The sequence below is a fragment of the Klebsiella sp. 28 genome, from assembly GCF_018223905.1.
GTDB classification, from domain to species: domain Bacteria; phylum Pseudomonadota; class Gammaproteobacteria; order Enterobacterales; family Enterobacteriaceae; genus Klebsiella; species Klebsiella pneumoniae.
Map to the genome: position 1 here is coordinate 1 of NZ_JAGRQY010000122.1, position 41,875 is coordinate 41,875.

The 41,875-nt window shown below is 58.5% G+C and carries 36 protein-coding genes and 1 pseudogene; 24 read left to right on the plus strand and 13 right to left on the minus strand.

Annotated features, from left to right (window positions below):
• Positions 1 to 182, plus strand: a 182-nt coding sequence (locus tag KHQ28_RS20140) for a hypothetical protein (protein WP_211777662.1), incomplete at its 5' end; no start/stop codon positions are given.
• A 38-nt stretch (positions 183 to 220) separates the two neighbouring features.
• Here KHQ28_RS20140 and KHQ28_RS20145 read toward each other — a convergent pair.
• Positions 221 to 1,249, minus strand: coding sequence for a LysR family transcriptional regulator (locus KHQ28_RS20145; RefSeq protein WP_014907853.1), 1,029 nt, complete (start codon positions 1,247 to 1,249; stop codon positions 221 to 223).
• 16 nt (positions 1,250 to 1,265) lie between these two features.
• On the opposite strand from KHQ28_RS20145, the gene KHQ28_RS20150 reads away from it, so the two are divergent.
• Positions 1,266 to 2,480, plus strand: a complete 1,215-nt coding sequence (locus KHQ28_RS20150; RefSeq protein WP_032419100.1) for an MFS transporter — start codon at positions 1,266 to 1,268, stop codon at positions 2,478 to 2,480.
• A gap of 54 nt (positions 2,481 to 2,534) precedes the next feature.
• Here the strand turns inward: KHQ28_RS20150 and murJ are convergent, their stop codons facing one another.
• The 4 genes from murJ to rimJ all read right to left on the minus strand — a co-directional run bounded on the left by murJ (position 2,535) and on the right by rimJ (position 6,356).
• Positions 2,535 to 4,070: a murein biosynthesis integral membrane protein MurJ gene (murJ, locus tag KHQ28_RS20155; protein WP_002899104.1), complete on the minus strand. Its 1,536-nt coding sequence runs from the start codon at positions 4,068 to 4,070 to the stop codon at positions 2,535 to 2,537.
• A 111-nt stretch (positions 4,071 to 4,181) separates the two neighbouring features.
• Positions 4,182 to 5,093 (minus strand): Gfo/Idh/MocA family protein, encoded by a 912-nt coding sequence (locus KHQ28_RS20160; protein WP_072198305.1) that lies wholly within the window; start codon positions 5,091 to 5,093, stop codon positions 4,182 to 4,184.
• Positions 5,094 to 5,108: 15 nt separating this feature from the next.
• Positions 5,109 to 5,762 carry a YceH family protein gene (locus KHQ28_RS20165; RefSeq protein ID WP_004179323.1) on the minus strand — a complete coding sequence of 218 codons (654 nt, stop codon included), beginning with the start codon at positions 5,760 to 5,762 and terminating at the stop codon, positions 5,109 to 5,111.
• A gap of 9 nt (positions 5,763 to 5,771) precedes the next feature.
• Entirely contained in the window at positions 5,772 to 6,356 is a 585-nt protein-coding gene (gene rimJ, locus KHQ28_RS20170) for a ribosomal protein S5-alanine N-acetyltransferase (protein ID WP_002899099.1), read from the minus strand.
• Positions 6,357 to 6,585: 229 nt separating this feature from the next.
• Here rimJ and mdtH point away from each other — a divergent pair, with 229 nt between their 5' ends.
• The 7 genes from mdtH (at position 6,586) to KHQ28_RS20205 (ending at position 11,950) form a co-directional block, all read left to right on the plus strand.
• Entirely contained in the window at positions 6,586 to 7,794 is a 1,209-nt protein-coding gene (gene mdtH / locus KHQ28_RS20175; protein WP_002899096.1) for a multidrug efflux MFS transporter MdtH, read from the plus strand.
• A 113-nt stretch (positions 7,795 to 7,907) separates the two neighbouring features.
• Complete coding sequence (locus KHQ28_RS20180) at positions 7,908 to 8,468, plus strand: lipoprotein (protein WP_004150824.1); 561 nt, start codon at positions 7,908 to 7,910, stop codon at positions 8,466 to 8,468.
• Positions 8,469 to 8,593: 125 nt separating this feature from the next.
• The gene (gene pyrC / locus KHQ28_RS20185; RefSeq protein ID WP_032419103.1) at positions 8,594 to 9,640 is read left to right on the plus strand and encodes a dihydroorotase; all 1,047 of its coding nucleotides are present in this window, start codon (positions 8,594 to 8,596) and stop codon (positions 9,638 to 9,640) included.
• Positions 9,641 to 9,712: 72 nt separating this feature from the next.
• Positions 9,713 to 9,964 carry a DNA damage-inducible protein I gene (gene dinI / locus KHQ28_RS20190; RefSeq protein WP_002898994.1) on the plus strand — a complete coding sequence of 84 codons (252 nt, stop codon included), beginning with the start codon at positions 9,713 to 9,715 and terminating at the stop codon, positions 9,962 to 9,964.
• A 302-nt stretch (positions 9,965 to 10,266) separates the two neighbouring features.
• A complete protein-coding gene (gene bssS / locus KHQ28_RS20195) occupies positions 10,267 to 10,521 on the plus strand; it encodes a biofilm formation regulator BssS (protein WP_002898992.1) in 255 nt (84 codons plus the stop codon).
• Between the two features lie 125 nt (positions 10,522 to 10,646).
• The gene (gene solA, locus KHQ28_RS20200) at positions 10,647 to 11,765 is read left to right on the plus strand and encodes an N-methyl-L-tryptophan oxidase (RefSeq protein WP_002898990.1); all 1,119 of its coding nucleotides are present in this window, start codon (positions 10,647 to 10,649) and stop codon (positions 11,763 to 11,765) included.
• Between the two features lie 71 nt (positions 11,766 to 11,836).
• Positions 11,837 to 11,950 (plus strand): DUF2770 family protein, encoded by a 114-nt coding sequence (locus KHQ28_RS20205; RefSeq protein ID WP_002898988.1) that lies wholly within the window; start codon positions 11,837 to 11,839, stop codon positions 11,948 to 11,950.
• Here KHQ28_RS20205 and KHQ28_RS20210 read toward each other — a convergent pair.
• Entirely contained in the window at positions 11,936 to 13,000 is a 1,065-nt protein-coding gene (locus tag KHQ28_RS20210; RefSeq protein WP_002898987.1) for a rhodanese-related sulfurtransferase, read from the minus strand. The genes KHQ28_RS20205 and KHQ28_RS20210 overlap by 15 nt on opposite strands.
• Before the next feature lie 205 nt (positions 13,001 to 13,205).
• Between KHQ28_RS20210 and KHQ28_RS20215 the strand changes: the two genes are divergently transcribed.
• The 7 genes from KHQ28_RS20215 (at position 13,206) to lysS (ending at position 23,675) form a co-directional block, all read left to right on the plus strand.
• The gene (locus KHQ28_RS20215; protein WP_211777663.1) at positions 13,206 to 14,126 is read left to right on the plus strand and encodes a Kdo(2)-lipid IV(A) acyltransferase; all 921 of its coding nucleotides are present in this window, start codon (positions 13,206 to 13,208) and stop codon (positions 14,124 to 14,126) included.
• A gap of 100 nt (positions 14,127 to 14,226) precedes the next feature.
• Positions 14,227 to 14,499: a DUF1471 domain-containing protein gene (locus KHQ28_RS20220; RefSeq protein WP_002892402.1), complete on the plus strand. Its 273-nt coding sequence runs from the start codon at positions 14,227 to 14,229 to the stop codon at positions 14,497 to 14,499.
• 293 nt (positions 14,500 to 14,792) lie between these two features.
• Positions 14,793 to 16,361 carry a lysine decarboxylation/transport transcriptional activator CadC gene (gene cadC / locus KHQ28_RS20225; protein ID WP_004147422.1) on the plus strand — a complete coding sequence of 523 codons (1,569 nt, stop codon included), beginning with the start codon at positions 14,793 to 14,795 and terminating at the stop codon, positions 16,359 to 16,361.
• Between the two features lie 365 nt (positions 16,362 to 16,726).
• On the plus strand, positions 16,727 to 18,061 hold the full coding sequence (cadB, locus tag KHQ28_RS20230; protein WP_002892484.1) for a cadaverine/lysine antiporter: 1,335 nt from the start codon (positions 16,727 to 16,729) through the stop codon (positions 18,059 to 18,061).
• Positions 18,062 to 18,143: 82 nt separating this feature from the next.
• Positions 18,144 to 20,291 (plus strand): lysine decarboxylase CadA, encoded by a 2,148-nt coding sequence (cadA, locus tag KHQ28_RS20235; RefSeq protein ID WP_002892486.1) that lies wholly within the window; start codon positions 18,144 to 18,146, stop codon positions 20,289 to 20,291.
• A gap of 59 nt (positions 20,292 to 20,350) precedes the next feature.
• On the plus strand, positions 20,351 to 21,826 hold the full coding sequence (gene dtpD, locus KHQ28_RS20240; RefSeq protein ID WP_004151795.1) for a dipeptide permease DtpD: 1,476 nt from the start codon (positions 20,351 to 20,353) through the stop codon (positions 21,824 to 21,826).
• Positions 21,827 to 22,157: 331 nt separating this feature from the next.
• Positions 22,158 to 23,675 (plus strand): lysine--tRNA ligase, encoded by a 1,518-nt coding sequence (lysS, locus tag KHQ28_RS20245; protein ID WP_002892491.1) that lies wholly within the window; start codon positions 22,158 to 22,160, stop codon positions 23,673 to 23,675.
• A gap of 76 nt (positions 23,676 to 23,751) precedes the next feature.
• Here the strand turns inward: lysS and KHQ28_RS20250 are convergent, their stop codons facing one another.
• On the minus strand, positions 23,752 to 24,177 hold the full coding sequence (locus KHQ28_RS20250) for a hypothetical protein (RefSeq protein ID WP_023316323.1): 426 nt from the start codon (positions 24,175 to 24,177) through the stop codon (positions 23,752 to 23,754).
• A 572-nt stretch (positions 24,178 to 24,749) separates the two neighbouring features.
• Between KHQ28_RS20250 and iolE the strand changes: the two genes are divergently transcribed.
• The 3 genes from iolE to KHQ28_RS20265 are packed head-to-tail and all read left to right on the plus strand — an operon-like array spanning position 24,750 to position 27,880.
• Positions 24,750 to 25,670, plus strand: coding sequence for a myo-inosose-2 dehydratase (gene iolE, locus KHQ28_RS20255; protein ID WP_002892496.1), 921 nt, complete (start codon positions 24,750 to 24,752; stop codon positions 25,668 to 25,670).
• A complete protein-coding gene (locus KHQ28_RS20260; protein WP_032419281.1) occupies positions 25,667 to 26,839 on the plus strand; it encodes a Gfo/Idh/MocA family protein in 1,173 nt (390 codons plus the stop codon). The genes iolE and KHQ28_RS20260 overlap by 4 nt, the downstream gene beginning before the upstream one ends.
• A 9-nt stretch (positions 26,840 to 26,848) precedes the next feature.
• Positions 26,849 to 27,880 (plus strand): Gfo/Idh/MocA family protein, encoded by a 1,032-nt coding sequence (locus tag KHQ28_RS20265; protein ID WP_032419280.1) that lies wholly within the window; start codon positions 26,849 to 26,851, stop codon positions 27,878 to 27,880.
• An 802-nt stretch (positions 27,881 to 28,682) separates the two neighbouring features.
• Here KHQ28_RS20265 and KHQ28_RS20270 read toward each other — a convergent pair.
• Positions 28,683 to 29,690, minus strand: coding sequence for a Gfo/Idh/MocA family oxidoreductase (locus KHQ28_RS20270; protein ID WP_004183249.1), 1,008 nt, complete (start codon positions 29,688 to 29,690; stop codon positions 28,683 to 28,685).
• 101 nt (positions 29,691 to 29,791) lie between these two features.
• Here KHQ28_RS20270 and KHQ28_RS20275 point away from each other — a divergent pair, with 101 nt between their 5' ends.
• The 5 genes and pseudogenes from KHQ28_RS20275 (at position 29,792) to KHQ28_RS20295 (ending at position 35,516) form a co-directional block, all read left to right on the plus strand.
• Positions 29,792 to 30,811: a LacI family DNA-binding transcriptional regulator gene (locus KHQ28_RS20275; RefSeq protein WP_004191476.1), complete on the plus strand. Its 1,020-nt coding sequence runs from the start codon at positions 29,792 to 29,794 to the stop codon at positions 30,809 to 30,811.
• Between the two features lie 429 nt (positions 30,812 to 31,240).
• Entirely contained in the window at positions 31,241 to 32,164 is a 924-nt protein-coding gene (locus KHQ28_RS20280) for a sugar ABC transporter substrate-binding protein (protein ID WP_002892597.1), read from the plus strand.
• Between the two features lie 32 nt (positions 32,165 to 32,196).
• Positions 32,197 to 33,681, plus strand: a complete 1,485-nt coding sequence (locus KHQ28_RS20285; RefSeq protein WP_004142660.1) for a sugar ABC transporter ATP-binding protein — start codon at positions 32,197 to 32,199, stop codon at positions 33,679 to 33,681.
• A 19-nt stretch (positions 33,682 to 33,700) separates the two neighbouring features.
• Positions 33,701 to 34,723 carry an ABC transporter permease gene (locus tag KHQ28_RS20290; protein ID WP_004152946.1) on the plus strand — a complete coding sequence of 341 codons (1,023 nt, stop codon included), beginning with the start codon at positions 33,701 to 33,703 and terminating at the stop codon, positions 34,721 to 34,723.
• Positions 34,724 to 34,906: 183 nt separating this feature from the next.
• Positions 34,907 to 35,516 (plus strand): annotated as a pseudogene (locus tag KHQ28_RS20295) (hypothetical protein).
• 47 nt (positions 35,517 to 35,563) lie between these two features.
• Here the strand turns inward: KHQ28_RS20295 and KHQ28_RS20300 are convergent.
• The 5 genes from KHQ28_RS20300 to KHQ28_RS20320 all read right to left on the minus strand — a co-directional run.
• Complete coding sequence (locus KHQ28_RS20300; protein WP_014907957.1) at positions 35,564 to 36,574, minus strand: LacI family DNA-binding transcriptional regulator; 1,011 nt, start codon at positions 36,572 to 36,574, stop codon at positions 35,564 to 35,566.
• A gap of 23 nt (positions 36,575 to 36,597) precedes the next feature.
• Positions 36,598 to 37,998: a sucrose-6-phosphate hydrolase gene (locus KHQ28_RS20305; RefSeq protein WP_032419278.1), complete on the minus strand. Its 1,401-nt coding sequence runs from the start codon at positions 37,996 to 37,998 to the stop codon at positions 36,598 to 36,600.
• Positions 37,998 to 39,368 (minus strand): sucrose-specific PTS transporter subunit IIBC, encoded by a 1,371-nt coding sequence (locus tag KHQ28_RS20310; protein WP_002892640.1) that lies wholly within the window; start codon positions 39,366 to 39,368, stop codon positions 37,998 to 38,000. The genes KHQ28_RS20305 and KHQ28_RS20310 overlap by 1 nt, the downstream gene beginning before the upstream one ends.
• A 104-nt stretch (positions 39,369 to 39,472) precedes the next feature.
• Positions 39,473 to 40,990 (minus strand): carbohydrate porin, encoded by a 1,518-nt coding sequence (locus KHQ28_RS20315; protein ID WP_004147437.1) that lies wholly within the window; start codon positions 40,988 to 40,990, stop codon positions 39,473 to 39,475.
• A gap of 164 nt (positions 40,991 to 41,154) precedes the next feature.
• Positions 41,155 to 41,875, minus strand: a 721-nt coding sequence (locus KHQ28_RS20320; protein WP_211777664.1) for an aminoimidazole riboside kinase, incomplete at its 5' end; no start/stop codon positions are given.

Below are 41,875 nucleotides of genomic sequence, written 5' to 3' on the forward strand. Positions count from 1 at the left end.
GTCATCGCCATGCCACCGCGCCAATGACCCGTGCGCCAGCTCCGGACTATGTCCCGGAAGCACCGCGTCACAGCACCTGGGTGCGCCCGCCGTTCGCCTTTGAAGGTAAAGGCGCCGCCGGTGGTCATAGCGCGACCCATAAAGCCACCGCTGAACCGACTCGCCCACAGCCCGTCGAGTAAGCGTGCTTAATAAAAAAACCGGCCTTTGGCCGGTTTTTTTATGCGCTTTGCGGACGCTGCATCCCGGCGAGATCCGGCATGATCTCCCGCATCAGGTCGAGGAACTTACGCAGGCGTGTCGGGTAATAGCGCGCCCAGGGATAAACCAGATGAACCGGCAGCGAGGCGGGTCGCCACTGCGGGAACAGCTCAATCAGCCGTCCGGCGGCAATATCCTCCACGACCGTCCAGCTGGACACCATCGCCACCCCCAGCCCCGCCAGCGCGGTGTTGCGCGCGACGTAAAGACTGTCAGTGCTCAGACAGGGAGTAATCGCTGTAGAGACAATCTGCCCGCTTGCCTGATGCCTGAGCCGTACCTCATGCTGATAAAAGGTATTAATGGCGATCCATGGCAGGCCCGATAACGCCTCCAGCGAGGTTAACGGCGGATACTTCGCCAGCAGCTCAGGAGAAGCCACTACGCAGCGCGGCACTTCCGCCAGCAGTACGGATACCGTTGCTGGATCCACCTCCGCCCCCACGCGAATAGCGCAGTCGATATTATCGCTGAGGAAGTCGACGGTATTATCGTTTAGCATCCACTCCACCGACAGCTGCGGATGGCGCTGTAGAAATGCCACCAGCGGCGCCAGCAGCTGCTGCTGGCCAAACGCGTGGGGCGCCCGCACTCGCAGAACGCCCACCGGCCGATCGTCGGCAATACGCAGGTCATCCTCCAGAGCCAGCCAGGCGTCCACCACCTGACGGGCGTGACGATAACAGCGTTCGCCATCGTCAGTGAGCTTCATCGCATGGGTGGTGCGCAGGATCAGCTTAACCCCCAGCAGCCCTTCAAGGGACTGCAGGCGGCGGCTGACGGTCGCCTGGGTAGTGTCCATCTGCCCTGCGGCGGCGGAGAGCGATCCGGCCTCTACGATGCGGATATAGGTGCGCATCAGCTCAATGCGGTCTATACGCTCCTGTCTTTTCATTTTCCTTTTGCCTATACGTGCTACGTATAACCGTTTTACCACCAGCCCAGCTACCGCGCCAGCCGCGTTCAGGGAAAAATAGCCCCATCGCATCTATGAGGCATTGAACATGACACCGACTTCCCTTTCCACCCGCGACGCAGGCTGGATTATCTTCATTCTCGCACTCGGCGCCGGCTTTAGCGTCGCTTCTATTTACTACGCGCAGCCGCTGCTGCCGTTGATGGGCGCCAATCTCCACCTGACTGTAGAAGGTATGGGTCTGGTCCCTACCCTGACGCAGGCGGGTTATGCGCTCGGCATTCTGTTCCTGCTCCCGCTCGGCGACCGCCACGATCGCCGCCGGCTGATCCTGGTGAAAAGCGTGCTGCTGGCGCTCCTGCTGCTCCTGTGCAGCCTCACCGGCCAGCTCAGCTCACTGCTGGTGGTCAGTCTGCTGATCGGTATGGCGGCGACCATGGCGCAGGATATCGTCCCGGCGGCGGCGATCCTCGCCCCGGCGGGCAAGCAGGGAAAAATGGTGGGCACGGTGATGACCGGGCTGCTGCTGGGGATCCTGCTCTCCCGGACGGTCAGCGGCGTGGTGGGCGCCGTATTCGGCTGGCGGGTGATGTATCAGGCGGCGGCGGTCAGCGTCGCGCTGATTGGCCTGGTAATGTGGCGCGTCCTGCCGCGCTTCGCTGTGCACTCAACGCTGAGCTATCCGCAGCTGATGGCCTCGATGGCGCATCTGTGGCAGCGTTACCCGGCATTACGCCGCGCCGCGCTAGCTCAGGGCGCGCTCTCTATCGCCTTTAGCGCCTTCTGGTCGACGCTGGCGGTGATGCTCTCCGAACACTATCACATGGGCAGCGCAGTAGCGGGCGGTTTCGGTATCGCCGGGGCCGCCGGGGCGCTGGCCGCGCCGCTTGCCGGCGGTCTGGCCGATAAATTTGGCGCCGGTAAGGTGACACAGATGGGTGCGGCGCTGGTCACCCTCTCCTTTGCCCTGATGTTTATGCTGCCGCTGCTGCCAGTGCACGCTCAGTTGGCGCTGATTGCCCTGTCGGCGATTGGCTTTGACCTTGGCCTGCAGTCAAGCCTGGTGGCGCATCAGAACCTGGTATATGGCCTTGAGCCACAGGCCCGCGGCCGCCTCAACGCCCTGCTGTTCACCGTGGTGTTTATCGGGATGTCGCTGGGGTCGGTGCTGGGCAGTAAGCTGTACGTGCTGGCCGGCTGGAACGGAGTGGTCACGCTGGCAGTGATCACTGGCGCGCTAGCCCTGGCGATCCGTCTGCTGGAGAATGCCCGCATCCTCGCTGCCGAACGCAGCGCATCATAAAAAAAACCCCGCTTCGCCTGAGGCGAAGCGGGGTTTTTCTACCCTCACAACCGCTTACGCCGTGCGACGGACAAACTCTTTCACGCGGAAGCCCAGCACCAGCAGCGTGGCGAAATAGGCTACCACCCCGGCGATAACCACCGCCAGCAAACGCATCAGACGGAACGGCATCGTCCCCAGCGACCACTCAGGCATGAGATGCATGACGCCCAGCAGCGCCGCGGCCATAACCAGCACTGCAATAATCAGACGTAGCAGGAAGGCCAACCAGCCCGGCTGCGGGGTGAAAATTTTCTGTTTACGCAGCTGCCAGTAGAGCAGCGCGGCGTTCAGGCAGGCCGCCAGGCCGATGGACAGCGACAGACCCGCATGCTTCAGCGGGCCGATAAACGCCAGGTTCATTACCTGGGTCATAATCAGGGTGATAATAGCAATCTTGACCGGGGTCTTGATGTCCTGACGGGAATAGAAGCCCGGCGCCAGCACTTTCACCACGATAAGGCCCATCAGCCCCACGGAATAAGCCACCAGCGCGCGCTGGGTCATCGCCGCGTCAAAGGCGCTGAATTTGCCGTACTGGAACAGAGCCACGGTCAGCGGTTTGGCGAGGATCCCCAGCGCCACCGCGCTCGGCAGCGCCAGCAGAAAACAGAGACGCAGTCCCCAGTCCATCAGCCGGCAATACTCGTCATGGTTACCGCTGGCGAAGCTTTTTGACAGCGATGGCAGCAGGATAGTGCCAAGCGCCACGCCCAGCACGCCGGAGGGAAACTCCATCAGGCGGTCGGCATAATACATCCACGACACCGAGCCCGACACGAGGAATGAGGCGAAAATGGTATTGATGATAAGGGAGATCTGGCTTACCGACACGCCAAGGATCGCCGGCCCCATCTGCTTCACCACCCGCATCGCGCCGGCATCTTTCAGATTAATTCGCGGCAGGACCAGCATGCCAATCTTCTTCAGATGCGGCAGCTGGTAAGCCAGCTGCAGCACGCCGCCGACCGTCACCGCCCAGGCCAGCGCCAGCACCGGCGGATGGAAATATGGCGCGGCAAACAGCGCAAAGCCAATCATACTGACGTTGAGGAACGTCGGCGCAAAGGCCGGCACCGAGAAGCGGTTCCAGGTATTGAGGATCGCCCCCACCAGCGAAGCCAGGGAGATCAGCAAAATATAGGGAAAGGTAATACGCAGCAGCTGGGTGGTTAGCGCAAACTTATCGGCGGTATCGGCAAAGCCGGGCGCAGTAATGGTGATTACCCACGGCGCCGCCAGCATCCCGATAACGGTAACGATAGCCAGGGCCAGGGTCAGCAGCCCGGAGACGTATGAGACAAACACGCGGGTGGCATCTTCGCCCTGCTTGCTTTTATATTCGGCAAGGATCGGCACAAACGCCTGTGAGAAGGCGCCTTCGGCAAAAATACGCCGCAGCAGGTTAGGCAGTTTGAAGGCGACAAAAAAGGCATCGGTCGCCATCCCGGCGCCAAAAATACGCGCCACAATCGCATCGCGGGCAAAGCCCAGCACGCGCGAAAACATGGTCATCGAACTGACTGCCGCCAGTGATTTTAAAAGGTTCATTACGCTGTTATTCCAAACCCTGGAGTAAAACGCCCGCAAATGCGGGCGCTGGAAAGTGGCGATAGTCTACCGGGTTCAACATGAATTACTACTGTCAGTTGTTACAATGGATTATTCGCTAATGGCGTCGCGCCACAGTTTCTCAACGATCCGCTGAGCCAGCAGCGCCTGTTCGCCTGCAGTTTCAGGATCTGTCTGATTTTGCACGCATTCGATAAAATGGCGCGCGCAGCCGACAAAGCCGCGCTGCTCAAGGGTGGTTTGCCAGCCGGCAACCGGGCGCTGGACCACGCCATGACCGCACTCCTCCTGCCATTCGCGCATCTCGCTGACGGCATATAGCCCGCCATCCGTGACCGCCTGCACCCACTCGCGCTGGCTGCCTGCGCGACGATGCATGCTGGTGGTGACCTGCAGCCGGGGCGAACTGAACTGATGTTCGGCATAGAGCATTTCGCCCTGCGGGGTGATCTTCAGCGCGCCGCCGCGCAGACGTGCCTGACCGTCGGCCAGCCATAGCGCGGTATCCACCACATGCAGATAGTCATCAAGCAGCGTAAAGCGCAGATCGTTGCCGACGCTATCGCTACGGTGTTTATCCATCCGCAGCGAGGCCGCCTCGCCCAGCCGCCCCTTCAGCTCCCGATAGAGAGGCGCGAAGCGGCGATTGAAACCGACCATCAACGTCAGTCGACGTCGCGCCGCCAGCTCGACCAGCGTCTCCGCCTCACTCAGCTTGTCCGCCAATGGTTTATCCACACAAACATGAACCCCGGCATTCAGTAAGTGATTCACTACTTCATAATGTGAAGCCGTCGAGGTATGGACAAAGACCGCATCGCACTGTGCCGCCAGGGCATCGAGGGAATCAGCGTATGGCATCCGCCAGGTTTCGCAGATCCGTAGCGCCTTCTCTTTACCCGGCGACCAGGCCGCCTGCAGCGTCCAGCTTTCCGCCGCCCCCAGCACCGGCAGCCACGCTTTCTGCGCAATGCTGCCTAAGCCGACCACCCCAATGCGCAATCTTGTCCCCACGTTTTAGTCTCCCAGATGGTGTAACAGCGAATCGAGGCGCGCTTTCAGCTCCGCCACCTCGCCCTCCAGCGCTTCAACCCTGGCGCGCAGATCGCCGTCATCGTCCAGCGGCGCGAGAGCTTCCACTGTGGTGATCAGCGTGTCCATATCGTCGCAAAACAGATGCATATAGCGGCTTTCCCGTTTTCCCGGCTCCCGGGGCAACCGGGCGACGAAGGGGCCATCTTCGCGCGTCGTCAGCCCTTCCAGCACGCTTTCCACTTCCGCCATATCGCTGAACTCATACATCCGCTGCGCCCGGCTGCGTAATTCGCCCGGCGTCTGAGCACCGCGCAGCAGCAGCGTCGTGACCACCGCAACCTCGCCGGCGCTAAGCTTCAGATCGCCAAATTCGGAGTTGCAAAAGCGCTGTTCATACTTGGTGACGCGATTACCGAATCCGCTGACCGTGCGCAGATAGTGCCGTTTCACCAGCGTATCCAGCAGGGCCTGGACCTCGCTTTCGCTCAGCGACATCACTGGCTCGCGGTTGGTTTTCTGATTGCAGGCGGTCACCACAGCATTTACCGACAGCGGATACTGCTCGGGGGTGGTGACCTGCTTTTCCAGCAGGCAGCCAATGACGCGCGCTTCATGCGCAGTTAACTGATATTTCATCCTCTCTCCTTAACGTCCCGCAGACCAGTCCGGCGTCGTTAGCGCCGTCAGTACATGGTCACGCCACTGCCCGTCAATCAGCAGATAATCTTTGGCGTAACCCTCTTTTTCAAACCCCAACCGCGCCAGCAGCGCGCCGCTGCGCTGATTATGCGGCATGTAGTTGGCCATAATGCGATGAATATGCTGCGTGCGCTGCATATAGCGAATCGCCGACGTCAGCGCTTCAAACATCAGCCCCTGCCCCTGCCACTTCTCGCCAATGGAATAGCCAAGATAACAGGCATGGAAAGATCCGCGCACCACGTTGGAGAAATTCGCCACACCGATGATCTCTTTTTCCTCAGGGTCGAGCAGCGCGAAATAAAAAGCTGACCCCTGCTTATGAAACTCAGCGATCATCGACAGACGCGCCTGCCATCCGGAGGGATAGCAGTGGCTGTCGTCACGAACCGGCTCCCAGGGTTTTAAGAACGCTTTATTTTCGGCGTAATAATCGGCCAGACGCCAGGCGTCACGATCGTGAACCAGGCGCACCACCAGCCGGTCCGTCGTCAAACGCACCTTCGGCACGTTACTGCGATAGCCAAACATTTCCTTTTTCAGTCCCCCTGACTTCACTCTTGCTTTCATCACTATACCTTTCCTGCACGATAGTGTGAAAACAGCAACATACCATTTTCTGCGCCATCTCCTCTTTTCGATGAATAGGCTCAATCGATCTTGCTTTTTGATAAAAAAATATTGTCACAAGGGTGCTGGGAAAAGCAGCAGATTGCCCGCAGAATATCCTCGCTTATCTCTATTTTTCCCTGGAGGGGAAATGTCCCGCGTCTCGCAGGCAAGGAGCCTGGGTAAATATTTCCTGTTAGTCGATAACATGCTGGTCGTGCTGGGCTTTTTTGTCGTTTTTCCGCTGATTTCCATCCGCTTTGTCGATCAGATGGGCTGGGCAGCGCTGATGGTCGGCATTGCGCTCGGCCTGCGCCAGCTGGTACAGCAGGGATTAGGCATCTTTGGCGGCGCCATCGCCGACCGCTTCGGCGCGAAACCGATGATCGTCACCGGTATGCTGATGCGTGCCGGCGGTTTCGCGGCGATGGCCGTCGCCCATGAGCCGTGGGTGCTGTGGTTCTCGTGCATACTCTCCGGACTCGGCGGTACACTGTTCGATCCGCCGCGGGCGGCGCTGGTGGTTAAGCTGGTGCGTCCGCATCAGCGCGGCCGCTTTTTCTCCATCCTGATGATGCAGGATAGCGCCGGCGCGGTGATTGGCGCGCTGCTGGGCAGCTGGCTGCTGCAGTATGATTTTCGCCTGGTGTGCAGCGCCGGCGCCGCGCTGTTTATCGCCTGCGCCGCGTTTAACGCCTGGTATCTGCCGGCATGGAAGCTCTCGACGGTGAAAACGCCGATTCGCGAGGGTCTGGGCCGGGTGCTGCGGGACAAACGCTTCGTCACCTATGTCCTGACGCTGACCGGCTATTATATGCTGGCGGTGCAGGTGATGCTGATGCTGCCGATCATGGTGAATGACATCGCCGGCTCGCCGGCCGCCGTGAAATGGATGTACGCCATCGAAGCCACCATTTCGCTCACCCTGCTCTATCCTATTGCCCGTTGGAGCGAAAAACGCTTCCGCCTTGAGCACCGGCTGATGGCCGGTCTGCTGGTGATGACCCTGGCCATGCTCCCCATCGGGATGACCAGCAGTTTACAGCAGCTGTTTACCCTGATTTGCCTGTTTTACATCGGCTCTATCATTGCCGAACCCGCCCGCGAGACGCTGGGCGCTTCGCTGGCGGACGCCCGGGCGCGTGGCAGCTATATGGGTTTCAGCCGTCTGGGGCTCGCCTTCGGCGGCGCGCTGGGTTACGCGGGCGGCGGCTGGCTGTTTGATGCCGGGAAAGCCGTCGGCCAGCCCGAACTGCCGTGGCTGATGCTCGGCGCCATCGGGGTTATCACCTTCCTGGCGCTATGGTGGCAATTCAGTCCGAAACGCTCTGCCTCCGGTATGCTGGAGCCGCGCACCTGATGCGCGCGGCGGCGGTTTCTCCTGCTTTCAGCCTATTCTGCTGGCGCGATGGGTGCTGACAGGTCATGATGCTTTGTGTCAGGATGAAGGAAGGTATGAGCTTGAGGAACCCCATGAAAAAGATATTGATCGCCGCCGCGCTAATTGTCAGCGGCCTGCTGAGTGGCTGTAATCAGCTGACCCAATACACGGTAAGCGAGCAGGAGATTAACCAGGCCCTGCAGAAGCGAAACCATTTCGCCAAAGATATTGGTCTGAAAGGCGTTGCCGACGCCCATATCGAACTGCAGAACCTGACCAGCGCTATCGGGCGCGAGGAGCCGGGCAAAGTCACCCTGAGCGGGATCGCCAACGTCGATCTTAACTCCCTGTTCGGCACGCAGAAAGCGACGATCGATCTGAAGCTCAAAGCGCTGCCAACCTTTGACCGAGAGAAAGGCGCCATCTTCCTGCAGGAAATGGAAGTGGTCGATGCCAAAGTGGCGCCGGAGAAGCTGCAGTCGGTTATTCAGGCCCTGCTCCCCTACCTGAATCAGTCTCTGCGCAGCTACTTCAGCCAGCAGCCGGCTTATGTCCTGCGTGAGGACGCCAGCACCGGCGAAGCGCTGGCGAAGAAATACGCCAAAGGTATAGAGGTGAAGCCAGGCGAGATTGTCATCCCCTTTACCAATTAATCTCCAGGGCGCTACGGCGCCCTGAATTTTTTACGGAAATGAGTGCAAAGGAAAACGTTTACGCTTATCCTTAGTGCCCGGCAAAAAACAGCCCTGATGACTGAACCTATTAGCCGGAGCCTTCCATGACAGCACAATCCCAGGTATTGAAAATCCGCCGCCCAGACGACTGGCATATCCATCTGCGCGATGACGATATGCTGAAAACCGTCGTGCCTTATACCAGTGAGTTTTATGGCCGGGCGATCGTGATGCCGAATCTGGTGCCGCCTGTCACCACCGTCGCGGCGGCTATCGCTTACCGCCAGCGCATTATGGACGCCGTGCCGGCCGGGCATGATTTTACCCCGCTGATGACCTGCTATCTGACAGACTCCCTCGACCCAGCGGAGCTGGAACGCGGCTTTAACGAAGGGGTTTTCACCGCCGCCAAGCTCTACCCGGCCAATGCCACCACTAACTCCAGCCACGGCGTCACCAGCACCGACGCCATTATGCCAGTGCTGGAGCGGATGGAAAAACTGGGGATGCCGTTGCTCGTTCACGGCGAAGTCACTCACGCCGAGATTGATATTTTCGATCGTGAAGCGCGCTTTATTGAGACGGTGATGGAGCCCCTGCGCCAGCGCCTGCCCGGCCTGAAAGTGGTTTTTGAACATATCACCACCAAAGACGCCGCCGAGTACGTGCGTGACGGTAATGAACTGCTGGCTGCTACCATCACCCCGCAGCATCTGATGTTCAACCGCAACCATATGCTGGTGGGCGGCATTCGCCCTCACCTGTACTGTCTGCCGGTACTTAAACGCAATATTCATCAGCAGGCTCTGCGGGAGCTGGTCGCCAGCGGCTTCAGCCGCGCCTTCCTCGGCACCGACTCCGCACCGCACGCCCGCCACCGTAAGGAAGCCAGCTGTGGCTGCGCCGGCTGCTTTAACGCCCCGACCGCCCTCGGCAGCTACGCCACCGTGTTTGAAGAAATGAACGCTCTGCAGCACTTTGAGGCTTTCTGCTCGCTGAACGGCCCGCGCTTCTACGGTCTGCCGGTCAATGAGACCTACGTTGAACTGGTGCGTGAAGAGACGACCGTTGTGGACAGCATTTCCCTGCCTAATGACACCCTGGTGCCCTTCCTGGCGGGTGAAACCGTTCGCTGGACCGTGAAGAAATAAAAACGCAGCCCCCTGTTGTCAACGCTAACCAGATACTGTATAAATAACCAGTATCGAACGCAGGGGGCAATTATGCGCATTGAAGTGTCTATCGCCAAAACGACCGCCTTACCTAACGGCGCGCTGGAAGCGCTGAATAACGAACTCTCTCGCCGTATCGCCGAGCAATTTCCGGCCATCGATAGCCAGGTGAGCGTCCGCTACGCCACCGGTAATCAGCTCTCGGTGTTTGGCGCCCTTAAAGAAGACAAAGACCGGATAAGCGAAATCCTGCAGGAAACATGGGAAAGCGCGGACGACTGGTTTGTCCACGATCTCTCCTGAAGCATGGCGGGATCCAGTTACTCTGGTTTGCTCCCTCATTGTGCTTTTTTTGCCGGGTCGCCCCGGCTTTTTTTATCCCCTCTTCTGTTCAGAATAGTCCTGATTATTCTGCTCAATATCGACTAAAGTGGCCATTTTACGCGCTTATCTTGAGTAAAAAAGCGGCAAAAGAAGAAAATCATGCTGCCTTTCATTTAATTTCTCGAGTTTATTCTTGATCCCTGATATAATTAACTTGCTTCAAAAAATATGCATTAAACCTCGAGAATTGTTGTCTTTTAACATATGAATAAGGGGTTATGATGGAAAAAAATAATGAAGTCATTCAGACCCATCCCCTCGTTGGATGGGACATCAGCACCGTTGATAGCTACGATGCGCTGATGTTGCGCCTGCACTACCAGAACCCCACTCAAGAAAACAGTAATGATGCTGAGATCGGCCAGACGCTATGGCTAACGACGGACGTCGCACGTCAGTTTATTTCAATCCTGGAAGCAGGCATTGCGAAGATTGAATCTGGCGAATACCAGGAAAACGAGTACCGCCGACATTAACGTGGCTTGCGAATGACTTAACATTAAACTTAACAGGCACCTGCGGGTGCCTGAATTATTTTCGGGCTTGTATAAGCACAGGGAGTTAATTACCCTGCTAACAAGGCAATTACCCGGAACTCACCATGCAATACGATCTTATCATTATTGGCAGCGGCTCCGTCGGCGCCGCCGCTGGCTATTATGCGCGCCGTGCCGGACTCAATGTTCTGATGACCGATGCCCATCAACCTCCCCACCAGGAAGGCAGCCATCACGGCAGCAGCCGTCTTATCCGTCACGCCTATGGCGAAGGTGAGAAATATGTTCCGCTGGTGCTGCGTGCCCAGCAGCTATGGGATGAACTGGCAGAGATCAGTGGCGAAGCCGTGTTTGAACGCACCGGCGTCATTAACCTCGGCCCCGCCAGCTCCGCTTTTCTCGCCAACGTCGCCGCCAGCGCCCGTGCGTTCCAGCTTGAGGTGGAAGAGCTGGATGCCCAGGCCGTGATGCAGCGCTGGCCGGAGATACGCCTCCCCGATGACTATCGGGCGATTTTCGAACCCGCTTCCGGCGTACTGCGCAGCGAACTGGCCGTCGAAACCTGGATCCGTCTGGCGCGGGAAGCAGGCTGCGCGCAGCTATTCAACTGTCCGGTCTCGGCTATTCATCACCATGCTGACGGGATCACCATCGATACCCTCGACGGTGAATATCATGGTAAAAAGCTGCTGGTCAGCGCCGGCACCTGGGTCACCCGCCTGCTTCCGGACCTCCCTATCCAGCCGGTACGCAAGGTATTCGCCTGGTACCAGGCCGATGGCCGTTACAGCAGCAAGAATCACTTCCCGGCCTTCACCGGCGAGTTGCCCAACGGCGATCAATATTACGGTTTCCCGGCGGAAGATAATGAACTGAAAATTGGCAAGCATAACGGCGGCCAGCCGATCTCCACCCCGCAGGAGCGGGTAGCGTTTGGCGCTGTCGCCAGCGATGGTTCCGAATCCTTCCCGTTTTTGCGTAACGTCCTGCCTGGCATCGGCGGCTGCCTGCACGGCGCCTCCTGTACCTACGACAATACCGTCGATGAGGACTTTATTATCGATACGTTGCCAGGCAGGCCAGACACGCTGCTGATCACCGGGCTGAGCGGCCACGGCTTTAAGTTTGCGCCGGTGCTGGGCGAAATTGCCAGTCAGTTTGCTCAGGGCGAAGCATCGAGCTTCAATCTGGCCCCCTTTTCTCTGGCGCGCTTTAACGCGTAATGGAATGCGGCACTTTTGCCGTTGGGTAAAGAAACGGCCTCTGCTGAGGCCGTTAGTGATTGAGAGCGGTTATGCGTCGCCTGTTTAATATGCTGGTCAACAACGTGCGCGAGCATTTTATGATCTACCTGGCGCTCTGGCTGCTGCTGGCGATCATCGATCTCGTCTGGTTATGGTTTTTCTGACGGCTCCGGGTCGAGGATCCCGAGTTTGGTATTCAGCCGGCCACGGGATTTATTAAAGATTTTGTTGCCGTTTTCACGCCCGGCGCGCAGCTTACGCTGCTCCTCTTCCGGTAGCTTATGCTCTTCCATGCAGGCTTCGCTACAGCAGCCGGCAAACTTCTCGGCGCAGCTCGGGCACTGGATAAACAGCAGATGGCAGCCATCGTTCAGGCAGTTAGTATGGGTGTCGCACGGCGCGCCGCACTGATGACAGTGCGCGATAACGTCATTGGAGATCCGCTCGCCCATCCGCTCATCAAAGACAAAGTTTTTGCCAATGAAGCGCACCGGTAGCCCCTGCTCGCGGGCGCGACGGGCGTACTCGATGATGCCACCCTCGATGTGCCAGACCTTATTGAAGCCGTTATGCTTCATCCAGGCGCTGGCTTTTTCACAGCGAATGCCGCCGGTGCAATACATGACAATTTTCTTGTCTTTATGGTCCTGCATCATTTCCACGGCTTTCGGCAGCTGGTCGCGGAAGGTATCCGCCGGGATCTCCAGCGCGTTTTCGAAATGGCCCACCTCATATTCATAGTGGTTGCGCATATCGATAAACACGGCATCCGGATCGTCAAGCATCGCGTTGACTTCCGCCGCCTTGAGATACTCCCCCACATTGGAGGCGTCAAACGAGGGATCGTCGATGCCGTCGGCGACGATACGATCGCGAACTTTCAGGCGCAGCACCCAGAAAGACTTACCATCGTCCTCCACGGCGATATTGAAACGCAGCCCCGCCAGCGCCGGATCGAAGCCATAGAGAAACTCACGCAGAGCCTCAACGTTGCTTTGCGGCACGCTGATTTGCGCGTTGATCCCTTCCCGGGCCAGATAGATGCGGCCAAAGACCTTCAGCTGGGTTAAGGCAACCCACAGCGCATCACGGGTCGCCTGCGGGTCGACAATGGTGAAATATTTATAGAATGAGATCGTCGTGCGCGGCTCGGTCTCAGCCAGCATTTGCGCCTTTAACGTCTCATTTGAAATGCGGTTGTGTAACACTGGCATGGTGTACCTGCTCGACATAGAAATGAGGAAATAAACGGCGGGCATGATATAGCAAAGCTAATTAATTTACATCCCTACATTTTACGCTACATTTCTCTCACCCGGTCGCGCCCCGCTTAACAAAACGAGCTGACTGTCGCCGCCTTTGGCTGGCCGGTAAAAAAATGCGATAATATAAGACGTTGCTCACTGATACGGGTATGAAATGACTCATTTGCCTAAATTTTCTCCGGCGCTGTTGCATCCGCGCTATTGGCTGCTGTGGCTGGGTATCGGCCTGCTGTGGCTGGTTGTCCAACTACCCTACCCGCTGATCTACCGCCTCGGGAACGCCATCGGCCGTCTGGCCATGCGCTTTATGAAGCGCCGGGCGAAAATCGCCTATCGCAACCTTGAGCTCTGCTTCCCCGAGAAAAGCGAGCAGGAACGCCACCGAATGGTGGTGATGAACTTTGAATCGGTGGGCATGGGGCTGATGGAGACCGGTATGGCCTGGTTCTGGCCGGTGCACCGGGTAGCGCGCTGGACCGAGACCAGCGGCGTTAACGAGGTGGTGGAGCTTCTGGAAGAAAAGCAGGGCATTTTACTGATCGGTATCCATTTTCTGACCCTCGAAATGGGTGCGCGAATGTACGGCATGTTTACCCCAGGTATTGGCGTCTACCGGCCCAACGATAACCCGCTGATTGACTGGCTGCAAACCTGGGGACGCTTGCGCTCTAACAAGACCATGCTGGATCGAAAAAATCTGAAAGGGATGGTCAGGGCGCTAAAAGAGGGGGAAATTCTCTGGTACGCGCCGGATCATGACTACGGTCCGGCCAGCAGCGTCTTCGCCCCGCTGTTTGCCGTCGAACAGGCGGCGACCACCACCGGTACCTGGATGCTGGCGAAAATGTCTGGGGCGACGATTGTGCCGTTTGTTCCGCGGCGCAAGCCCAACGGCATGGGGTATGAATTGATCTCCCTGACGCCGGAGCGCACGCCGCCGCTGGCGAGCGCCGAGGTTACGGCGGCCTGGATGAATCAGATTATCGAACAGTGCATCCTGATGGCGCCCGAGCAATACATGTGGCTGCACCGGCGCTTTAAGACCCGCCCGGAAGGAGTACCGCCGCGTTATTGAACGCCTCGGCCAAAAAATAAGCGCATCGGTAGCACGCTTAGTAAATCGCCGTCTATACTGAAAGGGCCTGACTGAAGGCTAATTCCAAGGAGATTGCAGGATGAAAAAAGTGATAGTCGCGTTAGCCCTTTCCGCCGTTGCATTTGGCGCCTCCGCCGCGCAGTTGATTACCAAAGAAGAAGTGAAACACTTCAAACTGACCAAAGTCGGGCCGATCTCGGTGGGGCCGTCCGGTGGCGAATTCTCTTCGCCTTCCGATCTGCACGATCAGCTCTCCAAGCTGGCCGATGAGAAAGGCGGAAAGTACTACGTGATCACCGCTGCGCGTGAGCATGGCCCTAACTTTGAAGCCACAGCGGAAGTGTATAAATAACCTTTTTTTAAAGCGTGCCGTATCGGCGCGCAACGCATTGAGCCTGGAGCGCGTTAAGCCTCCAGGCTTATTTTTTTCTGCTATCGGAATTGCCTTAGGCAATAGCGGCAGCGGAAATGCGTTTTTATCGCTATATATAGATTTCATGATCACGATGTTAATGAATTATTGCTTTTTATTGTTAATAAAGAGCCAATTCCGGCCTAATGCCTGAGGGAGTGACCCCTGGCAAAAATAGGTAGGACAAATGTGTTATCATCGCGCCTTTCCCTTTTTGTCTGGGGCTTTCTTGTATGCTACAACCTGTTGTTCGCGTCGGTGAATGGCTGGTAACCCCCTCTGTAAACCAAATCAGCAGGAAGGGGCGCCAGCTTACCCTTGAACCGCGTTTAATCGATCTTCTGGTCTTTTTTGCCCGCCATCCGGGGGAAGTGCTTAGCCGGGACGAGCTTATCGAAAACGTCTGGACCCGGAACGTTGTGACCAGCCACGTCGTCACGCAGAGTATTTCTGAACTGCGCAAGTCGCTCAAAGACGGCGACGACGTTAGCCTTGAGTACATCGCGACGGTACCCAAACGGGGGTATAAGCTCACGGTGCCGGTGATCTGGTGCACCGAAGAGGGGGAGGAGCTAGCCCCGTCGATGGAGGCGCTGACGCCTTCGCCGTCGACCGCCGTTCCTGCGCCGCCGGCCGCCGGTGCGCCATCCGACGTCTCTGTCCCTCTCCCTGATGCCGCCGCGCCGCCACCGGCTCCTACCGTGGCCAGCGCGCCGTCAGGCCGCAAGCGCCTCACTACCGCCCTGGTGTGGGGGCTGTTCCTGTTGGCGCTGGGCACCTGCGTGGCGCTGGTGGCGCTGTCGAGCATGGAATCGCGGCCGCCGGTCAACAAGGCGCGTCTGCTGCTCAATCCGCGCGATATCGATATCCACCTGGTGAATGGCAACTCCTGCGCTAACTGGTCGTCGCAGCACTCCTACGCCGTAGGACTGGCCAGCCTGATCACCACCTCGCTGAACACCTTCTCGACCTTTATGGTGCATGACAAAACGGACTACAACATCAATGAACCAAGCAGTTCCGGCAAAACGCTGACCATTGAGTTCGTTAATCAGCGCCATTATCGGGCGCAGCAGTGCTTTATGTCGGTCCAGCTGGTGGACAACGCCGACAGCTCGACGATGCTGGATAAGCGCTACTTTGTGACCAACGATAACCAGCTGACCATCCAGAACGATCTGATGAACAGCCTGTCGGATGCCCTGGCGCAGCCGTGGCCGGCGCGAATGCAGGCGATGCTCAGGCAATATCAGCCCTCGCAAAGCGTGGCGTTAACCTATTTCTACCAGTCGCATCAGCTGTTAATGAAGGGCGATGTCGATTCATTAAGTAAGGCCAGTAGCCTGCTGGATGATGTGATTAAGCGGGCGCCGGATTTTATTTACGCCTATGCCGAAAAAACGCTGGTGGATGTATTGCGCCATTCGCAACAGCCGCTGGACGATAAACAGCTGGCCGCCCTCTACAGTGAAGTCGAGCGGGTAGGGGCGATGCCGGGTATAAAAGACATGGCGATTTATTATCAAATAAAAGCGGTGGATTCATTGGGGAAGGGCAAAGTCGACGAAGCAAATACCGCAATTAATAGTGCGATTGATTTAGAGATGTCATGGCTAAATTATGTGCTGTTAGGCAAAGTCTATGAGATGAAAGGTGAGAACCGTCTGGCTGCCGATTCTTACATCACGGCGTTTAATTTACGTCCTGGCGAAGATACCCTGTACTGGATTGAAAATGGGGTTTTCCAGACGTCGGTTAACCGAGTCGTTCCATATCTCGACAACTTTCTCTCTTCAGAATAAGTAAACCCTCATCATGTAAAAGGTTTTGGGCATGGTGAGGTTAAATTTATGTTTCTCATGAAGCCTCTTGTTGTTATTTTTATTTAGCATTCAGGAGGCTTTAAATAACAGTTGGGTAACACACCTTCCTCCTTATAAGTTGCTGTAATACAACGATGTTTATCTTTTTTTGACACCTTGTTGTCATGTTTATGTGTTAAGCGAAAAAGGTCAAAATATCATTTGTCTGATGTTTGTTTTTATATCACTTTATCTTTAGGACTTATCTCGTACAAATCAGTAATCTTGTTGGCAGTTGGTCGGGTCAATTAATGGTTCTGTATCATGATCTGTACCTCCCAAATAAACTTAGGAGAAAAACAACCATGAGTTCTGCCAAGAAGATCGGGCTATTTGCCTGTACCGGTGTCGTCGCCGGTAATATGATGGGGAGCGGGATTGCATTATTACCTGCGAACCTGGCCAGCATCGGTGGTATTGCCATTTGGGGCTGGGTGATTTCAATTATTGGTGCGATGTCTCTGGCTTATGTTTATGCCCGACTGGCCACTAAAAACCCGCAGCAGGGCGGTCCTATTGCCTACGCTGGCGAAATATCTCCGGCATTTGGTTTCCAGACCGGTGTCCTTTATTATCATGCAAACTGGATTGGTAACCTGGCCATCGGGATTACCGCAGTTTCTTATCTCTCTACGTTCTTCCCAATTTTAAATAACCCGGTGCCAGCAGGTATTGCCTGTATTGCCATCGTGTGGATCTTTACTTTCGTTAATATGCTCGGCGGGACCTGGGTCAGCCGTCTGACCACTATTGGTCTGGTACTGGTGCTTATTCCGGTAGTCATGACTGCGGTCGTCGGCTGGCACTGGTTTGATGTCGCTACCTATCAGGCGAACTGGAATACCTCCAGCACCACCGATAGCCACGCGGTTATTAAAAGTATCCTGCTCTGCCTGTGGGCCTTCGTTGGCGTAGAATCCGCCGCCGTGAGTACCGGGATGGTGAAAAACCCGAAACGTACCGTGCCGCTGGCTACCATGCTGGGCACTGCGATGGCCGGTATCGTCTACATCGCCGCGACTCAGGTTATCGCCGGTATGTATCCTGCTTCTCAGATGGCCGCGTCCGGTGCGCCGTTCGCAATTAGCGCCTCTACCATCCTCGGCGGCTGGGCTGCACCGATGGTATCCGCTTTCACCGCCTTTGCCTGCCTGACTTCTCTGGGCTCGTGGATGATGCTGGTTGGCCAGGCCGGTGTGCGTGCCGCCAACGACGGTAACTTCCCGAAAGTGTATGGCGAAGTTGATAACAACGGTATTCCGAAAAAAGGCCTGCTGCTGGCCGCAGTGAAAATGACCGCGCTGATGGTGCTGATTACCCTGATGAACTCCGCCGGTGGTAAAGCCTCTGACCTGTTCGGCGAACTGACCGGTATCGCGGTACTGCTGACCATGCTGCCTTACTTCTACTCCTGTGTTGACCTGATTCGTTTCGAAGGCATCAACATCCGTAACTTCGTTAGCCTGATTTGTTCGGTACTGGGTTGCGTGTTCTGCTTCATCGCGCTGATGGGCGCAAGCTCCTTCGAACTGGCCGGCACCTTCATCGTTAGCCTGATTATCCTGATGTTCTACGGTCGCAAAATGCACCAGCGCCAGAACAACGCATCGGATAACAACACCACCGCTAACGCGCACTAATCAGCAACCCGTTTTCCTGAGGCTCCTTCCATCACCTGTCATCACGCGACGGGAGGGGCTTTCTACATCTGGAGATTTGACTATGAACGTTATTGCAATCATGAATCACATGGGGGTTTACTTCAAAGAAGAACCCATCCGTGAACTGCATCGTGCTCTCGAACGCCTGGACTTCCGTATTGTCTACCCGAACGACCGTGACGACTTATTAAAACTTATTGAAAACAACTCTCGTCTGTGCGGCGTGATCTTCGACTGGGATAAATACAATCTCGAACTGTGCGAAGAAATCAGCAAAATGAACGAGTACATGCCGCTGTATGCGTTCGCTAACACCTACTCCACCCTGGACGTTAGCCTGAACGATCTGCGCATGCAGGTTCGCTTCTTCGAATATGCGCTGGGCGCTGCGGAAGATATCGCGAACAAAATCAAACAGAACACTGACGAATACATCGACACCATTCTGCCGCCGCTGACCAAAGCGCTGTTCAAATATGTCCGTGAAGGTAAATATACCTTCTGTACCCCAGGCCACATGGGCGGTACCGCGTTCCAGAAAAGCCCGGTAGGCAGCATCTTCTACGATTTCTTTGGCTCCAACACCATGAAATCCGATATCTCCATTTCGGTTTCTGAACTGGGTTCCCTGCTGGACCACAGCGGCCCGCACAAAGAAGCGGAAGAGTATATCGCTCGCGTGTTTAATGCAGAACGCAGCTACATGGTGACCAACGGTACTTCTACCGCTAACAAAATCGTCGGCATGTACTCCGCGCCGGCCGGCAGCACCGTGCTGATTGACCGTAACTGCCACAAATCGCTGACTCACCTGATGATGATGAGCGACATTACGCCGATCTACTTCCGTCCGACCCGTAACGCCTACGGTATCCTCGGCGGTATTCCGCAGAGCGAATTCCAGCACGCGACTATCGCCAAGCGTGTGAAAGAGACGCCGAATGCGACCTGGCCGGTACACGCGGTGATCACCAACTCGACTTACGATGGTCTGCTGTACAACACCGACTTCATCAAGAAAACCCTGGATGTGAAATCCATCCACTTTGACTCCGCGTGGGTGCCTTACACCAACTTCTCGCCGATCTATGAAGGCAAATGCGGGATGAGCGGCGGCCGCGTCGAAGGGAAAGTGATTTATGAAACCCAGTCCACGCACAAACTGCTGGCGGCGTTCTCCCAGGCGTCGATGATCCACGTGAAAGGCGACGTAAACGAAGAGACCTTCAACGAAGCCTACATGATGCACACCACCACCTCTCCACACTACGGGATCGTGGCCTCCACCGAAACCGCGGCGGCGATGATGAAGGGGAACGCTGGTAAGCGTCTGATCGACGGCTCTATTGAACGTTCCATCAAGTTCCGTAAAGAGATCAAACGTCTGAAAGGCGAGTCTGACGGCTGGTTCTTCGACGTCTGGCAGCCGGAGCATATCGATGGTCCTGAATGCTGGCCGCTGCGTTCCGACAGCGCATGGCACGGTTTCAAAAACATCGATAACGAACACATGTACCTCGACCCGATCAAAGTCACGCTGCTGACGCCGGGGATGAAGAAAGACGGCACCATGGATGACTTCGGTATTCCGGCAAGCATCGTGGCGAAATATCTCGACGAACACGGCATCGTGGTAGAGAAAACCGGTCCGTACAACCTGCTGTTCCTGTTCAGTATCGGTATCGATAAGACTAAAGCGCTGAGCCTGCTGCGTGCGCTGACCGACTTCAAACGCGCGTTCGACCTGAACCTGCGGGTGAAAAACATGCTGCCGTCGCTGTACCGTGAAGATCCTGAATTCTATGAAAACATGCGTATTCAGGACCTCGCGCAGAACATTCACAAACTGATTGAGCATCACAACCTGCCGGATCTGATGTTCCGCGCGTTTGAAGTGCTGCCATCGATGGTGATGACCCCGTATGCCGCGTTCCAGAAAGAGCTGCACGGTCAGACGGAAGAAGTGTATCTCGAAGAGATGGTCGGCCGCGTCAACGCCAACATGATCCTGCCGTATCCTCCGGGAGTGCCGCTGGTGATGCCGGGTGAGATGATCACCGAAGAGAGCCGTCCGGTGCTGGAGTTCCTGCAGATGCTGTGCGAAATCGGCGCCCACTATCCAGGCTTCGAAACCGATATCCACGGCGCCTATCGTCAGGCGGATGGTCGTTACACCGTTAAAGTGCTGAAAGAAGAGAATAACAAGTAATAGACGCACACCAGGGAAGTGGCTTGCCACTTCCCTTTTTCACGCTGCAAGGAGAACACATGAAAACACCCTCACAGCCGCGCGCGATTTACTACATCGTTGCGATCCAGATCTGGGAGTACTTCAGCTTTTACGGCATGCGCGCCTTACTCATCCTTTACCTTACCCACCAGCTTGGCTTCGACGACAGCCACGCCATCAGCCTGTTCAGCGCTTACGCATCTCTGGTTTACGTTACCCCTATTCTCGGCGGCTGGCTTGCCGACCGCCTGCTCGGCAACCGCACGGCGGTAATTGCCGGGGCGCTGTTGATGACCCTCGGCCATGTGGTGCTGGGCGTTGAGTCGACCTCCGCATGGAGTTTGTACGTCGCGCTGGCGATCATCATCTGCGGCTACGGCCTGTTTAAATCCAATATCAGCTGCCTGCTCGGCGAACTGTACGCTCACGACGACCCGCGTCGCGACGGCGGTTTCTCGCTGCTGTACGCCGCCGGCAACGTCGGCTCGATTGCCGCGCCCATCGCCTGCGGACTGGCGGCGCAGTGGTACGGCTGGCATATCGGCTTCGCCCTTGCGGGGATCGGTATGTTTATCGGCCTGATGATTTTCTTAAGCGGCAGCCGCCACTTCCGGCATACCCGCGGCGTTGATAAACCGGCGCTGCGGGCGGTGAAGTTCGTGCTGCCGACCTGGGGCTGGCTGCTGGTGATGCTCTGCCTGGCGCCGGTATTTTTCACTCTACTGCTGCAAAACAACTGGTCCGGCTATCTGCTGGCGATCGTCTGCCTGTTCGCCGCCCAGATGGTGGCGCGGATCATGATCAAAGCCCCGGAGCATCGTCGCGCGCTGTGGCAGATCGTCCTGCTGATGCTCGCCGGAACGCTGTTCTGGGTGCTGGCGCAGCAGGGCGGGAGCTCGATTAGCCTGTTTATCGACCACTTCGTCAATCGTCGTCTGCTGAACTGGGACGTGCCGACCGCGCTGTTCCAGTCAGTTAACGCGATAGCGGTGATGGCGGCCGGCGTGGTGCTGGCGTGGCTGATGCGCCCGGAAGGCAGCGTGCGTTCTGTGCTGCGCGTCTGGCTGAAATTTTCTTTCGGCCTGCTGCTGATGGGCGGCGGCTTTATGCTGCTGGCGCTCAATGCCCGCCATGGCGCGGCTGACGGTCAGGCCTCAATGGGCATGATGGTCGCCGGGCTGGCGATGATGGGCTTTGCCGAACTGTTTATCGACCCGGTGGCGATGGCGCAAATCACCCGTCTGAACATGCCCGGCGTCACCGGCGTATTGACCGGCATTTATATGCTGGCCACCGGCGCGGTGGCCAACTGGCTGGCGGGCGTGGTCGCCCAGCAAACCACCGAATCGCAAATCAGCGATACGGCGATTGCCGCCTATCAGCATTTCTTCGCGCAGATGGGCGAATGGACCCTCGGCTGCGTGGCGGTGATGGTCATTATCGCCTTTGCCGCGGCCTGTAGCGTTGGCAAACGTCGTGCGGCTGCCGGTGAAATTACCGGCGGCGGCGCCTGACGCTCGTCCCGGCTCGTGGCGTAAACACCTTGTCCGGGCCGCGATTCGTAGCCCCGGTAAGCGCAGCGCGACCGGGGGCATTACCTCAACAGCGGAGCGCGAAGTCGCTCCTTGCACAGCTTAGTGAACAGGAGGAGGATATTCTGGCATGCGCGGAGGCCAACGATAAAAAATACCGTTACTGAAGCCATAGCTGAGTGAGATCAGCTTGGAGTGAATCCAGGATCGTTAAGATTGTGCTCTGGTGTCTTCCCAGAGACAGGCCGCGCGGAAGGGTGACCTGGTTCAATTTATCGAAGCTAGTTTGAAAGCAAGGTTATGAGGAATCCATATGTCTGAACAACAAGCACAAGGTGCCGATGAGGCCATTGACCTTAATAATGAACTGAAAGCTCGTCGCGAAAAACTGGCTGCGCTGCGTGAGCAGGGCGTAGCTTTCCCCAACGATTTCCGTCGCGACCATACCTCTGACCAATTGCATGCTGAATTCGATGCGAAGGACAACGATGAACTCGCTTCCCTGAACGTTGAAGTTGCGGTGGCTGGTCGGATGATGACCCGTCGCGTGATGGGCAAAGCCTCCTTCGTCACCCTCCAGGACGTCGGCGGCCGCATTCAGCTGTACGTGGCGCGCGATGACCTGCCGGAAGGCGTCTACAACGAACAGTTTAAGAAATGGGACCTCGGCGATATCATCGCCGCCCGCGGCAAGCTGTTCAAAACGCAAACCGGCGAACTCTCGATCCACTGCACCGAGCTGCGCCTGCTGACCAAAGCCCTGCGCCCGCTGCCGGATAAATTTCACGGCCTGCAGGATCAGGAAGTTCGCTATCGCCAGCGCTATCTGGATCTGATCGCCAACGAAGAGTCGCGTCATACGTTCCGTATCCGTTCGCAGATCCTCGCCACCATGCGCCAGTTCATGGTGGCCCGCGGCTTTATGGAAGTCGAAACGCCGATGATGCAGGTGATCCCTGGCGGTGCGTCAGCCCGTCCGTTCATTACCCATCACAACGCCCTGGATCTCGATATGTACCTGCGCATCGCGCCGGAACTGTATCTGAAACGTCTGGTGGTTGGCGGTTTTGAACGCGTGTTTGAAATCAACCGTAACTTCCGCAACGAAGGGATCTCGGTACGCCATAACCCAGAGTTCACCATGATGGAACTGTATATGGCGTATGCGGACTACAAAGACCTGATCGAACTGACCGAGTCGCTGTTCCGCACCCTGGCGCAGACGGTGCTGGGCAAAACCGAAGTGCCGTATGGCGACCAGGTGTTTGATTTCGGCAAGCCGTTTGAAAAACTGACCATGCGGGAAGCGATCAAGAAACACCGTCCGGAAACCAACATGGCGGATCTGGATAACTTCGACGCGGCGAAAGCGCTGGCGGAATCTATCGGTATTCAGGTAGAGAAAAGCTGGGGGCTGGGACGCATAGTTACCGAAATCTTTGACGAAGTGGCGGAAGCGCATCTGATTCAGCCGACCTTCATCACCGAATACCCGGCGGAAGTTTCTCCGCTGGCGCGCCGTAACGACGTCAACCCGGAAATCACTGACCGCTTTGAATTCTTCATCGGCGGCCGCGAAATCGGTAACGGTTTCAGCGAGCTGAACGATGCCGAAGACCAGGCGCAGCGCTTCCAGGATCAGGTGAACGCCAAAGCGGCGGGCGATGACGAAGCGATGTTCTACGACGAAGACTACGTGACCGCCCTCGAGTACGGCCTGCCGCCGACCGCGGGTCTGGGTATTGGTATCGACCGCATGGTGATGCTGTTTACCAACAGCCATACCATCCGCGACGTGATCCTCTTCCCGGCCATGCGTCCGCAGAAGTAATCCGTTGCACTCCCTCCCGGCCTGCGCCGGGAGGTTCTGTCTGCATTATCCCCGGCCTGTCGGCAGAGCGATGTTATTACAGGACTTTTTGCAACGTGCCGCGCTGGCTGCCGTTTGCCCATACGCCGTTAAAGGCGTCGTTCAGCGTAAAGGCTGAGCTTTTCACCCGGAAGGTCAGTTTACCCTGGCTGGCTTTCGCCGCCTCGACCAGATGACCATGGGTTTTCACCGTTTTAGCGGTGACGGTAATCTCATCAATTTTATCGCCATACTCTGTATAAACATACCAGGTGCCCACCCAGGGGGCGAAGCCGCTGCTGGCGTGCTGCGCGGCGGCGGCATTCTCGGCTTTGGTTTTATGAATATCGCAGGTGGTCCCATCGGTCATCTGCGTGCAGCCGGAACGTTCAAGCTGTTCCCGGTATTTCGCGCTAATGGCGTGGGCCGGCGCGGCGGCGACCAGCGCCAGGGTCAGGGTGGTGAAAAGCCAGGTCTTATTCATCTTATTGTTTCTCATCGCGATAGCGGCGTGCAGGGGCCATAGAGAGGGATACACGTTGGTGTATTCTCCCGTTGGCGTCAGAATAAAATAACCCAACCAGTCCTGATAAGTAATTAGCAAGAGGCTCTGGGGTTATTTATTAGTAAAACATCAAAGTTTCATGCTTATTTCGCAAGCCAACCTTCCCACTGCTTGTCATATTATTGCAGAGAGAATGTTAATTATTTGATGTTTTAAAAGCGGCTATGTGTCATTCAGGCAAATAACAGCAGGCCTGTCCTTGGCGCACGGCAAAAGCCCGCGCTGGTGCGGTGTTGAGTTTTTTTCATATTGCTATCATCATATTTCGAATGAAAGGGATAACCTCTGAAGCGGGTTATTAAGCCAGTAATTTTTATCCGCAAAATAAGCCGGCGGCAAGCATTATTTCCATTTATTTTTCAGGGTTACCTGAAATAGCGAATATACCGCCAGCGCAATGATGGATTTCCATCATTTCTCCGTTTTCATCGTCGGTCGTCACCTGCTTATAGTGACGCCAGACAAGACCACAGGGTGGAAAGGAGAACAAGATGGCGACAGAGCAACTGCGGTGGGGCGTGAGCCCCCTGTGCTGGACCAACGATGTACTCGAGGATTTAGGTGGTGATATTCCCCTGGATACCTGCCTGCGCGAGGCGCGGGAGGCGGGCTATCAGGGCATTGAGTTAGGACGGAAATTTCCCCGCCAGGCATCAACCCTGGGCCCGCTGCTGGCGGCGGCTGACCTGCGCCTGGCGTCCGGCTGGTACAGCGGCATGCTGGCCGACCGCAGCGTGGAAGCGGAGCTGGAGGCGGTGCGGGAGCACGCCCAGCTCCTCCGGCAGCTCGGCGCGAAAGTGATGGTTTACGGCGAATGCGGGCAACTGCCAGGTGAAACCCCGCTTGATGAGCCTATTTCGCTCTCGCCGCCGTTAAGCCGCGTCAGCCTTGCGGCGTATTGCCACAAGCTGAATACCTTTGCCGACCTGCTGCTGCGCGACTATGACCTCCAGCTGGCCTATCACCATCATCTGATGATGCTGGTGGAGCACGATGACGAGCTGGAGCGGTTTCTGTCTCACACCCATGACAACGTCGGGCTGGCGTTTGATACCGGGCACGCCTTTGTCGCCGGGGTCGAGATCCCGCGCGTACTGCACAAATATGGCCACCGTATCCGCCATCTGCATCTGAAAGACGTGCGTCCCCAGGTGCTGGGGCGTCTGTATCGGGAAAACCTGAGCTTTAACGAGGCGGTGCGCGCCGGGCTGTTTACCATCCCAGGCGACGGCTGCATCGACTATGCGCCGATCCTCGACTTTGTCCGGGACAGCGACTACCGCGGCTGGCTGATTATCGAAGCCGAGCAGGACCCGGCGATGGCGCCGCCGCTGGCCACCGCCAGCCGCGCCTATGCCTGGCTGGCGCACCATTTATCTTCCCCTTCATCGTCAGAGGAGTACGCATCATGAGCGCGCGGTTAAATATCGGCCTTATCGGCTCAGGTTTTATGGGGCAGGCACACGCTGACGCTTACCGTCGCGCGGCAATGTTCTATCCCGATCTGCCCAAGCGCCCGCATCTCTACGCGCTGGCGGATCAGGATCAGGCGATGGCCGAATGCCACGCGGCGAAACTGGGGGCGGAAAAGGCCTACGGCGACTGGCGCGAGCTGGTAAACGATCCGCAGGTTGATGTGGTGGATATCACCTCGCCGAACCATCTGCACTACACAATGGCGATGGCGGCGATCGCGGCGGGTAAACATGTCTATTGCGAGAAGCCGCTGGCGGTCAATGAGCAGCAGGCGCAGGAGATGGCGCAGGCGGCACGGCGCGCGGGGGTGAAGACCATGGTGGCCTTTAACAACATCAAAACGCCGGCGGCGCTGCTGGCAAAGCAGATTATCGCCCGGGGAGATATTGGCGAACCGGTGCGCTTTCGCGGCACCTTTGATCAGGGGTTTTATAACGACCCGAACCTGCCCTGGTCCTGGCGCTGCTCGAAAACCCTCGGCGGCAGCGGGGCGCTTGGCGACCTCGGCGCCCATACCCTGTCCGTCGCCCAGTTTTTGCTTGGCGGGATCCGTGAAGTGACCGCCAGCGCGCAAACCTGCCTGCGCCAGCGTCCGGTGCCGCAAACCGATGCCGGGTATGCCAGCCGGGTCGCGGCCGATGCCGAGTGGCGGGAAGTGGAAAATGACGATCAGGTTCAGTGCCTGGTCAATTTCGACAGCGGCGCGGCGGGAGTGATTGAGGCCTCGCGCATCGCCGCCGGGCGGATCTTCGGCGTGTTCTGGGAGGTTTCCGGCACCGAAGGCACGCTGTATATGGACGGGGAGCGCTTTAACGAACTGCAGGTATATCGCTTCAACGATGATAAACACGACCGCGGCTTTAAGACGCTGTATGCCGGGAGCCAGATCCCGGCCTATGCCGGCTTCTTCGGCTTCGATTTTGGCGGCGGTGGGCTGGGCTATTTTGACGTCAAGGTGATCGAAGTGCATGACCTGGTGCAGGGGATTTGCGGGGACGACGACTGCTATCCCAACTTTGAATTTGGTTTGCAGAATCAGCGCGTGCTGTCGGCGATTGAAGCCTCGATGGTCAGCCGTCGCTGGGTGAACGTGGTTAAAGACTAAGGAGCCGCTATGTTTCCGTCACACTTACCAACCCCGCGCCGCCCGGCGGCGCAGAGCATTCCCATCCTGCGCTGGGGCATTATCGGTCCTGGCTGGATCGCCGAGCGCTTTGTGCACTCATTGAAAACCTACAGCCGGCAGCAGGTGGTGGCGGTGGCCTCCCGCAGCCAGGCGAAGGCCGACCGGGTGGCCGCGGAATGGGGGATCCCCCAGGCTTACGGCCAGGTGGAGGAGATGCTGGCGCGTCCGGATATTGATGCGGTGTATATTGCGACGCCGCACAACCATCACTTTCCCGACGGCATGCAGGCGCTGAAGGCGGGCAAACATGTGCTGATAGAGAAACCCTTCGCCCTCAACCTCGGCGAAGGACGTGAGCTGCAGGCCGAAGCCGCCCGCCAGGGGAAGCTGGCGCTGGAGGCAATGTGGTGCGATTACGCGCCGAAATATGATGTGATCCGCCAGCTGCTGGAGGATGGGGCGCTCGGCGACCTGCATACCCTGCTGGCCGATCACGGCGAGTATTTCACCCGCGACCACCGCATCTTCAATGCCGATCTTGCCGGCGGGCCGATGATGGACCTCGGCAGCTATGTGACCTCGTTTGCGCTGATGGTGGGCGGCATGCCGCAGGAGATTGTCGCCCGCGGCAGCGCCACGGCGGAGGGGCTTAACGGTCAGACGTCGATGCTGTTTAGCTGGCAGAACGGGATGCAGGGGGTGTTAAACACCACTTTGTTCAGCAACACGCCGGGCGGGGCGGTGGTGGCCGGACGCCAGGCGACCCTGACGATCGACGGTCAGTTTTATGCCCCCGGCGGCTTCACGCTCGCCGCCAGCCAGAGCGGGCAGGTGCTGCGCTGGGAAGAGCCGCGCAATCGCTACGACCAGCTGTTCTGGCAGGCGGAGCATTTTGCCTGGTGCATTGGCCAGGGGCTGCGGGATTCGCCGCTGCGGCCGCTCAGTCGGGTGCTGCAGAATCTGCAGGTGCTGGATGAGGTGCGGCGCCAGGTGGGCGCGGTGTTTAACGAAGAACGCTAAGGAGCCGGCCGGGCAATGGCAGATAGCGCGAGCGTATCTGCCATTGCCCGGCAAAAGGACGCGTACGATGCCTGATGTCTGTTGCCCGGCGGCGCTGCGCTTGCACGGGCCTACGATTTTACTGCAACCGTTTGATATTAAATCAGATTAATGCCTGTGTTATGTAGGCCGGGCAAGGCATCGCCGCCGCCCGGCATAAAAGCGGCTCCGCGCCCGCTGTTCTTGCCCGGCGGCGCTGCGCTTGCGCGGGCCTGAGATATCAATGCAACCGTTTGATATTACAGTGTATTGATGCCTGTGTTATGTAGGCCGGGCAAGGCGACGCCGCCGCCCGGCATAAAACGGCTCCGCGTCGGCTGTTCTTGCCCGGCGGCGCTGCGCTTGCACGGGCCTACGATTTTACTGCAACCGTTTGATATTAAATCAGATTAATGCCTGTGTTATGTAGGCCGGGCAAGGCGACGCCGCCGCCCGGCATAACAGCGGCTCCGCGTCGGCTGTTCTTGCCCGGCGGCGCTGCGCTTGCGCGGGCCTGAGATATCTATGCAACTGTTTGATATTAAAGTGGATTAATGCCTGTATTATGTAGGCCGGGCAAGGCATCGCCGCCGCCCGGCATAAAAGCGGCTCCGCGTCGGCTGTTCTTTCCCGGCGGCGCTGCGCTTGCGCGGGCCTGGGATATCAATGCAACCGATTGATATTACGGTGTATGAATGCCTGTCTTCTGTAGGCCGGGCAAGGCATCGCCGCCGCCCGGCATAAAGGCAGGTACTGCGCTAGATAGCGGTTGCCTCGCACCCGCTCAGCGACAGTCGTCGACGGCGACAAACTGGCCATGCTGTAGGGACTGAACCGCCGCTTCGGCAATGGCCTGCGCCTGCAGGCCGTCCAGCAGGCCGGGCAGGTCGGCGACGGTTTCACCATTCAGGGAGCGAATAAAGGCGTCAAGATGCTGGTAATAAGATCCCTGTACCCGGCTGAACCAGTCTGGCCACAGGCCCGGCTCAATGCGCTGATTGCCGCGCCACAGGGTAGGGCCCGCCGGCGACTGGCTACCGGACTCCAGCGCGCCTTCGGCGCCCAGCAGGGTGATCCGTTCATCGTACCCGTGGCCGGTGCGGCGGGTATTGTCCAACTGCGCCAGCGCGCCGCCGCGCATCTGCATCATCAGGATGGAGGTGTCGACATCGCCAAATTCGGCAATGTCCGGCAGGGCCAGCGCCGCGCCCATCGCTGCTACGGTGCGCACTTCATCGCCAGTGAGAAAGCGCAGGAGATCGAAGAAGTGGATCGCCTGATCGCGCATCTGGCCGCCGGAGCTGCGCAGATAGTCGAGCGGCGGCATGCTGGAGGCGCGGCAGACCATCTGCACCAGCTCGACCCGGCCGATCAGCCCTTGCTCCAGCTGGCGGCGGAGCTGCTGATGGCTGCTATCGAAGCGCCGGTTAAAGCCGACAGTGACCGGCACGTTCAGGGGGAGCACCCGCTCCACCACCTCACGGGCGCGCGCCAGGGAGAGGTCGATCGGTTTTTCGCAATAGACCGCCTTGCCCGCCCTAGCGGCGGCTTCCAGCAGTTCGGCATGCGACGGGGTTGAACTGGCGATCAGCACCGCGTCGATGGCGTCGCTATGGATCGCCTCGCTCACGGTCACCGCCCGGGCGCCATAGCGGGCGGCCAGCGCCTGGGCGCGCTCCGGCGCGGTATCGGCCACCATCGTCAGCGCACTTCCTTCATGACGGGCAAGACTGGCGGCATGAACCTGACCGATAAAACCACTGCCTACCAGGGCAAAACGTTTGCAGATCATTTTTTTCTCCAGAATGGCGAGGGGACGCTGCCACCATAATCGGTTTGCTAAACTCACTGACACTGCCGTTTTGATGGATTTCCATCATGAAGAGAGGGGCGATGAAAAACATTTCACTGGCGATGCTGGCCAGACAGATTGGCGTCGGCGTGGCCACCGTTGACCGGGTGCTGAACGAGCGCGGCGGCGTATCGCCGCAGACCACGCGCAAAGTGCTGCAGGCGGCGCGCGAGGCGGGGCTGAAGCGGATCCTGCCGGAGGAGCACCGCTTTCCCTGGCAGATTGAGGTCTTTCTCAGCAGCAATGACTCGTTCTTCTTTCCGCAGCTGGCGCAGGATTTTGCCGCCGTGGCGGATAGCCTCGGCTATCGCCGTCTGACCTTGCACCGCACCTTTGTCCCGGAGTCGCAGCCGACGACGCTGGCCCGGCGCATTGCGCGCAGTTGCCAGCAACGTCAGGGGATCATCGTCTTCGGCAATGACCATCCCGCGGTGCATGACGCGCTGCGCCGCTGCCGGGAGGCTGGCGTCCCGGCGATCACCCTGGCGACGGACCTGCCCGGCGCCGACCGACTCTGCCACGTGGGGATCAATCAGCTGCAGGCTGGCCGCACGGCGGGGTTAATGCTGGGGAGAATGACGCCGCGGCCCGGCGAGGTGCTGATGGTCAGCGGCCGGCAAGATTACAGCGCGCATCGCCTGCGCATTCAGGGGTTCCGCGAGGTGCTGAGCCAGCGCTTTCCCCACCTGCAGCTCAGCGACGTGCTGGCGGGCGAGGAGCGGCGGGAGCAGATCACCCGCCTGGTGGAGCAAGCCCTGTGCCGCAGCCGAAATATTGTTGGGATCTATAACACCGGGCTTGGCAATACCCAGATTGCCGAGGCGCTGGCCCGCCACCGCCGCGAAGGCGACGTCTGCTGGATCACCCATGAGCGTTACAACACCACCCGGCAGCAGCTGGCGAAGGGCAGCCTGGCGTTAACGCTCGATCAGAACACCCGCCAGCACGCCCAGCTGGCGATCGACCTGATGCTGCGCCATCTGGAGTCCGGCTACCAGCCGCAAACCTATGCCGACGGTAAAGTCGACTTTATCCTCTACAGCGCCGAGAACGTGGACTAAGGCGTGCGGCGCCTCCCTTCCTGACAACACGGATTTCCCCGGCGGGTAAATGACCACCCCGCCGGGAGGGATCGCTTCAAAGCGTTGTCTGCTTCTCATTTTTCGCTCATTTATGCGGCAATGTTAGATGTCTGTCAAAATTCTGTTACTGCATAGTTTTAAAATTTTCATTTCAGTTATTTACTTATAAAAGTTTCAAATGTCTTGTTAATGAAATAAATGGTCTGAAATCCATGTTGCGGCGTAAATGGACTGATGTTTCAAAATAGTGATGATAAAACAGCCGTTATTTGTGATTTAGATCACGATGGAGTGCGAGAGGTGCCGCAGCGTCGTCGATATACCAGCAGACATTTGCCGCAACGTAACTGAAATTAATTTTTCATTTTGTTTCATTCACCGGCGTACCTACAAAATCAAGGATCAACTATGAATATTAAGAAAACGATTGTTGCCTCTTTGTTAGCCTGCATGCTGCCTGCGGTGGTTATGGCAAAAGATGTCTCCATTGGCGTCTCGATGGCGCTGTTTGACGATAACTTCCTGACGATCCTGCGTACCTCGATGCAAAAAGAGATGAAAAAAGATGGCGTTAAATCGCAGATCGAGGACGCGAAAGGGGATGTCTCCCAGCAGCTGCAGCAGGTACAGAACTTTATCGGCCAGGGGGTGGACGCCATTATCGTCAACCCGGTGGATACCAACGCGGTGAAACCGATCATGGATCAGGCCACCAAAGCCGGGATCCCGCTGGTGTTTGTGAACCGCCGTCCGCAGGCGGAGCTGACCGACAAGATGGCCTATGTGGGATCGGACTCCATTCTTGCCGGCCGTCTGCAGATGGAAGCGCTGGCGAAAGCGATGAACGGTAAGGGCAATGTGGCGATCCTGCTCGGCGACCTGGCGAATGAATCCACTCGCGACCGCACCAAAGGGGTGGAAGAGGTGGTAGCGAAATACCCGAACATCAAAATCGTCCAGAAGCAGACCGCGAAATTTACCCGCAATGACGCAGTGGATGTGGTCAGCAACTGGATGACCAGCGGTGAGGATATCCAGGCCATCGCCTCCAACAACGATGAAATGGCGATCGGCGCCCTGCAGGCGCTGGGCAAAAACCCGAACCATATTCTCATCGCCGGCGTGGATGGCACCCCGGACGCGCTGCAGATGCTGAAGAGCGGCAAGATGATCGCCACCATCTTCCAGGATGCGAAAGGCCAGGGTGAAGGCGCAGTCGACGCGGCCATCAAGCTGGCGAACGGCGAGAAAGTGGAAAAAATCATCGACGTGCCGTATCAGCTGATCACCAAAGAGAACATGGCTGAATTTACCAACCGTAATCAGAAATAGTCCTGGCCAACCTGTGGTACGGAGGTGGATGTATGAACGCTTTTGCCCTTGAAGCCGAAGGTATCAGTAAGTTCTTCCCCGGCGTGAAGGCGCTCGATAATGTCTCATTGCGCGTGCGTCCGGGAACGGTGCATGCCCTGATGGGCGAGAACGGCGCCGGTAAATCCACGCTGATGAAATGCCTGATCGGTATCTATCGCCCCGATAAAGGGTCGATTCGCGTGAAAGGGGAGCCGGTGGAGTTTACCGACACCATGGATGCGCTGCGCTCGGGGATCTCGATGATCCACCAGGAGCTCAATCTGGTGCCGCATATGACGGTGGCGGAGAATATCTGGCTGGGGCGCGAGCCGATGAAGTACGGCTTTGTCGACCACGGCCAGCTGACCCGCCAGACCCAGGCGCTGCTGGATAAGCTCAATATCCGCTTAACCGCTGACCGGCTGGTGGGCGACCTGAGCATCGCCGCCCAGCAGATGGTGGAGATTGCCAAAGCGGTTTCATGGAACGCGGATATCGTGATCATGGATGAGCCCACCTCGGCGCTGACCGAAGGCGAGGTGGCTCACCTGTTCACCATCATCCGCGACCTGCGCGCCCAGGGTAAAGCGATCATCTATATCAGCCACAAAATGGATGAGATCTTTGCCATCACCGATGAGATCAGCGTCTTTCGCGACGGCACCTGGGTGGGGAGCAAAAACACCACCGAATTTACCCGGCAGTCGCTGATCACCCAGATGGTGGGCCGCGAATTAACCCAGCTGTTTCCGAAATTTAATAACACCATCGGCGAAGAGGTGCTGACGGTTCGCAACCTGACGCGTCAGGGCGTGTTCCATGACGTCAGCTTTAGCGTACGCCGTGGCGAAATCCTGGGCGTGGCCGGGCTGGTGGGCGCCGGGCGCAGCGAGGTGATGGAAAGCCTGTTCGGTATGGAGCGCTTCGACAGCGGCGAAGTGCTGATCGACGGAGCGCCGGTGACCATCGATTCCCCCTCCGTGGCGATTGAAAAGGGGATGGCATTATTAACCGAAGACCGGAAAAAGTCGGGCCTGTTTCTGGTGCTGTCGGTGCTGGAAAATATGAGTATCGTCAAAATGCCGGAATATATCGGCAAGAGCGGTTTTGTCCAGCACGTGAAAATGGCCGAAGACTGCATGGAGCAAATACGCCGGCTTAATATTAAAACGCCGACGATGGATCAAATTATTAATAACCTCAGCGGGGGGAATCAGCAAAAAGTCCTGATTGCGCGCTGGCTGTTAGCGCAACCGAAAATCTTAATTCTCGATGAGCCGACCCGCGGTATCGACGTCGGGGCGAAGGCGGAGATTTATCATCTTATCAGTGAACTGGCGAATCGGGGGGTGGCGGTGATTATGGTCTCCTCTGAACTGCCGGAAATCCTTGGCATGAGCGATCGGGTCATGGTGATGCATGAAGGTCGTATCACCGGCATCCTGGAAAAAGACGAAGCCGACCAGGAAACCATTTTGTCGTTGGCATCCCATTGAGGCACAGAGAATGAGTAATATGAAATTAACGGCGGCTCCGGCCAGCGAGGGTTCCTCCTTCTTCGCTAATTTGCGGCATAAAATGCCGAAAGATACCGGCATCTTTGTGGTGATGCTGGTGATTGCCCTGACCTTTGAAATCGCCGGCTGGTATGTTCGCGACCAGTCGTTCCTGCTCAATACCAACCGGCTGGTGCTGATTGTGCTGCAGGTGGCGATTATCGGCATCATCGCCGTGGGCGTCACCCAGGTGATCATCACCACCGGGATTGACCTCTCCTCCGGCTCGGTTATTGCCCTTGCGGCGGTGGTGGCGGCCAGCCTGGCGCAAACCTCCGATAGCCTGTCGCCAATGTTCCCGGCGCTGGTCAACCTGCCGGCGGTGATCCCCATTTGCGCGGGGATCGGCGTCGGCCTGCTGTGCGGCCTGACCAACGGTTTCCTGGTGACGCGGACCGGTATCCCGCCGTTTATCGCCACCCTCGGGATGATGGTTTCGGCGCGCGGTCTGGCGCAGTATTACACTCAGGGCAACCCGATCAGCTTCCTCTCCGACAGCTTTACGGCGATAGGCCAGGGGGCGATGCCGGTGATTATCTTCTTCGTGATCGCCGCCGTGTTTCACATTGCGCTGAAGCATACCCGGTATGGCAAATATGTGTATGCCATCGGCGGCAACATGACCTCGGCCAAAGTGTCCGGCATCAACGTGAATAAATATCTGGTGATCGTCTACACCATCGCCGGGGCGCTCTCCGGACTGGCGGGGGTGGTGCTGGCGGCGCGCGTCAGCAGCGGCCAGTCGAGTATGGGGATGTCCTACGAGCTGGACGCGATTGCCGCCGCGGTGATCGGCGGCAGCAGCTTAATGGGCGGAGTGGGGCGCATTACCGGCACCCTGATTGGTGCGATGATCCTTGGCCTGATCAAAAGCGGTTTTACCTTTGTCGGCGTCGATGCCTATGTGCAGGATATTATTAAAGGCATCATTATCGTTGCGGCGGTAACCATCGATATGCGTCGCAACCGGAAAAAACACTAATCTTATCAACGGGCTGCAACGGCGAAGGATGCCGTTGCCGCCCGTCCTGTCCAGAAATAAACAAAATACTCCCCGCCAGGCTCCGCCTGTCTGTTTTGCCCGCGCTGCGCATCCTGTACAGTTTCGCCACTTCCGTTGTCCATTCGTCAGGGGCCACGCGTGGCCTGCGGTTTCTGGAGTCGTATGAATACACCATCCTTTGGCAAATTCTCGCCGCGCTGGCTAGCGGGAAAAAGGGGCCTTATCGTCACGCTGCTCGCGGGGCTGGCGATCCTGGCGCTCGGTCGGGGCATGAATTTGCCGGCCAGAGAGGTTTACCGTGAGAGGCAGATCCGCCAGCTGGAGGAGGATGCGCAGTGGGTGGCGGAACGCCTTGAGCGGCGGATGAACATTCCGGCGCCGCAGCGGGAAGCGACCTGGCCGCTGGCGGCGATGCGCGCCGCTCTCCAGACCCTCGCCCGGGAGCGGCATTATCAGCTGCTGCTGGTGAATGGCGACGGGCATCTGCTGGCGGCATCGCACGCGCTGCCGGCCAGCGTGCTGGCCCAGGTGCAGGCGCAGTTCCCGCGAGAGATGCAGCCCCCGCTGTTCGGCAGCCACTACCAGACCATTCAGCCATTCGCCCCGCATCAGCGGATGTTAAGCCAGGCGCTGAACGGCAACGCGGGGCTGGCGGGCTGGAATCTGGTGATGCTGGCGCCGGATGGTGGATTGCCCTCGTTGCTGGTGGCTTACCGCTGGCCGGTGACTATCGGCCTTGGCGCGGTGTTCGCCAGCGCGCTGCTGGCGCTGAGGCAGGCGGCGCGCGCCAGGCGAAAACGCTAATTGCCAACCGCGCCGTCAGGGATGGCGAATCTGCAGGGTGGCGGGCAGGTAGCGCTGAAGCGGCTCCGGCGCCTGACCGTCGATCAGCTGGCTGAGCAGATCGTAGCAGTGCCAGGCCAGCTGGCGATTATCCTGCTGCACGGTATCAATGCGCAGGGAAAGCGAATCATACAGATAGTGATCGTCGAAGCTGGCGAGATGAATATTGGAATCCAGCAGATGATGCTGGCTCATATAGCGCAGCACCCCTTCGAGCAGCCCGCAGGCCGCGGTGAAGAGCGCCTTCGGCGGACGCCCCAGCCGCGCGCAGAGCGCCGCGAACATCTCATAGCCGGAGCTGGGGTGGTAGTTGCCGTTGATCACCCACTCAGGGCGCAGCGTGATCCCCGCCTGGGCCAGGCCCTGGGTGAACCCCGCCAGCCGGTCGCGCGACGGCGACAGCCGCGGCTGGCCGCCGAGAAACCAGAACTCGTCCGCATGCTGAGGCGCGATACGGGAGATCAGCTCGGCCGTTGGGGTGACCGAGTCGGTCATCACCAGCGGCAGGGCGCTGTCGCTGGGGGAGCGGTCAAACAGCACCACCGGCAGCTGTTCGCTGAGCTTCTGATAGTCGGCATCGCTGTGCATACAAGAGGCGACAATCAGGCCGTCGACCTGGCGGGCGATCATGTTATTGACCACCACGCTCTCCTGGCCTGGGTTTTCGTCGGTGCAGGAGATAAGCAGCTGCACGCCGGCTTCCCGGCAGAGCGTCTCAAGCTCGTGGGAGAAAACGGCAAACCCGTAGTTGGTGATCTCCGGCACCACCAGACCAATGGTATGGCTGCGGTTATCGCGCAGCGAGCGCGCGTGAATGCTCGGCTGATAGTGCTGTTCGCGAGCGATCGCCAGCACGCGCTCGCGCGTCTCCTGCGCCACGCGCAGCTCTTTACCACGACCGTTGAGTACCAGGCTGGCGGTCGCTTTGGAGACGCCCGCCAGTTCGGCGATATCTTTGATAGTTACGCGTTTGGTTTTCATCAGCACCCGGGAGCCTGAAAGCAAAACGCTTATTCTACCATGCATGGCCGCAGCAGCCAGCGGCAGAATGCCACCGGCGTCGCACCGCTGAAAATGAGCTGCCCCGGATAGCCCGGGAAGAAGCGGCTGCTCATCACCCCCTCGCCATCGTTGATGAAAATCTCCACGCTGGAGCGGTCGATAAAGATCCGCAGGCGTCGCGCCTCGCCGCGCCAGTAGCGGTGATGCATCTCCGCCGTCTGCAGGCCGCGACGCGACAGACGCAGGCCGTCGCGATTGACGGTGAGCTGCAGGGCGCCGGCAAAGTCCAGCCCCAGCGTGCTGTCGGGGGAAAGGTCAAAGGCCAGCTCCATCGGGGCGAGGGGCAGGGTCTGTCCGCACCAGCCCTGGGCTTCCCCGCGCAGAGCGGCCAGCTCGCGCAGCGGACGCTGATACAGAGTGCCAGCCTGCCACTCCAGCTCACGCACGCAGGTCATCTGATGGATCCAGCCCTGCGCGCGGGTGGGCTGATGCATCTCTTCCCCGTCGGGGACGCCCATCCAGCCGACCAGCAGGCGGCGGCCATCTTTTGCCTGCATGGTCTGCGGCGCGTAGAACTCAAATCCGCTGTCCAGCTCGTGCAGCGGGCCGTGGTCGAAGATCCCGCGTTCGGCGTCGAAGCGGCCTGCCATCCACACCGCCGGATAGGTATTGAGAAAGCGCTGCGCTTCGCGGGCCAGCCCCTGCGGGCAGCAGATCAGCAGGTGGGTGTCCGCCAGCGGAAAGAGATCCGGGCACTCCCACATGTAGCCGGCGTTCGCCAGGCCGTTTACGTCGTGCCCGGCAATCTCGCCCACCAGGCGCCACTCCCGCAGGTCGCTGGCGGTAAACAGCAGCACTTTGCCGCGCTGTTGCACATCCTGCGCCCCAAGAACCATGTACCAGCGCCCGTCCTGCCGCCACACTTTAGGGTCGCGCACATGGCCGGTATAGCCTTCTGGCAGCGGCAGCACCGGCCCCAGCTTGCGGAAGGTGCCATCGGCATTCTCGGTCGCCAGACATTGCCAGGCGGTGCGCCCGCCGTCGGGGAATTTCACGTTGCCGGTGTAGCACAGAGTCAGGGCGCCCTCGAACTCGACCGCGCTGCCAGAGTAGCAGCCGTTGCGGTCATACTCTTCATCCGGCATCAGGGCGATAGGTTCGTGCCGCCAGTGCAGCAGATCGGCAGAGCTCCAGTGTCCCCAGCACTTATAGGTATGGTCGCAGGCGAGCGGGTTCCACTGATAAAACAGGTGGTAACGCCCGGCGACCTGGCAAAAGCCGTTAGGATCGTTCAGCAGTCCGTTGACCGGCGCCAGATGCCATTGCGGATAATGGCTGTCGGCCAGCGCCTGCGGCTGGCCCTGCATAACGGCCTGCAGGATCGCAGGCAGACGTGACGGTAATGACATTATTCAGCGTCCGTTTTGTATTTCAGCGTCAGAGAGAGCGCGAAGGCCACGGCGAAGGCGATCGCCATTCCGATAATGTAGTTCAGCAGCGAGCTGGCCTGCACGATAGCCATTCCCGGGATCGCCGTCAGGCCCACCGCGGTCATGTAGACGTGCATCGACACCACCCAGGCGCCGCCGGCGGCACCGCCCACCAGCGCGGCGATGAACGGTTTCACAAAGCGCAGGTTAATCCCGAAGATTGCCGCCTCGGTGATCCCCAGCATCGCCGAAAACGCCGACGGCAGGGTGATGGCTTTTATTTTGGCATCTTTGGTTTTAAACCACACCGCAAAGCAGGCGCCGCCCTGGGCGACGTTGGCCATCGCCCAGATCGGCAGCAGGAAGTTGACGCCAATCGATGGGTTGCCCAGCAGTCCGGCCTCGATGGCATGGAAGCTGTGATGGATACCGGTAATAACGATCACCGAATAGAGGCCGCCGAACAGCAGGCCCGCCAGCCAGCCGGCGTGGCTGATAAGCGTGCTGAGGATAAACGAAATGCCGTCGCCGAGCGCGCGACCGGCCGGGCCGATCAGCAGCAGGGCGATAAAGCCGGAGATAATCACCGTCAGGAACGGAGTGAGGATCAGGTCCAGCGCGTCAGGGATCACGCGGCGCAGCCGCTTCTCGACCATGCTCATAAACCACACCGCCAGCAGCACCGGGAAGACGGTGCCCTGGTAGCCGATCATCGCCACTTCGATGCCGAAGAAATTCATGGTGTGGAAGCCGGCGGCGACGCCCCAGGCGTTGGTCAGCGCCGGATGGGTGAGGATCCCGCCGAGGGTCGCGCCCAGATAGGGGTTACCGCCAAATTCGCGTGCGGCGGTAAAGCCGATCAGGATCGGCAGAATGATAAACGCCGCCGAACTGCACATATCCAGCATGATATAGAGAGCGTTGCTCGGGTCGACCCAACCGTAGGTTTTCACCATCCCCAGCAGGCCCATCAGCAGGCCGGAGGCGACGATGGCCGGAATAATCGGCACGAAGATGTTGGACAGCAGGCGGGCGATGCGCTGGAACGGGTTCAGCTTTTTCGCCGCCAGGTCGGCGGCTTCGGATTTGCTCGATTCGCTGATGCCTGCGGCCTGGATAAAGGCGGCATAGACTTTATTGACCACCCCGGTGCCGAAGATGATCTGCATCTGTCCGGCATTGCGAAAGCAGCCTTTCACCCCGTCGATTTTGCCAATCGCCTGCTGATCGGCGAGCGCGTCGTCGACCAGCACCAGCCGCAGGCGGGTGGCGCAGTGCGCGGCGCTGGCGATATTTTCCTTGCCGCCCAGCAGGGGAAGCAGTGAGCGGGAAATCTGTTCAAAATCCATAGTACCCTCTAAATGCATGATGATATGGCGTGGGCGGCGCCAGCCGTGGCAGGCGCCGCGAACCTTATATTTATGTGTTATTTACCCTGTCGCCCCGGTGGCCGTCAGAACCAGGTCTCCATTTGCATACCGAACGACCATTCGCCGCCCGATTTGAACCCGTTGCTGCCTAACGCGTCATCGTTGGCGTAGTTGTCCAGTTTTTTGCTCCAGTCCATCCACGATGTATAGAAGCGGATCTCCGGCCGCGAGAAGAAGTCGCCGATGCTGCCCACCTTGAAGGTCGGGGCGAAGGTCAGCTTGTAGAAGCTGCCATTGACCGCATGGCGATCGTTGTAGCCTTCAGGCTGCAGATCCATGTACTGATAGCTGCCCTCCCAGGCGAGGGCGAAGTTCTGCGTCACTTCCTGAATCAGACGCAGGTTGAGGGTGGCCCACTGATAGCTGTCGCCATCGACATAACGATCTTTACTGCTCTGCGCCAGCACGGCCGGGGCAATAAACCAGCGATCGCTCAGCGGCGTGGTGCCATAGCTGGCGAAGCGCCAGGTATTGGCCCCCGGGCGCAGCGCGCCGTCGGAGCCGATGCCTTTAACCTCGGCGCCCAGCCCGTGGCCGTACAGCAGGGCCGTTTTGCTGGTCCCGTCGCGCAGGCCATAGAAGCTCTCATTGTGCAGGCCCAGCAGGGCATGAACCCCGGTGTTAGCGGCATCGCCTTTCACCAGATTGCCGTTCGCGTCCTGGCGGTCGTCATTATCTTTCGCCCGCATCCCGCTGACCATCATCTGCACCGGGCCGGCAAAGTTATTCATGCTGACGATATAGTTCTGCACGCTGTTGCTGCTGTCGGCGATATCGCCAAAGTTGCGGCCGTATAACGAGAAGTTGCTGCGCAGGCTGTCGTTCCATTTCACGTCGTATATCCCGCCGCCGGTCCCGGCGAGGAACACCACATCCGAGTCAATCCAGTGGATGTCGAAGTTGTCGCGGTCAAAGCGTTTCCCGGCCCACAGGGTCGAGCCTTTGAACGGGCCTTCGAAGGTCGGCAGGTTGCCCAGCTCGACGAACGCCTGGCGTACGTTCAGGTCGCTGCTGCTTGCCGTCCAGTCGTTATAGGTGGTCTGTCCGTCGGCCACCATCACTTTGAAACGGGTGGTCGCCCCGTTGTCCAGGGTCTGTTTATGTTCGAGGTTCATTTCCACATAGGTGTCGGCCTGGTTGCCCAGGCGACCAATGGCGCCGCCGGTCTCCCCGGCGGGGGTCATATAAGCGCCGGATTTGGTACTGGCGGCCGAGTCGTTCATGATCACCCCGGAACGCGCATAGCCGTGGAACTCAAAGCCGCCGGGCCGTTCGGCTTTTTCTTCCAGTTGAGTGGTGCGCCTGGCCACCTGCTGGGTGGTGGCCTGGGTTTGCTGCTGCTGCTGGGTTAACTGCTGAACTTTCTGCTCCGCTGAGGCGGCGCGGCTTTCGGCAGTGCTGGCGCGGGTCTCGGCGTCCTGCAGGCGTTTTTCCAGGGCGGCGAGACGCGCTTCAATGCTGTTCAGGTCTGTCTGCCCATGGGCGGCGGCGGTGCCGGTTAGCAAAGCAATAAGAATGGCTAACTTCCGTTTTTTATACATGTTGGTGACATCCAAAGGTAAATCAGTGAGTGTGCTAATGTTTGCTAAACCGGTTTAGTTGATATGGTAAACATGTCGGTAACGCGGTGAAAATAAAAATTGCTAAACCGGTTTAAGAATTGTGATGTCGCCAGCAAAGTGGGCCGTTAACCGGCCCAAGGGGATCACTGCGAGCGCTGAAGATCGTCCCTGTAGGGCAGGGCGGTCATGGCGCCTTTGGCGGTGGTGGCCAGGGCGCCGCAGGTTTGCGCCAGCGCGAGGTCGGGAGCCAGGGCTGCGAGGTTGTCCGGGATACCGTGGGCGGCGAGGCCGGCGAGTAGCCCGGCGACAAAGGCATCGCCGGCGCCGGTGGTATCGACGGCCACCACCGGGCGGGCAGGGAAGTGGCTAACCTGCCCGCGCAGGGCGGCCTGGACCCCCGCTTTACCCTGGGTCACCAGCAGTAGCGTCGGCTGGAAGCGGGCGTTCAGCCGGGCGATGCCGCTGACGATGTCGTCGCTGCCGCTGATAAACGCCAGCTCCTCTTCCGAAAGTTTTATGGCGTCGGCGAGGGCCAGCGCCCGGTCGAGACAGTCGCGAAGGTCCTGCGGATCCTGCCACAGGTCGCTGCGGATATTGGGGTCGAAGCTGACATAGCCCCCGGCGCGCTTTATCGCCTCCATCGCCGCGAATGTCGTGCTGCGGCTCGGCTCCGCGCTGAGAGCGATGGAGCAGACGTGCAGCCACTGACCGGCGGCAAACGGCGGGAGATCCTCGGGCTGAAGGAACAGGTCGGCGCTCGGACGGACCATAAAGGTAAAGGTGCGCTCCCCGTGGCTATCGAGATCGACCACCACCGTGGAGGTGCGCTGCGCCGCATCGAGGCGCATGTAGTTCACATCCACC

What these genes read in the sequence shown, in the direction of transcription:
- KHQ28_RS20265 (WP_032419280.1), top strand. Translation starts at nt 26,849, where the DNA reads ATGTTTCCGTCACACTTACCAACCCCGCGCCGCCCGGCGGCGCAGAGC.
- KHQ28_RS20310 (WP_002892640.1), bottom strand. Translation starts at nt 39,368, where the DNA reads ATGGATTTTGAACAGATTTCCCGCTCACTGCTTCCCCTGCTGGGCGGC.
- KHQ28_RS20305 (WP_032419278.1), bottom strand. Translation starts at nt 37,998, where the DNA reads ATGTCATTACCGTCACGTCTGCCTGCGATCCTGCAGGCCGTTATGCAG.
- rimJ (WP_002899099.1), bottom strand. Translation starts at nt 6,356, where the DNA reads ATGTTTGGCTATCGCAGTAACGTGCCGAAGGTGCGTTTGACGACGGAC.
- KHQ28_RS20260 (WP_032419281.1), top strand. Translation starts at nt 25,667, where the DNA reads ATGAGCGCGCGGTTAAATATCGGCCTTATCGGCTCAGGTTTTATGGGG.
- KHQ28_RS20280 (WP_002892597.1), top strand. Translation starts at nt 31,241, where the DNA reads ATGAATATTAAGAAAACGATTGTTGCCTCTTTGTTAGCCTGCATGCTG.
- KHQ28_RS20220 (WP_002892402.1), top strand. Translation starts at nt 14,227, where the DNA reads ATGAAAAAAGTGATAGTCGCGTTAGCCCTTTCCGCCGTTGCATTTGGC.
- lysS (WP_002892491.1), top strand. Translation starts at nt 22,158, where the DNA reads ATGTCTGAACAACAAGCACAAGGTGCCGATGAGGCCATTGACCTTAAT.
- cadC (WP_004147422.1), top strand. Translation starts at nt 14,793, where the DNA reads ATGCTACAACCTGTTGTTCGCGTCGGTGAATGGCTGGTAACCCCCTCT.
- solA (WP_002898990.1), top strand. Translation starts at nt 10,647, where the DNA reads ATGCAATACGATCTTATCATTATTGGCAGCGGCTCCGTCGGCGCCGCC.
- dinI (WP_002898994.1), top strand. Translation starts at nt 9,713, where the DNA reads ATGCGCATTGAAGTGTCTATCGCCAAAACGACCGCCTTACCTAACGGC.
- KHQ28_RS20290 (WP_004152946.1), top strand. Translation starts at nt 33,701, where the DNA reads ATGAAATTAACGGCGGCTCCGGCCAGCGAGGGTTCCTCCTTCTTCGCT.
- KHQ28_RS20150 (WP_032419100.1), top strand. Translation starts at nt 1,266, where the DNA reads ATGACACCGACTTCCCTTTCCACCCGCGACGCAGGCTGGATTATCTTC.
- cadA (WP_002892486.1), top strand. Translation starts at nt 18,144, where the DNA reads ATGAACGTTATTGCAATCATGAATCACATGGGGGTTTACTTCAAAGAA.
- murJ (WP_002899104.1), bottom strand. Translation starts at nt 4,070, where the DNA reads ATGAACCTTTTAAAATCACTGGCGGCAGTCAGTTCGATGACCATGTTT.
- iolE (WP_002892496.1), top strand. Translation starts at nt 24,750, where the DNA reads ATGGCGACAGAGCAACTGCGGTGGGGCGTGAGCCCCCTGTGCTGGACC.
- KHQ28_RS20270 (WP_004183249.1), bottom strand. Translation starts at nt 29,690, where the DNA reads ATGATCTGCAAACGTTTTGCCCTGGTAGGCAGTGGTTTTATCGGTCAG.
- KHQ28_RS20315 (WP_004147437.1), bottom strand. Translation starts at nt 40,990, where the DNA reads ATGTATAAAAAACGGAAGTTAGCCATTCTTATTGCTTTGCTAACCGGC.
- mdtH (WP_002899096.1), top strand. Translation starts at nt 6,586, where the DNA reads ATGTCCCGCGTCTCGCAGGCAAGGAGCCTGGGTAAATATTTCCTGTTA.
- bssS (WP_002898992.1), top strand. Translation starts at nt 10,267, where the DNA reads ATGGAAAAAAATAATGAAGTCATTCAGACCCATCCCCTCGTTGGATGG.
- KHQ28_RS20165 (WP_004179323.1), bottom strand. Translation starts at nt 5,762, where the DNA reads ATGAAATATCAGTTAACTGCGCATGAAGCGCGCGTCATTGGCTGCCTG.
- cadB (WP_002892484.1), top strand. Translation starts at nt 16,727, where the DNA reads ATGAGTTCTGCCAAGAAGATCGGGCTATTTGCCTGTACCGGTGTCGTC.
- KHQ28_RS20205 (WP_002898988.1), top strand. Translation starts at nt 11,837, where the DNA reads ATGCGTCGCCTGTTTAATATGCTGGTCAACAACGTGCGCGAGCATTTT.
- dtpD (WP_004151795.1), top strand. Translation starts at nt 20,351, where the DNA reads ATGAAAACACCCTCACAGCCGCGCGCGATTTACTACATCGTTGCGATC.
- KHQ28_RS20285 (WP_004142660.1), top strand. Translation starts at nt 32,197, where the DNA reads ATGAACGCTTTTGCCCTTGAAGCCGAAGGTATCAGTAAGTTCTTCCCC.
- KHQ28_RS20250 (WP_023316323.1), bottom strand. Translation starts at nt 24,177, where the DNA reads ATGAATAAGACCTGGCTTTTCACCACCCTGACCCTGGCGCTGGTCGCC.
- KHQ28_RS20145 (WP_014907853.1), bottom strand. Translation starts at nt 1,249, where the DNA reads ATGCGATGGGGCTATTTTTCCCTGAACGCGGCTGGCGCGGTAGCTGGG.
- KHQ28_RS20215 (WP_211777663.1), top strand. Translation starts at nt 13,206, where the DNA reads ATGACTCATTTGCCTAAATTTTCTCCGGCGCTGTTGCATCCGCGCTAT.
- KHQ28_RS20180 (WP_004150824.1), top strand. Translation starts at nt 7,908, where the DNA reads ATGAAAAAGATATTGATCGCCGCCGCGCTAATTGTCAGCGGCCTGCTG.
- KHQ28_RS20275 (WP_004191476.1), top strand. Translation starts at nt 29,792, where the DNA reads ATGAAAAACATTTCACTGGCGATGCTGGCCAGACAGATTGGCGTCGGC.
- pyrC (WP_032419103.1), top strand. Translation starts at nt 8,594, where the DNA reads ATGACAGCACAATCCCAGGTATTGAAAATCCGCCGCCCAGACGACTGG.
- KHQ28_RS20210 (WP_002898987.1), bottom strand. Translation starts at nt 13,000, where the DNA reads ATGCCAGTGTTACACAACCGCATTTCAAATGAGACGTTAAAGGCGCAA.